The sequence below is a fragment of the Pseudomonas sp. NPDC007930 genome, from assembly GCF_042958985.1.
Lineage (GTDB): Bacteria > Pseudomonadota > Gammaproteobacteria > Pseudomonadales > Pseudomonadaceae > Aquipseudomonas.
The window spans coordinates 278,239-333,634 of record NZ_JBIBKC010000004.1; the positions used below are offsets into that span (position 1 = coordinate 278,239).

A 55,396-nucleotide genomic window follows, 5' to 3' on the forward strand; every position below is an offset into this window, starting at 1 on the left:
GTGGTCCGGCACTCTGGCTGCGTTAAATCGAGGGTGAAAAGCCCTGATTTTCCTGGGTGGTTTTACTGAGCGCATGACCTAGCTGGCCCTTCGCCCGGCACAGCCAGAGTGCCGGACCACGGCCTCCCACGGGTTCTGTATTGCCTCGTCAATCAAGGAGTTACACAAATCTGGTGGGAGGCCGGCGAAGGGCCCGAAAGCCGTGCACAAAAAAGGCAGGCCATCAGGCCTGCCTTTTTTTCGGTCCCGCACCCGGCTTACTTCTCGACGAACGCACGCTCGATCAGGTAATCCCCCGGTTCACGCATGCGCGGCGAAATCTTCAGGCCGAAGCTGTCGAGCACTTCGCTGGTTTCGTCGAGCATGCTCGGGCTGCCGCAGATCATCGCGCGGTCGTCGCGTGGGTTGATCGGTGGCAGGCCCAGGTCGTCGAACAGCTTGCCATTGCGCATCAGGTCGGTCAGGCGGCCCTGGTTGCGGAACGGCTCGCGGGTCACGGTGGGGTAGTAGATGAGCTTTTCACGCACCGCCTCGCCGAAGAACTCGTTGTTCGGCAGCACGTCGGTGATGAACTGCTCGTAGGCCACTTCGTTCACGTAGCGCACGCCGTGGATCAGGATGACTTTTTCGAAGCGCTCGTAGCTTTCTGGGTCCTGGATGACGCTCATGAACGGCGCCAGGCCGGTACCGGTGCTGAGCAGGTACAGGTGCTTGCCGGGGTTGAGGTCGTCGAGCACCAGGGTGCCGGTGGGCTTCTTGCTGATCAGCACTTCGTCACCTTCTTTCAGGTGCTGCAGCTGCGAGGTCAACGGGCCATCAGGCACCTTGATGCTGAAGAACTCCAGGTGCTCTTCCCAGTTCGGGCTGGCGATGGAGTAAGCGCGCATCAACGGGCGGCCGTTGGGCTGCTGCAGGCCGATCATCACGAACTGGCCGTTCTCGAAGCGCAGGCCCGGGTCGCGGGTGCACTTGAAGCTGAACAGGGTGTCGTTCCAGTGGTGAACACTGAGAACGCGTTCGTGGTTGAAGTTGCTCATTAGCCAAAAACTCCGGAGAAAAGGCGTACGCCGCGGGCGGGCGCGATTGCGCGGTATTCTAGTGGCGTGGATAATATCTGTTAAATGGATTATCAAGATATAGGTAATCGGTTATATCGATATGCGATTTACTCTCAGGCAATTACAAGTGTTCGTCGCCGTCGCCCAGCACGAGAGCGTTTCCCGCGCCGCGTCGCAACTGGCGCTGTCGCAGTCGGCGGCCAGCACCTCCATCGCTGAACTCGAGCGCCAATCCAGCTGCCAACTGTTCGACCGCGCCGGCAAACGCCTGAGCCTCAACGCCCTGGGCGAGCAGCTGTTGCCGCAGGCCGTGGCGTTGCTCGACCAAGCCAAGGAAATCGAAGACCTGCTTGGCGGTAAGTCTGCCTTCGGCTCGCTGGTGGTGGGCGCCACCCTGACCATCGGCAACTACCTGGCCACGCTGCTGATCGGCAGCTACATGCAGGTGCACCCGGAAAGCCAGGTCAAGCTGCACGTGCAGAACACCGCCAACATAGTCGCCCAGGTAGCCCATTACGAGATCGACCTGGGGCTGATCGAAGGCGACTGCAACCACCCTGACCTCGAAGTGCAGCCCTGGGTGGAGGATGAACTGGTGGTGTTCTGCTCGCCGCACCACCCGCTGGCCGCCCGCGGCGAAGCCAGCCTGGAGGCGCTGACCCGCGAAGCGTGGATTCTTCGAGAACAAGGTTCCGGCACCCGCCTGACCTTCGACCAAGCCATGCGCCACCACCGCAACAGCCTGAACATCCGCCTGGAGCTGGAACACACCGAGGCGATCAAGCGGGCCGTGGAGTCGGGGCTGGGGATTGGCTGTATTTCACGGCTGGCGCTGCGCGATGCGTTCCGCCGCGGCAGCCTGGTGCCGGTGGCCACGCCCGGGCTGGACCTGGCGCGGCAGTTTTTCTTTATATGGCACAAGCGCAAGTACCAGACTTCGGCCATGCGCGAGTTTCTCGAGCTGTGCCGCACCTTCACCGCCGGCGTGCAGCGCAGCGACGAAATCGTGTTGCCGGCGATTGCCTGAGGTTAGAGCAGCACCACCGCCCAGACGATGGCGATCATGCCCAGCGCGACCAACTGGGCGGCGCTGCCCATGTCTTTGGCACTTTTCGACAACGGGTGGCGCTCCAGCGAGATGCGATCGATGGCCGCCTCGATGGCCGAATTGACCAGCTCGACGATCAGCGCCAGCAGGCAGGCCATAATCAGGATGGCGCGCTCGACGCGGCTCACGTGCAGCAGGAAGGTGAGCGGCACCAGCACCACGTTGAGCAGCACCAATTGGCGGAACGCTGCCTCGCCGGTGAACGCCGCGCGCAGGCCATCAAGTGAGTAACCCGCGGCGTTGAAGATTCGTTTGAGGCCGGTTTGGCCTTTGTATGGAGACATGCCCATGCCCTGGAGCCTACAGAGGCATGCACCTTAGCGGTTCAGCGGTCAAAAAACAGTGAAAAAACGCTAAGCGGAGGGTACAGACTCCAACTGTTGTAACAAAAGCGCGGCCTGGGTGCGGGTGCGCACGTTCAGCTTGCGAAAAATCGCCGTAACATGGGCCTTGATGGTCGCCTCCGAGACGTTCAGTTCGAAAGCGATCTGCTTGTTCAACAAGCCCTCGCAGACCATCGTCAGCACCCGGAACTGCTGCGGGGTCAGCGCTGCCAGGCCTTCGCTGGCGGCACGGGCCTCCGGCGACAGCGCAACGGCGTCGAACGCCTGCGGTGGCCACCACTCTTCGCCCTCGAGCACATGGCGCACGGCGCCCTGGATCACCTCCAGGGTGCTCGCCTTAGGGATGAACCCGCTGGCGCCGAACTCCCGGGCGCGCACCACCACGCTGGCTTCATCCTGGGCCGAGACCATCACCACCGGGATGTGGGGGTACTGCCCGCGCAGCAGTACCAACCCGGAAAACCCATAGGCGCCGGGCATGTTGAGGTCGAGCAGGACCAGGTCCCAGTCGGTTTTTTCCGCCAGTTGGGCTTCGAGCTCGGCAATGCTCGCCACCTCGACCCAGCGCGCGGCATCGCCCAGGCCCAAGCTCAGGGCCTGGCGCAAAGCGCTGCGAAACAACGGGTGATCATCGGCGATGAGGATGTTGTAAGTGGCCATCGGCGTAGGCTTCCAAGCTCGGGCGCGCCAAGCATGCCGAGGCGGGCCGGGGTGGTCAAGGCCAAACGCCTCAGGCACAGTGCAGGGCTTTGCCCTAAGGAAAGGCCAAACGCCATGCAACGCTCTACCCTGCGCGCTGACGCGCTGATGCTGCTCACTGCCTTTATCTGGGGCACGGCCTTCGTGGCGCAAAGCGCGGCGATGGAACACATCGGGCCGTTTCTTTTCTCCGGCCTGCGCTTTCTATTGGGCGCGCTGTGCCTGTGGCCGTTGATCGCCCGGCAAAGCCCGGAAGGCCGCGAGCCGTTTACCGACCGGGGCTTGTTGTTGGCTGGCGCGGCGATGGGCCTGGCACTGGCGCTGGGCATCAACCTGCAACAGGTGGGCCTGTTGTTCACCAGCGTCACCAACGCCGGCTTCATCACCGGCCTGTACGTGATCATCGTGCCGCTGATTGGCCTGCTGCTGGGCCACGCCACCGGCCTGGGCACCTGGCTGGGGGCGGCGCTGGCAGTGCTCGGCATGTACCTGCTGAGCGTGACCAACGGCCTGCAGGTGGCCAGCGGCGACTGGCTGCAACTGCTGGGCGCGTTCGCCTGGGGCGGCCATGTGCTGCTGGTGGGGGTGTTTTCCAACCGCCACGACGTGCTGCGCCTGGCGTTCCTGCAGTTTGCCTTCTGCGCCGTGGCCAGCCTGCTGCTGGCGCTGTGCTTCGAACCGCTGAACGCCGCGGCGATAGTGGCCGCCGGGCCGGCGTTGCTGTACGGCGGGGTGGTGTCGGTGGGCCTGGGCTACACCTTGCAGGTGGTCAGCCAGAAGGGCGCGATCGCCTCCCATGCGGCGGTGATCTTCTCGCTGGAGGCGGTGTTCGCCGCCCTGGCCGGCGCGCTGTTTCTCGGTGAGCAGCTCAGCGGCCGCGGCTACCTGGGCTGCGCGTTGATGCTCGCCGGCATGCTGCTGGCGCAACTCTGGCCGCACCGCCCAGGGCGCTCAGCGCAGAGCTAGCAGGCGCTGGTGCAGGGCGTCGTCCTCGTTGATCGGGCGCTGGAACTTGGCGGCCAGGTAATGCCCGCTGAAGGCATCGAGCCAGTCGTCTAGCGCCAACGACGCGGCTTCATCGCCGGCCAGGCTCAGGCACATGGCGCCGACTTCCGCGGTGCAGAAGTGGTCGCTGCGCCGCGAGCGGCGCAGGGTGTAGCGCGACAACTGCTCAGGGCTCAGGCTCAGCACCGGGAAGCGTTCCAGGTACGGGCTTTTGCGAAACATCTTGCGGGCTTCGGTCCAGGTGGCATCGAGCAGCACGAACAACGGGCGCTTGCCCGGGGCCGCGCTGACCTGCTGGACCACCTCACGGCCCTGGCCGAATTCCTCGGGGAACACGATATAGGGCTGCCAGGTGGGATCATCGAGCAGCGCCAGCAACTGTGGGTCGACCTCAATGCGCGACCAGCCGAAGGCGTAGGTGTCGGCCACCACGTCGGCGATCAACCAGCCGGTGTTGGTGGGCTTGAGCGCCTCGACGTCGTGCATGATCAGGCACATGCCAGCCTGGCTGGGGACTTGCGGGCGCCAGGCGCACAGGCAATAGCCAGGCACCACCCGGCACTGGGGGCAACGTTCGGCGCGCGAGCCCCGGGCAATGAAGGGTTTGGTACTGCGGGCCAGGCGCGCTTGGCGCAGGCGGGAAACAGCGTGGTGCATGGCGAACCTGATGATCGGGCAAGGCGCGCAGTCTACCTTGCCCAGCGCCCTTAAAGAATGCAGCCCGCTGGCTGGTTGAAGCGCGGGCAAGGGTATACGCTGGGCGCATTTGAACACTGGCGCGCTGGGCCGGTCCAACGGCCTGCTCACCGCCCTGCCACAGGAGGCATTAATGCTGCGCTTTACCGTTCCACTCGTTGGCCTGCTCCTTGCGCCGATGGCCGCCCACGCGGCTTCCGCGCAGGACTACAACCTGACCCAGTTGCTGCAGAAGGTAGCCAAGGAGAGCAGCGTTGGCACCCCCCGCGCCATCAATGAAGACATCCTTGACCAAGGCTTCACCGTGCAAGGCAAAGAGCTGATCGACCACCTCGCCGTACAACCCAGCCATGCCGCGCAAATGCGCGCCAACCCGCAAACGGTTTACCTGCAGCTGGGCGCCAGCGTGTGCCGTGACCCAGGCTTTCGCAAGCTGATGGCCCAAGGCGCGATCATGCGGTATGACTTCACTGAGTACAAAACCAAGAAGCCGGTGGCCACGCACCGCTATACCGCTCAAGACTGCGGGATGAAGTGAGGCTGGCCCGCCAGCCGCCATTACCCAAATGACCGCTGGCTGCGCGCCTGCTCCTGGGCCTGGGCCTGGTCAGCTCGCAACTCCTCGACCAGCGCCTGTACGTAGCGCGAGCGCCGCGTACCGCCGTCCAGCCGCCGCAGGCATTCTTCTTCCAGGCTCAAGCGGTTGGCCTGGGCGGCCTGCCGCAGCACTTCGTAAAGCTGGTCGTCCAGCATCAACTGCACACGTCCCATACCGCGCCTCCCTGCCTCACCGAGTCCGGTGTTTGCCGGAACTGCCTTGGCTCACTGCCTTCCCCATTGGCAATGAACGGCGGTCAGGCGGTGGCGCGATGCCATCAGCCTGCCTTCACTTGAGTTAATCAGAAGCTGCGGGGATTGGATCCCCCAGTAGACGAACGGTGGGCGCTTAGTCGTTTAAGCGGCCACTGAGCAGACGGGCGACCTGCTCGGGCGCATAGCCCCGGTACACCAGAAAGCGCATGTGCTTGGCGCGGGCCTTGGCGTCGAGCGGGCGCTCGCCACCGAATTTGCGCTGCCACACCTCCTGGAGTTGGCTGGCCCAGTCAAATGGGCTGTCGCGCAGCGCTTGCTCCACATCACCTCGTGGCAAGCCACGCTGGGTGAGTTCTTCGCGGATACGCGCAGGCCCATGACCAGAGCGGGCACGGGCATTGATGAACGCTTCGAGGTAACGAGCTTCGCTGAGCAGGCCATCTTCGGTAAGGCGGTCTAGCTCAGCGTGGATCAACTCGTCACTGGCACCGCGCTTGCGCAGCTTGCGCTCCAGCTCTACCCGGCCGTGCTCGCGGCGGGCGAGCAAGTCCATGGCAGCCCGCCGCACAGCGGCGGGCGTGTCTAGCGCGGTGATGGGCTTGAGGTTCAGAAGTCGTTCTCAGCGTCAGCCAGGTCGTCTTCTTTCTCGGCGGCAGCCAGGGCCTTTTTGTCGACCGGGGTGCTGTTGTTCAGCAGCTTGTCACGGATTTGCTTCTCGATGACCGCTTTAACCTCGGGGTTATCTTCCAGGTACTTGGCGGCGTTAGCCTTACCCTGGCCGATTTTGTTGCCTTGGTAGGCATACCAGGCGCCGGACTTGTCGATCAAGCCGTTAGCAACGCCGAGGTCGATGATCTCGCCGTTGAGGTAAATGCCCTTGCCGTAGAGAATCTGGAACTCAGCCTGGCGGAAAGGCGGCGAGACCTTGTTCTTGACGATTTTCACGCGGGTTTCGCTGCCGACCACGTCGTCGCCTTCTTTCACCGAACCCGTGCGGCGGATGTCGAGGCGGACCGAGGCGTAGAACTTCAGGGCGTTACCACCGGTGGTGGTTTCCGGGCTGCCGAACATCACGCCGATCTTCATACGGATCTGGTTGATGAAGATCACCAGGCAGTTGGCGTTCTTGATGTTACCGGTGATTTTACGCAGCGCCTGGGACATCAAGCGGGCTTGCAGGCCCACGTGCATGTCGCCCATTTCGCCTTCGATTTCCGCCTTCGGCACCAGGGCCGCCACGGAGTCGACGATGATCACGTCAACGGCGTTGGAACGCACCAGCATGTCGGTGATTTCCAGAGCCTGCTCGCCGGTATCCGGCTGGGACACCAGCAGGTCATCGACGTTGACGCCCAGCTTGCCGGCGTATTCCGGGTCCAGCGCGTGCTCGGCGTCGACGAAGGCGCAGGTGGCGCCGAGTTTTTGCGCTTGAGCGATGACCGAGAGGGTCAGCGTGGTTTTACCCGAAGACTCCGGGCCGTAGATCTCGACGATACGGCCACGCGGCAGGCCGCCGATGCCCAGGGCGATGTCCAGGCCCAGGGAGCCGGTGGAAATGGCGGGAATGGCTTGGCGCTCGTGGTCGCCCATGCGCATGACCGCGCCCTTGCCGAATTGACGCTCGATTTGACCCAACGCCGCCGCCAAGGCACGCTTTTTGTTGTCGTCCATCAGACCCCTCACAAATTCGATGCGGGGCGCGGCCCCGGGATTAACTGTATAAGTAGCCAGTATTATACACAGTCCGTTTGCTTCGCCTACCCCTGCTCGGGATTTTCTCCCACCGCCAGTCGCGCCAGCCCCTCGAGGGCGGCCTGCACGGTTTGCCCGCGCACCGCCTCGCGGTCACCGGCGAATTGCCGGCGCTGGGCGTGGCAGCCTTGGGCGCTGGCCCAGGCCAGCCACACGGTGCCGACGGGTTTATCCACAGAGCCACCACCCGGGCCCGCGACACCGCTGACCGCCACCGCATAGGTGGCATCCGACGACGCCAGCGCGCCTTGGGCCATGGCCACCACCACCTCGCGGCTGACCGCGCCGACGCTGCCGAACAGCGCCGGGTGCACGCCGAGCTGGGCGGTTTTTTGCCGGTTGGAGTAGGTCACGTAGCCCGCCTCGAACCAGGCCGAGCTACCCGCCACGCGGGTGATCGCCTCGGCGATGCCGCCGCCGGTGCAGGATTCGGCGGTGGTCACGCTGGCCTGATGGGCCTGCAGGCGCTCACCCAGCAGGGTGGCGAGTTCGGTGAGTGTGGGCATCGTGGTGGCTCCCGGGTAGGCAAGGAAACGAACGCCCAGACTTTCGGCGCTGGCGGCGGTTTTGTCCATGGGCCAAGCGCAACAGGGGATGACAAGCCAATGCGTAGCGCGCAGCCATTTCGCCTAGCTCTGGGTGCCCAGGCACGGAGCGGCGCGAGACACAACGCCCTAAAACACAAACCCCCGCTCATCGGCAGGGGTTCGATAACAGCTGAAACCTACGCAGCGCTTGAACTCAGGAGGTTTTGGCCAAGATAGAAAGCTGGCGCTCGGTTGAACGGCGCAATACCGCCTCATAAACACGCTGCTTTTGATGGGAGGACGCATTCCGAAAAAAATCGGAAAATGGCGTGGAGCGTGCAAGCTCGGCTTTTTTCATGAACGTTCCCCAGCTTTGATTTGCTTCAACAGGCCTTGATGATCGTACCCGTCATGGAGGCAGCCATCAATACGGTCAATGTCGCTTACGTACAACTGCGAAGAGCCGTCGATATTCTTGACGAGCAGGTTCAATAGCACCGCCTTACCGAATCGATCCTTGACTGCATTGGCCACCTCCCTCGCTGCAAAAAACTGATCAACAAATACCTCAGCCGGGATTCTGCGGCCCTCCCTCATCTCACGTGCCTGCACGAAGCGCCAGGCCAGATCCGGCCTTTGATATACATACAGCACCACGCACGGGCGCTTACGGCGCAAGGACCTGGAAATGTTCTGGATGGCCTTTTCGCGGTTTGTGAAGGTGCCATCCAAAACGAACGACTGGCTTTGGTCCAAAGCCATATCGTGAATTTTCTCAACAAGGATGCTCGCAGGCTTCTGAAACATCCAGGCATTGGTACCGAGATACCCTTCGAAATGCCCGCGCAGATCATCCGGATCAATACGCATGATCCGGACATCGGAACCCCGTGTCAGCTCATCGATCAGCTCAATGGCAGCCTCTGTTTTGCCAGCACCTGCCGACCCTGCCATGAACACAGATACTGGGTGCTGTTCAGGAACGTAAGTGCCCGTTTGGGTGAACTCCCGAGCAATGCGCCGCTTGTTTTTGCGCGCAAAGCAGATGGCGGCCTCAATCGTGAGCGCATCGTAGTCATTCATACTTCATCCAGAGCGAACCCATAAACGCCCTGAAAAAGGTATCGGCCAGGCGCCTGAGCGTACACCGGCAAACCGTTTCCGGATGTGGCTCTCCCGGCCTGCGACGCGGGAAAAATCCCTGTAGTATTAGGCGATTGGCCTTTGTGCAAAAGACAGCAACGAGTTCTAGCCCCGGATGACCGATCTTTCAAGCCACACCCCGATGATGCAGCAGTACTGGAAGCTCAAGCAGCAGCATCCAGACCAGTTGATGTTCTATCGCATGGGCGACTTCTACGAGATCTTCTACGAAGACGCGAAGAAAGCCGCCAAGCTGCTGGACATCACCCTCACCGCCCGCGGCCAGTCGGCCGGGCAGTCGATCCCGATGTGCGGCATTCCGTACCATTCGGTCGAAACCTACCTGGCCAAGCTGGTGAAGCTTGGCGAGTCGGTGGTGATCTGCGAGCAGATCGGCGACCCGGCCACCAGCAAGGGCCCGGTGGAGCGGCAGGTGGTGCGCATCATCACCCCGGGCACCATCAGCGACGAGGCCCTGCTCGATGAGCGCCGCGACAACCTGATCGCCGCGCTGCTGGGCGATGAGCGCCTGTTCGGGCTGGCGGTGCTCGACATCACCAGCGGGCACTTCGCCGTGCAGGAAATAAAAGGCTGGGAAAACCTCCTGGCGGAGCTGGAGCGGATCAACCCGGTCGAACTGCTGATCCCCGATGACTGGCCGCAAGGCCTGCCAGCAGAAAAACGCCGCGGCGCGCGGCGCCGGGCGCCCTGGGACTTCGACCGTGACACCGCGCGCAAAAGCCTCTGCCAGCAGTTCGGCACCCAAGACCTCAAAGGCTTCGGCTGTGAACAGTTGACCCTCGCCATTGGCGCCGCTGGCTGTTTGCTGGCCTATGCCAAAGAAACCCAGCGCACCGCCCTGCCCCACTTGCGCAGCCTGCGTTACGAGCGGCTCGACGACACCGTGGTGCTCGACGGCGCCACCCGGCGCAACCTGGAGCTGGACGTGAACCTCTCCGGCGGGCGTGAAAACACCCTGCAGTCGGTGCTCGACCGTTGCCAGACCGCCATGGGCAGCCGCCTGCTCAGCCGCTGGCTGAACCGCCCGCTGCGCGATCTGAAAATCCTCCAGGCGCGCCAGGGTTCGATCGGCTGCCTGCTCGATGGCTATCGCTTCGAGCGGTTGCAACCGCAGTTGAAGGAAATCGGCGACATCGAGCGCATCCTGGCGCGGATCGGCCTGCGCAATGCCCGCCCGCGAGACCTCGCCCGGCTGCGTGACGCGCTGGCCGCGCTGCCCGAGCTGCAAAGCCAGATGGCCGACTTCGAGGCGCCGCACCTGGCGCAGTTGGCGACCATCGCCGGCACCTACCCGGAACTGGCGCAGCTGCTGCAAACGGCGATCATCGACAACCCGCCGGCGGTGATCCGCGACGGCGGCGTGCTGAAGGTCGGCTACGACGCCGAGCTCGACGACCTGCTGGCCCTGAGCGAAAACGCCGGGCAGTTCCTGATTGACCTCGAAGTACGCGAAAAAGCCCGCACCGGCCTGGCCAACCTCAAGGTGGGCTACAACCGGGTGCACGGCTATTACATCGAACTGCCCAGCAAGCAGGCCGAAAGCGCGCCGGCGGACTACATCCGCCGGCAAACCCTGAAGGGCGCCGAGCGGTTCATCACCCCGGAACTGAAGGCGTTCGAAGACAAGGCCCTGTCGGCCAAGACCCGTGCCCTGGCCCGGGAAAAAATGCTTTACGAAGCCTTGCTCGAAACCCTGATCGGCCACTTGGCGCCGCTGCAAGACACCGCCGCCGCCCTGGCCGAGCTCGACGTGCTGAGCAACCTGGCCGAGCGCTCGCTGAACCTTGACCTGAACTGCCCAACCTTCGTCGACACGCCGTGCATGCACATCGACCAAGGCCGCCACCCGGTGGTGGAGCAGGTGCTCAGCACGCCCTTCGTGGCCAACGACCTGGGGCTCGACAACAATACCCGGATGCTGGTGATCACCGGCCCGAACATGGGCGGTAAATCGACTTACATGCGGCAAACCGCGTTGATCGTTCTGCTCGCGCACATCGGCAGCTACGTGCCGGCGGCCGCCTGCGAGCTGTCGCGGGTCGACCGTATCTTCACCCGCATCGGCTCCAGCGACGACCTCGCCGGTGGCCGCTCGACCTTCATGGTGGAGATGAGCGAAACCGCGAACATCCTGCACAACGCCACCGACCACAGCCTGGTGCTGATGGACGAAGTCGGCCGCGGCACCAGCACCTTCGACGGCCTGTCGCTAGCCTGGGCCGCCGCCGAGCGGCTGGCGCAGTTGCGCGCCTTCACCTTGTTCGCCACCCACTACTTCGAGCTGACCATCCTCCCGGACAACGAACCGGTAGTGGCCAACGTGCACCTCAATGCCACCGAGCACAACGACCGCATCGTGTTCCTGCACCATGTGCTGCCTGGGCCGGCCAGCCAGAGCTACGGCTTGGCGGTGGCGCAACTGGCCGGGGTGCCGGGTGGGGTCATCGAGCGCGCCCGCGAGCACCTGGCGCGGCTAGAAACCTCCAGCCTGCCCCGCGAGGCGCCAGTGCCCAAGCCTGGCAAACCGGCCACGCCGCACCAGAGCGACCTGTTCGCCAGCCTGCCGCATCCGGTCATCGACGAGCTGCAACATCTGGACATCGACGGCCTGTCGCCACGGCAGGCTATCGAAATGCTCTATCAATGGAAGGCAAAGGTCTAACGCCTTTTGCGTTCAAGCTGCTAGAATCCGCCGCGGTCTGGCATGCCCCAGGTTTTTAGCCTGGCCTGGGGCCGACCAACCAGACCCCCGCGCGCCCGAGCAGTGGCCGCGTTTGCCGCCCGAGGAGAGAAATTAGAAATGACCTTCGTCGTCACCGACAACTGCATCAAGTGCAAGTACACCGACTGCGTAGAAGTGTGTCCGGTGGATTGCTTTTACGAAGGCCCGAACTTCCTGGTGATTCACCCGGACGAGTGTATCGACTGCGCGCTGTGTGAGCCTGAGTGCCCGGCCCAGGCGATTTTCTCCGAGGACGAAGTGCCAGCGGGGATGGAAGACTTCATCGCGCTGAACGCCGAACTGGCGGACGTATGGCCGAACATCACCGAGCGCAAGGACCCGCTGCCCGACGCTGCCGAACATGACGGCACGCCCGGCAAGATTGCCGACCTGGCACGCTGATCGCTTTCGCTGCACACAAGCCCCCGCCCTGCGGGGGTTTTTTATGGGCTGGCGAAACGTAGCCGCGGCGGAGTAAAAAAAAGAGGGCGGGAAACCCCGCCCTCTTCCGTGGCACCCAAGGTGGCTCACCGTCCTGGTGAGGTGCGAACCGCGGGCCATCACGGACCGCCTGGGTGCCGTGCTCATCCTTGAGCACAGGGGCGATCATACGGGTTACCCAGCGGATAACAACGTTATAAGTCTTGCAAAAAACTACATGAAAGTTAAATGACAAGACACATAAAAATACAACTAACTTAGCCATTAAAAGAAACAAAAACGCCGCCGTGTTAAATCTCAACAGGGCGGCGTTAGTGCGCTTGTGTTAGCTATTGAAACAACGAATCACTAGACAAACCGTTCTTCTCGAGAATCTCCCGCAGGCGCTTCAGGCCTTCTACCTGGATCTGCCGTACCCGCTCGCGGGTCAGGCCAATCTCCAGGCCGACGTCTTCCAGGGTGCTGCTCTCATGGCCGCGCAGGCCGAAGCGCCGCACCACCACTTCACGCTGTTTGTCGGTCAATTCCGACAACCACTGGTCGATGCTCTGCGACAAATCGTCATCCTGCAGCAACTCGCACGGGTCCGTCGGGCGGTCATCGGTGAGGGTGTCGAGCAGGGTTTTGTCGGAGTCCGGGCCGAGCGACACGTCTACCGACGATACCCGCTCGTTGAGCCCGAGCATGCGCTTGACCTCGCCCACGGGTTTTTCCAGGAGGTTGGCAATCTCTTCCGGGGAAGGCTCATGGTCGAGCTTCTGGGTGAGCTCACGGGCAGCCCGCAGGTACACATTCAGCTCTTTGACCACATGGATCGGCAAGCGAATGGTGCGGGTCTGGTTCATGATCGCCCGCTCGATCGTCTGGCGGATCCACCAGGTGGCATAGGTAGAGAAGCGGAAGCCCCGCTCAGGGTCGAATTTCTCGACCGCGCGGATCAGCCCCAGGTTGCCCTCTTCGATCAAGTCGAGCAACGACAGGCCGCGGTTGACGTAGCGCCGGGCGATTTTCACCACCAGCCGCAGGTTGCTCTCGATCATCCGCTTGCGGCCGTTGGGGTCGCCTTTTTGCGACAGCCGCGCGTAATGCACTTCCTCTTCGGGAGAAAGCAGGGGAGAGAAACCGATTTCGTTGAGGTACAGCTGCGTGGCGTCGAGCGCCCGGCTGTAATCGATGTACTTGTGCTGCTTCAGAGCGGTGGACTGCCTGGCCTTGGCCCGGGCAGGCGCTGCGGGTTCTTCCTCCGACATCGAATCCAGATCGATGTCAGTCTCCATCAGGAGTACTTCATCGTCGATGTCAAACTCCGGCGCTTCTTTGTTGAGAGCCATTGTTGTAGTCCCTTGCTGAGTTCGACCTCAAGCTTCGCGCCGCCAGCGTCCGTTGGCCACGCAAATGCCTGTCCCAGCTACGTGCAAGCCGGCAGGGAAAAGATCAACGTCTAGGCAAGAACTGCAGCGGATCGACAGGTTTCCCCTGGCTGCGGATCTCGAAGTGAAGCTTCACGCGATCCGTGCCTGTAGAGCCCATCTCGGCAATTGTTTGCCCGGCCTTGACCTGCTGCCCCTCCTGAACTAACAGCCTGCGGTTATGACCGTAGGCACTCACGTAGGTGTCGCTGTGCTTGATGATGACCAGCTCGCCATAACCCCTCAAACCGCTACCGGCATAGACGACGGCCCCATCAGACGCAGCAAAAACAGGCTGTCCCAAATTTCCGGCAATATCAATGCCTTTATTCAAACTGCCGTTTGAGGCGAATTTGCCGATCAGCGTGCCATTGGCGGGCCATGTCCAGCCGGCCGCATTGCGTTGCCCCGCGGGAACCGGGGCCGGAACCGGCGGGCTGACCACCGCCGTGCCAGCCGCCGCGGGCGCCGTTGGCGTGGTGCCGTTCGTCGCCGCGCCCTGGCGGATGATGGTGGTCTTGAAAGTCGACGAGGGCGTTGAACTTGTTTGGTTCACCACGGTCGCCGGGGCCGTGGTGGCGACCACCGGCGGCGGCGCGCTGGAGGCGCTGTCGAAGCGGATCACCTGGCCGGGGTGGATGGTGTAGGCCGAGTCGATGTTGTTGCGCGCCGCCAGGGCTTTGTAGTCCCAGCCGTACTTGAAGGCGATCGAATAGAGGGTGTCGCCGCGCTTGACCCGGTATTGCCCGGAGGTGACCTGTGGGTTGGGGTTGCTCGGCGCCGCGCCGCGATCTACCACCCGCACGCCGCTGCTGGGCGAGCTGGAGCAGCCTGCCAGAACGGTGCTGAGCGCCACCGCAGTGGCCAGCAGCTTCAATGCATATAGAGGTGCTGGCCGCCGAATGACTGTCAAGCTCACCCACCGCTCCCTTTCAGGTGTCGAAAAATGTGTCGGCATTATAACCGAGCCAGGCCCCGCCACGGCCAGCGTGAGGAAATACTTTCACAAACAAACGCCTGCGGGCCGAACATGAGGTTGTTCCTCTGACCCGCCCCGCGGAGGTTAATTCCGAAGGTCAGGCCAGGGGGCCGTTGAGCAGCGGCACGAAGCGCACCGAGCCGAGGGTATGGCGGGTGTAGCTGCCGTCGTCTTCGCGCACGATCAACAGCAACTGCTGCACCTCACCGGCGCCCACCGGGATGACCATGCGCCCACCGGGCGCCAACTGGTCGAGCAGGGCCTGGGGCACGTCGGCGGCCACCGCGGTGACGATGATCGCGTTGTACGGCGCCAGCGCCTGCCAGCCTTCCCAGCCGTCGCCCCAGCGAAACACCACGTTGCGCAGGTTCAGCCCTTGCAGGCGCTCCTTGGCGCGGTCCTGCAGCAGCTTGATGCGCTCGACCGAGAACACCCGTTCCACCAGTTGCGCCAGCACGGCGGTCTGGTAGCCCGAGCCGGTGCCGATCTCCAGCACCTTGTCGAGCGGCCCGGCCGCCAGCAGCAGCTCGCTCATGCGCGCCACCATGTAGGGCTGGGAGATGGTCTGGTTGTTGCCGATCGGCAGCGCGGTGTTCTCGTAGGCGCGGTGGGCCAGGGCTTCGTCGACGAACAGGTGGCGTGGCGTGCGGCGGATCACGTCGAGCACGCGGCTGTCGGTGATGCCTTCTTCATATAACCGCTGGATAAGGCGCTCGCGGGTGCGCTGGGAGGTCATGCCAATCCCGTGGTGCATCAGGTCGTCCTGCCCACGCATCAGTGCAAGGCCTCCAGCCAGCCGGCCAGCGCGCCGAACGCCGGGTTGAAGGTGCGGTCGAGCTGCATCGGGGTCACCGACACATAGCCTTGGACCACCGCGTGGAAATCCGTGCCGGCGCCGCCGTCTTCGGCGTCGCCCGCGGCGGCGATCCAGTAACCGGGCTTGCCGCGCGGGTCGATGACGCGGCTGGGCGCCGCCGCCCGGGCGCGATGGCCGAGGCGGGTGAGCTGTACGCCCTTGACCTGCGCCAGCGGCAGGTTCGGCACGTTGACGTTGAGCACCGTGCGCGGCGGCAGGTCGAGCTGGCCGTGGGCCTTGAGCATGGCCTGGGCGAACCAGGCAGCCGTGGCCAGGTGCTCGGGGCTGCGCGACACCAGCGAGAAAGCATACGACACCCCGCCCAGGAAGCGCCCTTCGAGCGCCGCGGCGACGGTGCCGGAGTAGATCACGTCGTCGCCCAGGTTGGCGCCGAGGTTGATCCCTGAAACCACCACCTCGGGCACCTCGGGCAGCAACCCGTTGATGCCCAGGTGCACGCAGTCGGTGGGGGTGCCGTTGAGGCGGATGAAGCCGTTTTCCAGCGCTTGGGGGTGCAGCGGCCGGTCGATGGTCAGGGCGCTGCCACAGCCGCTCCTGTCCTGGTCGGGCGCGATCACCGTGCACTGGGCAAACTCCGCCAGCGCGCCATGCAGCGCGGCGATGCCTGGGGCGGTGACCCCGTCGTCGTTGGAAATCAGAATACGCATGAGCTGTCCGTCTGCCCCGCGCCCAGATCGAACAGTTCACGCACCACGGCGGTGGCGAAGCATCCGGACGGCAGGACGAATTCCAGTTGCAGAATGTCAGGCGACGGATAATGCCACGTCAGGCGCCCGATGGGCAGCCGCAGAATGCGACGTTCCTGTGCCAGTTGCGCCAGCCCGAGCCAGTCTCGCAGTTCCGGGAAGCTGGCCGCCACCTGCTGCTCAAGCGCGCCGGTGGCGCCTTGGGCGGGGCTGGCGCCCTCCCCCCACAGCGGCCCGGTGGGGTGCAGGTCGAGCGCGGCCAGGCGCGGGTCTTCGCACTCGGCGGGGCCGGCGGGGAAGAAACTCTTGCTGTCGGTGAAGGCCAGCAGGTCGCCGGGCAATGCCTGGGCCCAGGTGCCCTGGGCAACCCGCTCGGCCAGCACGCGGTTGAACAACTGGCTGCGCGCCGCCGAGAGCACCCGCGAGCGCAGGTTGCGCTGCTCGGGCAAGGCGCCGCCACGGGCGTAGTACAGCGCCTGCTCCACGTTGCCACCCTCGTGGCCAAAGCGCTGCAGGCCGAAGTAGTTCGGCACGCCTTGGGCGCGCACCTGTTGCAGGCGCGCCTCCAGCGCCTCGCGATCAGCGTTGAGCTCAGTCAGGCGCAGGGTGAAGCCGTTGGCCGAGTGGGCGCCGCGTTGCAGTTTGCGCCGGTGGCGGCCGCGCTGCAGGATAGCCAGGGTTTCATCCTCGGCGCGGGCCAGGTCGGGGTCGCTCTTGCCTGGCAGGTGCAGGCTGAACCACTGGCGGGTCAGCGCCTGGCGGTCTTTTAGGCCGGCGTAGCTGACCTGGCGCAGCGGCACGCCGGCGGCGCGGGCCAGCCGGCGGGCGGCCTCTTCGGTGTTGAGGTTGCGTTTTTCAACCCACAGCCAGAGGTGCTCGCCGTCGCCCTCGAGGGGGATGTCGAGCACTTCGTCGACCTGAAAGTCTTCAGCGCTGGCCTTCAGCCGCGCCGTGCCCACGGCAGGCCCATGGGCGCGTGGCCCGAGCAGTTCGGCTTCGCTGATCATGCGCGGATCAACAACGCTACGGCGTGCACCGCGATGCCTTCTTCACGGCCGGTAAAGCCGAGTTTTTCTTCGGTGGTGGCTTTCACGTTGACCTGGTCCAGCGCTACTTGCAGGTCATCGGCGATCGCCTGGCGCATGGCCGGGATGTGTGGCGCCATTTTCGGCGCCTGGGCGACGATGGTGGCATCGACGTTACCGACCTTGAAGCCTTTGTCGGCCACCAGGCCCAGCACATGGCGCAGCAGCACGCGGCTGTCGGCGCCCTTGAAGGTCGGGTCGGTGTCGGGGAAGTGGCGGCCGATGTCGCCCAGCGCCACGGCGCCAAGCAAGGCATCGCTCAACGCGTGCAGCAGCACGTCGCCGTCGGAATGGGCCAGCAGGCCCTTGGAGTGGTCGATCCGCACGCCGCCGAGGGTGATGAACTCACCTTCGCAAAAACGATGCACATCGTAGCCGTGGCCAATACGCATAAAAAAACGCCCCGATTGAGTCAGGGCGTGGATTCTACCGCAGAAGCACGACTATTTGAGCGCTTGCGCATGGTGGCGCAGATGATCGTCGATGAAGCTGGCGATGAAGTAGTAGCTGTGGTCGTAGCCTGGCTGCAGGCGCAGGGTCAGCGGGTAGCCGGCCGCCTTCGCCGCCTGGGCCAGGGCCTCGGGCTTGAGCTGCTTCTCGAGGAAGTCGTCGCGGTCACCCTGGTCGACCAGCAGCGGCAATTGCTCGCTGGCGGTTTCGATCAGCACCGAGGCATCCCACTCGCGCCACTTGCTGCGCTCTTCGCCCAGGTAGCGGGAGAAGGCCTTCTCGCCCCAGGGGCAGTCCATCGGGTGGGTGATCGGCGAGAACGCCGACACCGAGCGGTAGCGCCCCGGGTTGCGCAGCGCGCACACCAGCGCGCCGTGGCCGCCCATGGAATGGCCGCTGATGCTGCGCGCCTGCGAGGCCGGGAAGTGCGCCTCGATCAGCGCGGGCAGTTCCTGCACCACGTAATCATGCATGCGGTAGTGCTGGGCCCAGGGCGCCTGGGTGGCGTTCAGGTAAAACCCCGCACCCAGGCCGAAATCCCAGGCGCCGTCCGGGTCGGCCGGCACCTGTGGGCCACGCGGGCTGGTGTCGGGGGCCACGATGATCAGCCCCAGCTCGGCGGCCAGGCGCTGGGCGCCGGCCTTCTGCATGAAGTTCTCGTCGGTGCAGGTCAGCCCCGACAACCAGTACAGCACCGGCAGCTTGCCACCCTGCTCCGCTTGCGGCGGCAAGTACACGGCAAACACCATGTCGCAGTCGAGCACCGCCGAGCGGTGCTTGTAGCGCTTGTGCCAGCCGCCGAAGCTTTTCTGGCACGAGAGGTTTTCCAGGCTCATCGCAGCCTCCTTGGCTTAGAAGTGGATGACGCTGCGGATGCTCTTGCCTTCATGCATCAGGTCGAAGGCCTTGTTGATGTCTTCCAGGCCCATGGTGTGGGTGATGAAGGTGTCCAGCGGGATCTCGCCCTTGTCGGCCATGTCTACGTAGCTGGGCAGCTCGGTGCGCCCACGCACGCCGCCGAAGGCGGTGCCGCGCCACACTCGGCCGGTGACCAGTTGGAACGGCCGGGTGGAAATTTCCTGGCCGGCACCGGCCACGCCGATGATCACCGACTCGCCCCAACCCTTGTGGCAGCACTCCAGCGCAGCGCGCATCAGCTGGGTGTTACCCACGCATTCGAACGAGTAGTCGACGCCGCCGTCGGTCAATTCGACGATCACTTCCTGGATCGGGCGGTCGTGGTCTTTCGGGTTCACGCAGTCGGTGGCGCCCAGTTGGCGGGCGATTTCGAACTTGCTCGGGTTGATGTCCACTACGATGATTCGCGCGGCCTTGGCCTTGACCGCGCCGATGATCGCCGACAGCCCGATGCCGCCCAGGCCGAAGATCGCCACGGTGTCACCGGGCTTGACCTTGGCGGTGTTGAGCACCGCGCCGATGCCGGTGGTCACGCCGCAGCCGAGCAGGCAGACCTTCTCCAGCGGCGCTTCCTTGGCGATCTTGGCCACGGAAATTTCCGGCAGCACGGTGTACTCGGAGAAGGTCGAGGTGCCCATGTAGTGGAACAGCGTCTGGCCCTTGTAGGAAAACCGGCTGGTGCCGTCGGGCATCAGCCCTTTGCCCTGAGTAGCGCGGATCGCCTGGCACAGGTTGGTCTTGCCCGACAGGCAGAATTTGCACTGGCGGCATTCCGGGGTGTACAGCGGGATCACGTGGTCACCCACGGCCACCGAGGTCACGCCCTCGCCCACCGCCTCAACGATTGCACCGCCTTCGTGGCCGAGGATCGACGGGAAGATGCCTTCCGGGTCCGCGCCCGACAGGGTGTAGGCGTCGGTGTGGCACACGCCGCTGGCGACCACGCGCAGCAGCACTTCGCCGGCCTTGGGCATGGCCACATCGACTTCGACGATTTCCAGCGGCTTCTTCGCTTCGAAGGCCACGGCGGCACGGGACTTGATCATCTATGCAGCTCCAGTTTCTACAAGGGCTAAAACCCGAAGTGTAATTCATACGGGCTTGATGAATAATCAGCGGCTTGTAAAAACATTATTGCCATACAGGGATAATCATGCCAACGCAGCGCTGGGACGGAATCGATGAGTTCGTGGCAGTGGCCGAGTGCGGGCAGTTCACCGCCGCCGCGGCGCGGCTGGGGGTGTCGTCGTCACATTTGAGCCGCCAGGTGGCGCTGCTTGAAGAGCGGCTGCAGGCACGCCTGCTTTACCGCAGCACCCGCCGGGTGACGCTGAGTGAGGCCGGGCAGGCTTTCCTGCAGCATTGCCAGCGCCTGCAGGATGGCCGCGACGAAGCGCTGCGCGCCATCCAGGACCTCAACAGCGAGCCCAAGGGCCTGCTGCGGCTAACCTGCGCGGTGGCCTATGGCGAGCGCTTCATCGTGCCGCTGCTCAACGACTACATGGCGCGCTACCCGCAACTGCGCCTCGACGTGGAACTGAGCAACCGCACCCTGGACATCGTCCAGGAAGGCTTCGACCTGGCGATCCGCCTCGGCCGCCTGGCCGACTCGCGGCTGATGGCGGCGCGGCTGGCACCGCGGCGCATGTACCTGTGCGCTTCGCCGGCGTACCTGAGCCGCTACGGGCGCCCGCACAGTTTGTCTGAGTTGGCCCGGCACAATTGCCTGGTGGGCAGCTCGGACCAATGGCCGCTGTGCGTCAACGGCCGCGAGTTCAACCAGCGGGTGCAGGGCAACTGGCGCTGCAACAGCGGCCAGGCGGTGCTCGACGCCGCGCTCAAGGGCATGGGCCTGTGCCAGTTGCCTGACTACTACGTGCTCGAGCATTTGCGCAGCGGCGCCCTGGTGCCGCTACTCGAGGCACACCAGCCGCCGAACACCGCGGTGTGGGCGCTGTACCCGCAGCAGCGGCACCTGTCGCCCAAGGTGCGCGGGCTGGTCGACCACCTGCGCGAGGGCTTGGCCAACCGGCCGGAGTACCAGCTCACACCTGCCAGCGCAGGCGCAGCCATTCCAGGTCTTCCGGGCGAGTAACCTTCAGGTTGTCGGCGCGGCCTTCGACCAGCCGCGGCGCCAGGCCGGCCCATTCCATCGCCGAGGCTTCGTCGGTCACCGCCACCCGCGCCACTTGCGCATCGGCAATCGCCCGCAGCAACGGCCCGAGGCGGAACATCTGCGGGGTGAAGGCTTGCCACACGGTGCTGCGGTCGATGGTGCGGTTGACCCGCCCGTCGGCGCCAGCGCTTTTCAGGGTGTCGCGCACCGGCACGGCGAGCAGCCCGCCCACTGGATCATCGGCGAGGGTGGCGAGCAGGTGGTCGAGGTCGCCACGGGCCAGGTTCGGCCGGGCGGCATCGTGCACCAGCACCCAGTCGTCATCGCCGGCGCCCTCGGCGGCCAGCAGCATCAAGGCATTGAGCACCGATTCGGCGCGCTCGGCGCCACCGGCGGCGCGGCGAATGCGGGCATCTTGCGCGCACGCCAGCGTGGGCCAGTAGGGGTCGGTTTCAGCGAGGCTGACCACCACGCCCTTGAGCGCCGGGTGGCCGAGAAAACACCCCAGGGTGTGTTCGATCAGGGTTTTACCGGCCAGCGGCAGGTATTGCTTGGGGCGGTCGGCGGCCATGCGCGCGCCAACCCCGGCAGCGGGAAGCACTGCCCAGAATGAGGGGGGAAGCATCATTGGTTGATCTGGTAGAGGGTTTCGCCGTCTTTGACCATGCCCAGCTCGTGGCGGGCGCGCTCTTCGACGGTTTCCATGCCTTTTTTGAGTTCGACGACTTCGGCGTCCAGCACGCGGTTGCGTTCGAGCAGGCGCTCGTTTTCGTCATGCTGCTCGGCGATCTGTTGCTTGAGCTCGGCGGCCTGTTTCAGGCTGCCGTTGCCCACCCACAGGCGGTGCTGCAAACCTGCCAGTACGGCGATCAAGATCAGAAACAACCAGTAGTGACTGCGCATCGCAATATCCAGTGTGAAGGCGACCGTTCGCTCGATAGCAAGAAGCCTGGCCGGCGGCCAGGCTTCGGGTGCCACAGGCGCCAGGCAGGTTAACCGCTACCCAGGCGCCTTTTTACCATCTTCGGGTCAGCCGCGAAACTCGGCCCGACCACGGTACGGTGCCTTGCCGGCCAATTGCTCTTCGATACGCAGCAGTTGGTTGTACTTCGACACGCGGTCGGAGCGGCACAGCGAGCCGGTCTTGATCTGGCCGGCGGCGGTGCCCACGGCGAGGTCGGCGATGGTGGAGTCTTCGGTTTCGCCCGAACGGTGGGAGATCACCGCGGTGTAACCGGCCGCCTTGGCCATCTGGATAGCTTCGAGGGTTTCGGTCAGGGTGCCGATCTGGTTGAACTTGATCAGGATCGAGTTGGCGATCTTCTTGTCGATGCCTTCCTTGAGGATCTTGGTGTTGGTCACGAACAGGTCGTCACCCACCAGTTGCACCTTCTCGCCGATCTTGTCGGTCAGGGCCTTCCAGCCGGCCCAGTCGGACTCGTCCATGCCGTCTTCGATCGAGATGATCGGGAACTGCTCGGTCAGGCCGGCCAGGTAATCGGCGAAGCCTTCGGCGCTGAAGGTCTTGCCTTCACCGGAGAGGTCGTACTGGCCGTTCTTGTAGAACTCGCTCGAGGCGCAGTCCAAGGCCAGGGTCACGTCGCTGCCCAGGGTGTAGCCAGCGTTGGCCACGGCTTCGGCGATGGCCGACAGCGCTTCGGCGTTCGAACCCAGGTTCGGCGCGAAGCCGCCCTCGTCGCCCACCGCGGTGTTCAGGCCCTTGGCCTTCAGCACGGCCTTGAGGTGGTGGAAGATTTCCGCGCCCATGCGCAGGGCATCGGCAAAGCTCTTGGCGCCGACCGGCTGAACCATGAATTCCTGGATGTCGACGTTGTTGTCGGCGTGCTCGCCACCGTTGATGATGTTCATCATCGGCACCGGCATGGAGTACTGGCCCGGGGTGCCGTTGAGGTTGGCGATGTGCGCGTACAGCGGCAGGTCCTGGTCCTGGGCGGCGGCCTTGGCGGCGGCCAGGGACACCGCGAGGATGGCGTTGGCGCCCAGGCTGCCTTTGTTCTCGGTACCGTCGAGGTCGATCATGGCGCGGTCGAGGGCTTTCTGGTCGGCCGGGTCTTTGCCCAGCAGCAGGTCGCGGATCGGGCCGTTGATGTTGCCCACTGCCTTCAGTACACCCTTGCCCAGGTAACGGCTCTTGTCGCCGTCACGCAGTTCCAGCGCTTCACGCGAGCCGGTGGACGCACCCGACGGCGCGCAGGCGCTGCCGATGATGCCATTGTCCAGAAGCACGTCGGCTTCCACGGTCGGGTTGCCACGGGAGTCAAGAACCTCACGACCTTTGATGTCGACGATTTTTGCCATTGTTGTAAACACTCCAGTATTTGGACGAAAACGACGCAACGAACGAGGGTGACGCAACAGCCCGGGGGCGACAGCGGGCAGCCCCCCAGGGCCATGAATGCAACATTGCCCGGCAAGCCGGGCAATGGGATCAGGCGGTTTCTATGATCGGGAAAGCCTTGACCAGTTCATCCAGCGCTTTCAATTGCGCCAGGAATGGCTCGAGCTTGTCCAGGCGCAAGGCGCAGGGGCCGTCGCACTTGGCGTTGTCCGGGTCCGGGTGGGCCTCCAGGAACAACCCGGCCAGGCCTTGGCTGATACCCGCCTTGGCCAGGTCGGTGACCTGCGCGCGCCGGCCACCGGCCGAGTCGGCACGCCCACCGGGGGTTTGCAGCGAGTGGGTAACGTCGAAGAACACCGGGTACTCGAACTGCTTCATCAGGCCGAAGCCGAGCATGTCGACCACCAGGTTGTTGTAGCCGAACGCCGAGCCACGCTCGCAGAGGATGAGCTGGTCGTTGCCAGCCTCCTCGCACTTGGTGAGGATGTGCTTCATCTCGTGGGGCGCGAGGAACTGCGCCTTCTTGATGTTGATCACCGCGTTGGTCTTGGCCATGGCCACCACCAGGTCGGTCTGCCGCGAGAGGAAGGCCGGCAGTTGGATGATGTCGCACACCTCGGCCACCGGCGCGGCCTGGTAGGGCTCGTGCACGTCGGTGATCAGCGGCACGTTGAAGGTCTTCTTGATTTCTTCGAAGATCTTCAGGCCTTCGTCCAGGCCCGGGCCGCGGTAGCTGTTCACCGACGAACGGTTGGCCTTGTCGAAGCTGGCCTTGAACACGTAGGGGATGCCGAGTTTTTCGGTCACCTTCACGTAGGCCTCGCACACCTGCATGGCCAGGTCACGAGACTCGAGCACGTTCATGCCGCCGAACAGGGCCATCGGTTTGTCGTTGGCCAGTTCGATGTTGCCGACACGAATGGTTTTCTGGGTCATCTTCAAGCCTTAGCGCGCTGAGCCAGCGCCGCCTTGACGAAGCCACTGAACAGCGGGTGGCCATCGCGTGGGGTGGAGGTGAATTCCGGGTGGAACTGGCAGGCCACGAACCATGGGTGGTCCTTACCCTCGACCACTTCGACCAGCGCGCCATCACCGGAACGGCCGGAGATGATCAGGCCAGCGTCGGTCAGCTGCTTGAGCAGGTTGTTGTTCACTTCATAGCGGTGGCGGTGGCGCTCGACGATCACGTCCTTGCCGTAGCAGGCGTACACCTTCGAACCCGCGGCCAGTTGGCACTCTTGCGCGCCCAGGCGCATGGTGCCGCCCAGGTCGGAGGTTTCGGTGCGGGTTTCGACGGCGCCGGTGGCGTCTTCCCATTCGGTGATCAGGCCAACCACCGGGTGCGCGCTGTTGCGCTCGAACTCGGTGGAGTTGGCATCGGCCCAGCCCACCACGTTACGGGCGAACTCGATGACCGCCACCTGCATGCCCAGGCAGATACCCAAGTACGGGACCTTGTTCTCGCGGGCGAACTGTACCGCCTTGATCTTGCCTTCGACGCCGCGCAGGCCGAAGCCGCCCGGCACGAGGATCGCGTCGACGCCTTCGAGCAGGCCGGTGCCCTGGTTCTCGATGTCTTCGGAATCGATGTAGCGCAGGTTGACCTTGGTGCGGTTCTGGATGCCGGCGTGGCTCATCGCTTCGATCAGCGACTTGTACGCATCGAGCAGTTCCATGTACTTGCCGACCATGGCGATGGTGACTTCATGCTCGGGGTTGAGCTTGGCGTCGATGACCTTGTCCCACTCGGACAGGTCGGCGCTCTTGCACTGCAGGCCGAAACGCTCGACGACGATGTCGTCCAGCTCTTGCTCATGCAGGCGGCGCGGAATCTTGTAGATGGTGTCGACGTCTTCCAGCGAAATCACCGCGCGTTGCTCAACGTTGGTGAACAGCGCGATCTTGTTGCGCGAAGAGCTGTCGATGGCGTGGTCGGAGCGGCAGATCAGCACGTCGGGCTGCAGGCCGATCGAGCGCAGTTCCTTGACCGAGTGCTGGGTCGGCTTGGTCTTGGTTTCGCCGGCGGTGGCGATGTACGGGACCAGCGTCAGGTGCATCAGCATCGCGCGCTTGGCGCCGACTTCGACGCGCAGTTGGCGGATCGCCTCGAGGAACGGTTGCGACTCGATGTCGCCGACGGTACCACCGATTTCGACCAGGGCCACGTCGGCATCGCCGGCGCCCTTGATGATCCGGCGCTTGATCTCGTCGGTGATGTGCGGGATGACCTGGATGGTCGCGCCCAGGTAGTCACCACGGCGCTCTTTGCGCAGCACGTGCTCGTACACGCGGCCGGTGGTGAAGTTGTTGTTCTGGGTCATGGTGGTGCGGATGAACCGCTCGTAGTGGCCCAGGTCGAGGTCGGTTTCAGCGCCGTCGTGGGTGACGAAGACTTCACCATGCTGGAAGGGGCTCATCGTGCCGGGGTCGACGTTGATGTACGGATCCAGCTTGAGCATGGTGACCTTCAGCCCCCGCGCCTCCAGGATGGCCGCCAATGAAGCCGAAGCGATGCCTTTCCCCAAAGAAGAAACAACACCACCCGTGACGAAGATGTAGCGCGTCATGAAAAACCCTAGAAGTCTGCGTTAAAGCGGTCAGAGCCCGCCGGGGAAGAGCGAAGGTAAATCGCGAGCTACCGCACCCGGAACGGGTAAACGGAAGCTGCATCAAGAAGGGAGGGTAGTCTACCGGAAAGCCCCTTTCATCTCAAACCCTGCTCATTCGTCGGCGCCGCCCAGTGCAGCCGGGGGCCACCTTCGGCAAAGGCCGGGCACTGCGCCACCGCCAGCACCTCGTGGCCCCGGCACAGCAACGGCAGGCGCCCACGCAAAAAGGCTGGCAGGCCCTGCTCCTGCAACCAGCGCTTCAGGTCACGCCGGCCACGGCCCTCGAGGTAAAGGGTTTCACCGCCCTGGCGGTAACGCACCTGCAGCGGCCCCGGCGGCGCCGCGGCCAGCCACACCTCGCCGTTGCCGGGCAGCGCCAGCGGCTGCGCGCTGTCGGCCCAGGGCTGCGGCGCCGCCGGCAGCGGCGCCAGCCACGGGCCACTGAGCCACCACAGCCGCTCGCCGGCGCGGCGCAGTTCGCCGCCGGCCAGGCGCCAGCACGGCTCACCGGCCAGGCGCGCGTCGCGCAGGGCCTCCCAGCCGCGCCAGTGGTCGCTGTCGGGCAGCGCCGTGAGGGGCGCGAGAAAATGCCGCAGGGCGTTGCGTTGGCGCGCCGGGCTCAAGGCCCGCAGCGGCGCCAGGGCCAGGCTGGGCAGGGCCAACCAGGGCAGCGGCGCGGGCGGCTGGGCCAGGTCGGTTTCGGCGAGCTCGGCCAACAGCCCTTGGGCTTCGGCCTGGTGCTGCGCGGCGCGGGCGATACTGCTGGCGGCGGCTGGCCAGCGCTGCGCCAGGGCCGGCATCACCGCCTGGCGCAGGTAGTTGCGGTCGGCATCGGGCAGGGCGTTGGTCGGGTCTTCGACCCACTGCAACTGGTGCTGCTGGGCGTACGCCAGCAACTGCGCGCGGCCGACACCCAGCAGGGGCCGGAGCAACACCCCGGCGCCCGCCGGGCGTTGCGCCGGCATCGCCGCCAGGCCGCGCACGCCGGCGCCGCGGGCCAGGCGATAGAGCACGGTTTCGGCCTGGTCGTCACGGTGGTGGGCCAGCAGCAGTACCTCCCCCGGCAGCAACTGGCTGGCCAAGGCCTGATGGCGCGCGCGGCGGGCGCCCTCCTCCAGGCTGGCCTGGGCCGGCACCTGCACGCGCAGCACCTCCAGCGGTACACCGAGGCGCTCACACAGCCGTTGGCAATCGGCCGGCCAGGCGTCAGCGGCGGCTTGCAGGCCGTGGTGCACGTGCAGGGCACGCAGGGGCGGTAAGGGGTGCTGTTGGGCGAGGGTGTTGAGCAGGTGCAGCAGCGCGGTGGAATCGAGGCCGCCGGAGAGGGCGATGGACCAACGCGGGGCGTGGCGCCAGGGGGAGAGTTGGCCGAGCAACTGGTCGAGGAGGTGCATGGCAGTGTGGCCGTTTGGCGGCTGGGTAGCCTTCCATGGCCCATGCGCCCAGCGGTGCTGGGCGAGGGGCCGTGGAGGGCGCCCGGAAGGGTTAGACCCCGTAGCTCATCAGGCGCTGGTAGCGGCGCTCGAGCAGGCTGTTGATGTCCATGCCCTTGAGCATGGCGAGTTGTTCGCTCAACGACTCGCCGATGCTGCCCGCGGCCGTGGCCACGTCGCGGTGGGCGCCGCCCAACGGCTCGGCGATCACTTTGTCGACGATGCCCAGGCCCTTCAGGCGCTCGGCGGTGATGCCCATGGCTTCAGCAGCGTCGGCGGCTTTTTCGGCGGTTTTCCACAGGATCGACGCGCAGCCTTCCGGCGAGATCACCGAGTAGGTGGAGTATTGCAGCATGTTCAGTTGGTCGCACACGCCGATGGCCAGCGCGCCGCCGGAACCACCCTCACCGATCACGGTGGCGATGATCGGGGTTTTCAAACGGGCCATGACCCGCAGGTTCCAGGCGATCGCTTCGCTCTGGTTGCGCTCTTCGGCGTCGATGCCCGGGTAGGCGCCCGGGGTGTCGATGAAGGTCAGGATCGGCATCTTGAAGCGCTCGGCCATTTCCATCAGGCGGCAGGCCTTGCGGTAGCCTTCCGGGCGCGGCATGCCGAAGTTGCGGCGAACCTTCTCGCGCACTTCGCGGCCCTTCTGGTGGCCGATGATCATCACCGGCTGGCCGTCGAGGCGGGCGGTGCCGCCGACGATCGCGGCATCATCGGAGAAGTGCCGGTCACCGTGCAGCTCTTCGAACTCGGTGAACAGGTGGTCGATGTAGTCCAGCGTGTAGGGGCGCTTGGGGTGGCGAGCCAGGCGGGCGATCTGCCAGCTGGTGAGGTTGCCGAAAATGCTTTCGGTCAGCGTGCTGCTTTTTTCCTGCAGCCGCGAGATTTCGTCGCTGATGTTCAGCGAATTGTCGTTGCCGACGAGGCGCAGCTCTTCAATTTTGGCTTGCAGGTCAGCGATCGGCTGTTCGAAATCGAGAAAATTCGGGTTCATAGCTTTCCGTCTTGGGTCGACGGCCAGGCGGCCGGCCGGTTGATCCGTTTGGCGCCATACCATACGGAAATGGCGCCTTGAGGTCGAGATTAAATTCCGTGCTGGGTTCAGCGATATTGCAGGAAGACGTTCTCCCGGCCGAACTGGTCACGCAGTGCCTGAATCAGCGCGTCGGCCGGGTCGATCCGCCAGCCCTCTCCCAGTTGTAGCAGGGCGCGGGCGTCGTTGCCGGTGTAATCGAGGGTGACCGGGCAACCGCCGCGGTGGCCCTTAAGCGTCTCGCCCAACCACTTCATGCGCGCCTGCAAGACATCGCCGTGCACCTTCAGGCGCAGGCTTTCGGCCAACTGGGTCCGTGCCTCTTCGATGGTCATCACGCGCTTGACCCGCAGGCGCAGGCCGCCGGAGAAGTCGTCGTTGCTCACCTCCCCTTCGATCACCACCACCGCATCGTTTTGCAACAAATGCTGGGCGCCGACAAAGGCATCGGCGAACAGCGACGCTTCGATGCGCCCAGAGCGGTCGTCGAGGGTGACAAAACCCATCTTGTCGCCCTTTTTGTTCTTCATCACCCGCATCGCCACGATCATCCCGGCGATGGTTTGGGTGTCGCGCGCCGGCTTCAGGTCAACGATGCGCTGGCGGGCGAAGCGCCGCACCTCGGCTTCGTATTCGTCGATCGGGTGGCCGGTGAGGTACAGCCCGAGGGTGTCTTTTTCACCCTTGAGGCGGTCTTTCAGGGTGATGGCGCGGGCCTTGCGGTAGCTTTGGTAAACGTCTACGTCGGCGGCGTCGAACAGCCCGCCAAACAGGTCGACGTGGCCACTGTCGTGGCTGCGCGCGGCCTGCTCGGCCGATTTGATCGCCTCTTCCATCGCCGCCAGCAACACCGCGCGGTTCTGGTCGACGGTGGCCTGGTAGGCTTTGAGCTCATCGTGAAAGAACGGCCCGAGGCGGTCGAGCGCGCCGCTTTTCACCAGCGCATCGAGGGTGCGCTTGTTGATGCGCTTGAGGTCGACCCGGCTGCAGAAGTCGAACAGATCCTTGAACGGGCCCGCGGCGCGGGCTTCGACGATCGCCTCGACCGGCCCCTCGCCCACCCCCTTGATCGCGCCCAGGCCATACACGATGCGCCCATCGAGGTTGACCGTGAACTTGAAGTCCGAGGTGTTCACGTCGGGCGAATCCAGGCGCAGCTTCATGCTGCGCACTTCTTCGATCAGGGTGACCACCTTGTCGGTGTTGTGCATGTCTGCCGACAGCACCGCGGCCATGAACGCCGCCGGGTGGTGCGCCTTCAGCCAGGCAGTCTGGTAAGACACCAGGCCATAGGCGGCGGAGTGGGATTTGTTGAAGCCGTAACCGGCGAACTTCTCCACCAGGTCGAAAATGTTCCCCGAGAGGTCCGGGTCGATATTGTTCGCCGTGCAACCTTCGATGAACGCGCCGCGCTGCTTGGCCATCTCTTCGGGTTTTTTCTTACCCATGGCGCGGCGCAGCATGTCGGCGCCGCCGAGGGTATAGCCGGCCATCACCTGGGCAATCTGCATCACCTGCTCTTGGTAGAGGATGATCCCGTAGGTGGGCGCCAGCACCGGCTGCAGGCCTTCGTACTGGTAGTCCGGGTGCGGCCAGGCCATTTCGGCGCGGCCGTGCTTGCGGTTGATGAAGTCATCGACCATGCCCGATTGCAGCGGGCCGGGGCGGAACAGCGCGACCAGGGCGATGAGGTCTTCGAGGCAGTCGGGCTTGAGCTTCTTGATCAGCTCTTTCATGCCGCGCGATTCAAGCTGGAACACCGCGGTGGTTTCAGCTTTTTGCAGCAGGCTGTAGGTGGGTTTGTCGTCCAGCGGAATATGCGCGATGTCGACCGGCGCCTCGCCGGTCTTGTGGCAGTCGCGGTTGATGGTTTCCAGCGCCCAGTCGATGATGGTCAGGGTACGCAGGCCGAGGAAGTCGAACTTCACCAGGCCCGCGGCTTCGACGTCGTCCTTGTCGAACTGGGTCACCAGGCCGCCGCCGAACTCATCGCAGTAGATCGGCGAAAAGTCGGTCAGTTTGGTCGGCGCGATCACCACGCCACCGGCGTGCTTGCCGACGTTCCGGGTCACGCCCTCGAGCTTGAGCGCCATCGCCCAGATTTCCGCCGCTTCTTCGTCGCTGGCGAGGAAATCCCGGAGCATTTCTTCCTGCTCGAAGGCTTTTTCCAGGGTCATGCCCACTTCGAACGGAATCATCTTCGACAGCCGGTCGGCCAGGCCGAAGGATTTACCCTGGGCCCGGGCCACGTCGCGCACCACCGCCTTGGCCGCCATCGAACCGAAGGTGATGATCTGGCTCACCGCGTTGCGGCCGTATTTGTCGGCCACGTATTCGATCACCCGGTCGCGGCCGTCCATGCAGAAGTCGACGTCGAAGTCGGGCATCGACACCCGCTCGGGGTTGAGGAAGCGCTCGAACAGCAGGTCGTATTCCAGCGGGTCGAGGTCGGTGATCTTCATCACGTAGGCGACCAGCGAGCCGGCGCCCGAGCCCCGGCCCGGGCCCACCGGCACGCCGTTGTTCTTGGCCCACTTGATGAAGTCCATCACGATCAGGAAGTAACCGGGAAACCCCATCTGGATGATGATGTCGAGCTCGAAGTTGAGCCGGTCGATGTACACCTGGCGGCGCGCTTCGTAGTTTTCCGACTCCGGCGGCAGGGAAATCGCCAGGCGCTCTTCCAGCCCCTCGAACGACACCTGGCGGGTGAACTCGTCGATGGTCATCCCTTCCGGGATCGGGTAGTCGGGCAGGAACGCCTTGCCGAGCTTGACCTCGATGTTGCAGCGCTTGGCGATCTCGACGGTGTTCTGCAACGCGTCGGGCAGGTCGCTGAACAGCTCGGCCATTTCCTCGGGGGTTTTCAGGTATTGCTGGTCGCTGTAAGTACGGTTGCGCCGCGGGTCGTCCAGCGCCCGGCCTTCGCCGATGCACACGCGGGTTTCGTGGGCTTCGAAGTCTTCGGGCTTGATGAAGCGCACATCGTTGGTGGCCACCAGCGGCGCGCCCAGGCGGTCGGCCAGGGCCACGGCGGCGTGCAGGTATTCTTCATCGTTGGCGCGGTTGGTGCGCTGCACTTCTACATAGAAGCGCTCGGGGAACACCTGCAGCCAGCCGGCCAGCAGCGCCTCGGCATCGGCCGGGTTGCTGCCCAGCAGGGCCTGGCCGATGTCGCCCTCTTTGGCGCCGGACAGCGCGATCACCCCGGCGCTGGCCTCGGCCACCCACTCGCGCTGCAGCACCACCTGGCCGTCGCGCTGGCCTTCGATGTAGCCGCGCGACAGCAACTCGGTGATGTTGCGGTAACCCTCGGGGTTCATCGCCAGCAGGGTGATTCGCGACAGCGGCGCGTCGGCGTCCTTGCCGGCGAGAAACAGGTCAGCCCCGCAGATCGGCTTGATGCCAGCGCCCATGGCGGTTTTGTAGAACTTCACCAGCGAGCACATGTTGCTCTGGTCGGTCACCGCCACCGCGGGCATGTTCATCCCGGCCAGGGCCTTGGCCAGGGGTTTGATCCGCACCAGCCCGTCGACCAGGGAATACTCGGTGTGAAGGCGCAGGTGAACGAATGAGACCGACATGGGCGTTGTCCAGGTGTTTGCAGCGGGGAATGGATTGTACCGGGGTTAAGCGCCCCGGGCGATCAGGCCGGAGGCACGTCGCCGGGTTCGGCGAAGCGTGGCGCGTCGAGGATCATCCCCGCCGCCGCGGCTTCCAGCGCCGCCCGCACCGGGGCGAACGAGGTGCGGTGGATCGGCGTGGCGCCGAGCCGGGCCAGGGCCTCGAGGTGCACCGGGGTCGGGTAGCCCTTGTGGCCACCGATGCCGTAGCCGGGGTAAATCAGCTCGAAGGCGGCCATTTCACGGTCGCGGCTGACCTTCGCCAGGATCGACGCCGCGGCGATCGCCGGCACCTTGGCATCGCCCTGGATCACCGGCGCGCAGGGCACCGCCAGTTTCGGGCAGCGGTTGCCGTCGATCAGCGCCAGGCGCGGGGTGATGCTTAGGCCCTCGACCGCGCGCTGCATGGCCAGCATGGTCGCGTGAAGGATGTTCAACTGGTCGATCTCGGCCACTTCGGCGCGGGCGATACACCAGCTCAGGGCCTTTTCGCAGATTTCATCGTACAGCGCCTCGCGGCGCGCTTCGGTGAGTTTTTTCGAGTCGTTCAGGCCGAGGATCGGCCGCGCCGGGTCGAGGATCACCGCCGCCGTGACCACCGGCCCGCACAACGGGCCACGGCCCACTTCATCGACGCCGGCGACGAGCGCCTCGACCAGGTCGAAATCCAGGCCCATTTGCAGTTGTTTCGGTGGCATGGCGGCGTTCCTGTGTTAGCGGGCCAACAGTTGCAGCACCGCGTCGGCCGCCTGGTTGGAGGCGTCACGGCGCAAGGTGCGGTGGATCGCATCGAAATGCGCGGTTTGTTGCTCCTGGCCGTCGAGCAGCGGCACCAGTTGCGCCGCCAGCCGTTCGGCGGTAGCGGCGTCCTGCAGCACTTCGGGCACTACGGCCTGCTGGGCCAGCAGGTTGGGCAACGACACGTAAGGGCTTTTGACCATACGTTTGAGCAACCAGAAGGTCAACGGCGCCAGGCGGTAAGCCACCACCATCGGCCGTTTGTACAGCAACGCTTCGAGGGTGGCGGTACCAGAAGCGATCAGTACCGCGTTGCATGCCTCCAGCGCCAGGTGCGACTGGCCGTCGAGCAGGGTGATCGGCAGTTGCCGGCCCTCGAGCATCGCCTCCAACTGCTGGCGGCGCTGGGCGTTGGCGCAGGGCAGGACCAGCTTGAGGCCAGGGCGCGCGGCGAGCAGGCGCTCGGCGGTGTCGAAAAACAACCCGCCCAGGCGCTTGACCTCCCCGCCGCGGCTGCCCGGCATCAACGCCAGCACTTCGGCCTCGGCGGCGAAGCCGAGCTGTTGCCGTGCGGCAGCGCGGTCAGCCTGCAGCGGGATGGCATCGGCCAGGGAATGGCCGACGAAGCGCACCGGCACGCCTTGCTCCTCGTAGAACCGCGCCTCGAACGGCAGCAGGGTGAGCATCAGGTCGCAGCCTTCGCGGATTTTCAGCACGCGCTTCTGCCGCCACGCCCAGACCGACGGGCTGACGTAGTGCACGGTCTTGATCCCGGCCTGGCGCAGGCGCAGTTCGATGTTCAGGGTGAAGTCCGGCGCATCGATGCCGATGAACACGTCTGGGCGGGCCGCGAGCAGGTCGTTGATCAGCGCCTTGCGCCGCGCCAGCAGTTCGCGCAGGCGGCCGAGCACCTCGACCAGGCCCATCACCGCCAGGCGCTCCATCGGGAAGTACGACTGCAAGCCTTCGGCTTCCATTAGCGGGCCACCCACGCCGATAAAGCGCACATCGGGGTGGCGCGCCTTGAGGGCGCGCATCAGGCCACTGCCGAGGATGTCGCCGCTGGCCTCACCCGCGACAAGGGCGACGCACAGCGGTGCGGGCGAACTCATCAGCGGGTGATACCGCGGCCGGAATTGGCGATCGAATCGCGGAACAGCGCCACTTCAGGGTGCTGGTTGGCCAGCTCCTCGATGGCGGCAAGCGCCTGGTCGCTGGTCAGGCCCTGGCGGTAGACCAGCTTGTAGGCGCGGCGCAGCGCCTGCATGCAGGCATCGCTGAACCCACGGCGGCGCATGCCTTCGAAGTTCATGCTGCGCGCTTCGGCCGGGTTGCCGAACACCGTGACGAACGCGGGCACGTCTTTGCCGATGGCGGTGCCCATGCCGGAAAACGCATGGGGGCCAATGTGCACGTACTGGTGCACCAGGGTGAAGCCCGAGAGGATCGCCCAGTCGCCCACATGCACGTGCCCGGCCAACGCCGTGTTGTTGACCAGGATGCAATGGTTGCCGATCACGCTGTCATGGCCGATGTGCGCATAGGCCATGATCAGGTTGTGGTCGCCGAGGGTGGTTTCGCCGCGGTCTTGCACGGTGCCGCGGTGAATCGTCACGCCTTCGCGGATCACGTTGTGATCGCCGATCACCAGGGTGGTGGGCTCGCCCTTGTACTTGAGGTCAGGGGTGTCTTCGCCCACCGAGGAGAACTGGTAGATGCGGTTGTGCTTGCCGATCCGGGTCGGGCCGCGCAGCACCACATGGGGGCCGATGACCGTGCCCTCGTCGATTTCTACATCAGGACCGACGATCGACCACGGGCCTACCTCGACGCTGGCGGCAAGCTTTGCCGACGGGTCGATGATTGCACGAGGGTCGATCAAGGTCATAGTTTCTGTTCCGCACAGACGATCTCGGCGGAGCACACGGTTTTGCCCCCGACCGAGGCGGTGCAGTTGAACTTCCAGATTTGCCGCTTGCTGCTGAGGAACTGCGCTTCGAGGGTGAGTTTGTCCCCTGGCAGCACCGGCTGGCGGAAACGCAGGCGGTCAGAGCCGACGAAGTAGTACAGGGTGCCGTCGGACGGCTTGGCGTTCATCATCTTGAACCCCAGGATACCGGCGGCCTGGGCCATGGCTTCGACGATCAGCACACCCGGCATGATCGGGTGGGCCGGGAAGTGGCCATTGAAGAAAGGCTCGTTGATGCTGACATTTTTGTACGCGCGAATGCGCTGGCCTTCAATATCCAGCTCCTCTACGCGATCCACCAGCAGGAACGGGTAGCGGTGAGGCAGGTATTCGCGAATCTCGTTGATGTCCATCATGTCTTGGAAAAGCCTTAATGAGAGAAGGGAGCCCCAGGCGGGTTCGGGGCTCCTATAGATCAAGACGACAGTTTAAATGCAGCGCGTGCTTGATAGTGAACGTTTGTCAGCCTTCTGATGGCGAGTCCGCGTCGCGGGTCACCGCCTGAAGGCGCTTTTCTACCTGTACCAAGCGCCGCGACATGTCGTCGAGCTGGCGGATCCGCGCGGCGCTTTTGCGCCATTCGGCCGCGGGTTGCATCGCCGTACCCGACGAATAGCTGCCCGGCTCGGTGATCGAACGGGTGACCATGGTCATGCCGGTGATGAAAACGTTGTCGCAGATCTCGATGTGGCCCACCAGCCCGACGCCGCCGGCGAGCATGCAGTGCCGGCCGATCTTGGTGCTGCCGGAGATGCCCACGCAGGCCGCCATGGCGGTGTGGTCACCGACCTGCACGTTGTGCGCGATCTGGATCTGGTTGTCGAGCTTGACGCCGTTGCCCAGCACCGTGTCGGCCAGCGCGCCGCGGTCTACCGCGGTGTTCACGCCAATCTCCACGTCGTCGCCGATGGTCACGCCGCCGATCTGGGCGATCTTTTGCCACACGCCCTTCTGGTTGGCAAAGCCGAAGCCTTCACCCCCGAGCACCGCGCCGGCCTGGATCACCACCCGCTTGCCGATGCGCACGTCGTGGTACAGGGTCACCCGCGGGGCCAGCCAACCGCCGTCGCCGATCACACAGCGAGCACCGATAAAGCCATGGGCGCCGATGGTCACGCCAGCACCGACCTGGGCGCCGCTCTCGATCACCACGAACGGGCCGATGCTGGCGCTTGGGGCAACCTGGGCATCCGCCGCCACCACCGCGGTGGGGTGAATACCCTCCGGGGCCCGCGGCTTGGGGTCGAAGGCGTGGGAAATCCGCGCGTAAGCCAGGTAAGGGTCGGGCACCACCAGGGCGTTGCCGGCATAACCTTCGGCGTCAGCGGCCTTCAGCAGCACGGCACCGGCCTGGCAGTGGTCGAGGAATTTGCGATAGTGCGGGTTGGCGAGGAAGCTCAAGTGCGCCGGGCCGGCCTCCTGCAAGGTGGCCAGCCCGGTGATTTTCAGCTCCCGGGCGCCACGCAATTCAGCGCCCAGGGTGTCGGCCAGTTGGCCGAGGGTCATGCTCAAGGTGCTAACTCACTTCGCCTGGTTCATGCGGTCGATGACCTGGCGGGTGATGTCGTACTGCGCCTTGACGTCTACCACGGCGCCACGCTCGAGCACCAGGTCATAGTTACCCTGCTTGATCACTGCCTCAACCGCGCCGTCGAGCTTGGGCTTGAGTTGCTGCAGCATGTCGCGGTCAGCCGCGGCCTTGGCTTCGTTCAGCTCTTTGGACTGGAACTGGAAGTCCCGGGCCTTTTGCTTGAAGTCCAGCTCCAGGCGCTCACGCTCGCCTTGCTGCATCTTGTCGCCGCCGCTGACCAGGCGGTCCTGGATACCCTTGGCGCTGGCTTCCAGGGCCTTGAGCTTGTTCAGTTGCGGGCCGAATTTCTTCTCGGCATCCACGGCGTATTTTTTCGCGGCGTCGGATTCAAGCAGCGCCATCTGATAATTCAGAACGGCGACTTTCATTTCGGCGAATGCCGGGGTCGCGATCATGGCCGCGGCCAGGATGACCAGTTGGGTGAACTTACGCACGATGAACTCCTGCAGAATCCGTGTTGTGTTGTAGGCCAGCGCTTAGAACGTCTGGCCGAGCGAGAATTGGAAGACCTGGGTTTCGGCGTTGTCCGGCTTCTTCACCGGCATTGCCAGGCTGAAGCTCAGCGGGCCGAGTGCGGTGATCCAGGTCACGCCCAGGCCGACGGCGGCCGCCATGTTCGAGAAGTCGATGGTGCCGCAGTCTTTGTTCGCCACCGGGTGGTCGCCAGCGGAGTTGGTGCGGTACTGGCACTTCGAGTCGAAGGTGTTACCCACGTCCCAGAACAGCGAGGTGCGCAGCGACTTCTGGTCTTTGACGAACGGCATCGGGAACAGGATTTCCGCACCGCCGGTGATCAGCACGTTGCCACCGAAGGCGACGTCGTCCTGGTCGGGGTCGTTGCGCGCCGGGGTTCCACGAGGGCCCAGGGTGCTGTCCTTGAAGCCGCGCACGGAGTTGAAGCCACCGGCGTAGTAGTTCTCGTAGAACGGCAAACCATCGGTGCCGCCGTAACCATCGCCATAGCCCAACTCGGTATGGAAGCGCAGGGTGTAGGTATCGGTCAGCGGGGCGAAGATCTGGCCGCGGTAATCGAGCTTGTAGAACGACAGATCGCTGCCTGGCGTGGTGGTTTCCAGGGTCAGGCTCTGCGAGTGGCCGCGGGTCGGCAAGGTACCGCGGTTGAGGGTCGAATCCGACCAGCCCACCGAGGCCTTGAAGTTCAGGAAGCTGTCGCCCTCACGATCGACGAAATCATAGATCTCGCCCACGGTGTAGTCGCCGGTGCTGATTTCGTCGCGCTGCACGGTCAAGCCGAAGTTCAGGCGCGAGGTTTCGCTGATCGGGTAGCCAAAGTTGACCCCGGCACCCAGGCTGTCTACCGAGTAGCTGGCCACGTCGACGTCGAGGTCATCGTAGTCGGTTTTGCGGTAGAAGGCGTTGTAACCCAGGCTCACGCCGTCGGGGGTGAAGTACGGGTTGACGAAGCTGAAGTTGTAGCGGGTCTGGTATTCGGAGCGGGTCAGGCCGATGCCGACCTTGTTACCCGAACCCAGGAAGTTGTTCTGGCTGATCGAACCGCCGAGGATCAGGCCGGCGCTCTGGGCGAAACCCACGCTGGCGGTGATCGAGCCGGACGGTTGCTCTTCGACGGCGTAGTTCACGTCGACCTGGTCGTCGGTGCCTGGCACCGGCGGGGTTTCGACGTTCACTTCCTTGAAGTAGCCCAGGCGCTCGAGGCGGGTCTTGGACTGGTCGATCAGGTAAGTCGAGGCCCAACCGCCTTCCATCTGGCGCATTTCACGGCGCAGTACCTGGTCGTCGGTCTTGGTGTTGCCGCGGAAGTTGATGCGGTCTACGTAAGCGCGCTTGCCGGGGTCTACCACGAAGGTAATGTCGACCGTGTGGTCGTCATCGTGGGGCTGCGGCATGCCGTTGACGCTGGCGAAGGTGTAGCCCTCGTTACCCAGGCGGCGGGTGATCAGCTCGGAGGTGTCGGTCATCACTTTACGCGAGAACACCTGGCCCTTTTGCACCAGCAACAAGGCCTTGACTTGGTCTTCCGGGACTTTCAGGTCACCGGTGAGCTTCACGTCGCGCACCGAGTACTTGGCGCCTTCGTTGATGTTCACGGTGATGTAGACGTGTTTTTTATCCGGCGTGATGGACACCTGGGTAGAGGCGATGTCCATGTTGATGTAGCCGCGGTCCAGGTAGTAGGAACGCAGGCGCTCAAGGTCACCGGAGAGTTTTTCACGGGCGTACTTGTCGTCGTTCTTGAAGAACGACAACCAGTTGGTGGTTTTCAGCTCGAACAGGTCGCGCAGGTCTTGCTCGGGGAAGACCGTGTTGCCAACGATGTTGATGTGCTGGATGGCGGCCACGGTGCCTTCGTTGATTTTGATCTTCAGGCCAACGCGGTTGCGCGGCTCGGTGACCACTTCGGTGTCGACCGTGGCCGAGTAGCGGCCTTGGGCCACGTACTGGCGTTGCAGCTCGTTACGCACCCCTTCGAGGGTGGCGCGCTGGAAGATCTCACCTTCGCTCAGGCCCGATTGGCGCAGGCCCTTGAGCAGATCGTCGGTGGAGATGGCCTTGTTGCCCTCGATCTCGATACTGGCAATCGAGGGGCGTTCGACCACGTTGATCACCAGCACGTTGCCGTCCCGGCCCAACTGGATGTCCTGGAAAAAACCGGTTTTGAACAGCGCCCGGGTCGAATCCACCAGGCGCGAGTCATCGACGGTATCCCCCACGTTCATCGGCAGCGCACCGAATACGCTGCCGGCGGAGACCCGCTGGAGACCGTTGACACGGATATCGGAGATAGTGAAGGACTCGGCGTGAACTTCGGCGATCATCAGTGCGGACAGCACCGCGGTAAGCAGCAGACGTTTCATGAAGTCCTTTCTTGTTCCATACGGCAATAAACAAACTGCCGCACAGGCGGCAGGTTCGCAATTGAGCGATGCATTATTACAACCGACCCAGATCGTTGATCAGGGCGAGCAACATCACCCCGACTACCAGACTGATACCGATCTGGACCCCCCAGCCTTGCACCCGGTCAGAGACGGGCCGGCCACGCACCCATTCGATCAGGTAGAACAACAAATGGCCCCCATCCAGTACTGGAATGGGCAGCAAATTGAGAACCCCCAGGCTAATACTCAGATAAGCCAGGAAATTCAGGAAATCCCCCAAGCCCGACTGGGCTGAAGCGCCCGCCACTTTAGCAATCGTTATCGGTCCGCTCAAGTTTTTTACAGAGAGCTCGCCAAACAGCATTTTCTTCAGCGAATCAAGGGTCAACACGCTCATCGCCCAGGTCCGCCGGGCCCCTTCCGCGACCGCCTCCAGCGGGCCGTAACGGACCTCGCGGAGCATATCGGCCGGCCATTGCACCGGTTTGACACCGGCGCCCAGGTAGCCCGCGGCGTCCTTGCCCTCGCCACGGCTGGCCAGGGTCACCGGCAGTTCGAGGCGCTCGGCGCCGCGCTGAACGCTCAGCGTAACGGCGGCATCGGGGCGTTTGCGCACGGTGTCGACCAGTTGTTGCCAGTCCCCCAGGGCGGCGCCGTCGAGCGCTAGCAGGCGGTCGCCGGCCAGCAAGCCAGCGGCCTTGGCCGGACCATCCGGGTCGATTTCGGCCAGCACCGGCTCCAGCGCCGGGCGCCAGGGTTGCAGGCCGAGGGAATGAATCGGGTCAGGCTCATCGCTGCCCTTGAGCCAACGGTCGAGTTTGACCGTGTGCACCACCGGGGCCTGGCTGCCGGCATCGAGCACGCCGATGCGCAGGTTGCCCGACTCACCCAGGCGCCCGACCAGCGCCATGTTCACCCCAGCCCAGCCACGGGTTTGCTCGCCGTCGACCGAAACGATTTCCTGGCCGGCCACCAGGCCCGCGGCCGCCGCCAGGCTGCCATCCTGCACCTGGCCGATGACCGGGCGCACCTGTTGGCTGCCGAGCATGGCCACCGCCCAGAAAAACACCAGCGCCAGCAGGAAGTTGGCGATCGGCCCGGCGGCGACGATGGCGATACGCTGCAACACCGGCTTACGATTGAACGACAGGTGTGCCAGCGCGGCAGGCACATCGCCCTCGCGCTCGTCGAGCATCTTCACGTAGCCGCCCAGCGGGATCGCGGCCACCACGAACTCGGTGCCCTGGCGGTCATGCCAGCGCAGCAGCGGCATGCCGAAGCCCACGGAGAAACGCAGAACCTTCACGCCACAGCGGCGCGCCACCCAGAAATGACCGAATTCGTGGAAGGTGACCAGAACACCCAGGGCGACCAGGGTGCCGATAATCATGTAGAGGGCACTCATCTCATTCTCCGCAAGCTGCAGCAGGCACGATCATCATGAGGTGCTCATCGGACCTCATCGCCCCTGGTGAGTCAACCATTGATTGGCCCCTTCACGGGCCCGCGCATCGGCGGCCATCACCGCCTCCAGGCTGTCGAGGGCAGTGGCTGGCTGCTGGGCCAGCACCTGCTCGATGATACTCGGGATCTCGGTAAAGCGGATGCGCCGCTCGAGAAACGCCGCCACCGCCACTTCATTGGCCGCGTTGAGCACCGCCGGGGCGCTGCCGCCCACGCGGGCCGCCTCTACTGCCAGGCGCAGGCACGGGAAGCGCTCCGGCGCCGGTGCCTGGAAGTCCAGCCGGGCCAGGGCGAACAGGTCGAGCGGGGCCACCCCGGAGTCGATCCGCTGCGGCCAGGCCAGGGCGTTGGCGATCGGCGTGCGCATGTCGGGGTTACCCAATTGCGCCAACACCGAACCGTCGATGTAGTCGACCAGCGAGTGGATCACGCTTTGCGGGTGCACCACCACCTCGACCTGGTCCGGGCGCGCGTCGAACAGCCAGCACGCTTCGATCAGCTCCAGGCCTTTGTTCATCATGCTCGCCGAGTCGACGGAGATCTTGCGCCCCATCGACCAGTTCGGGTGGGCACAGGCCTGTTCGGGGGTTACATCGGCCAGGCGCTCGGCCGGCCATTCGCGAAACGGCCCGCCGCTGGCGGTCAGCAGGATGCGCCGCACGCCTATCGGCGCCAGGCCGCGGGCGTAATCGGCCGGCAGGCACTGGAAGATCGCATTGTGTTCGCTGTCTATCGGCAGCAACACCGCGCCGCTGGCGCGCACCGCGGCCATGAACAGCGCGCCCGACATCACCAGCGCTTCTTTGTTGGCCAGCAGCACCTTTTTACCGGCGTGCACCGCCGCCAGCGTGGGTGCCAAGCCCGCAGCACCGACGATGGCGGCCATCACCGCGTCCACCTCGGGCGCCGCGGCGACCGCGCACAGCCCGGCTTCGCCGAGCAGTACCTCGGTGGCCAGGCCGGCGGCGGCCAGGCCCTGGCGCAGGGTCACGGCGGCAGGCTCATCCGGCACCACTGCCACCTGCGGGCGATGCACTTGGCACAACTCGAGCAGCTCGGCGACGCGGCTGAAGCCGGTCAGGGCAAACACTTCGTAGCGGTCAGGGTGGCGGCCGATCACATCCAGCGTGCTGAGGCCGATCGAACCGGTGGCGCCAAGCACCGTGACCCGTTGCGGCCGGCTCACATCACGCCCCAGCCAGCGGCCCAGAGCAGCACTGCGAACAGCGGCACGGCGGCGGTCAGGCTGTCGATGCGGTCCATCACGCCGCCATGGCCGGGCAGCAGCTGGCTGCTGTCCTTGATCCCGGCGCGGCGTTTGAACATGCTTTCAGTGAGGTCGCCGACCACCGAGGCCGCCACCACCAGCACCGCGCCCAGCAGCGCGCCGATCACCTGGCCGGCGCTCAGGTCGCGTGACAACGCCACGCCGAGGGTCACCGCCAGGCTCAAGGCCAGGCCGCCATACACCCCTTCCCAGCTTTTGCCCGGGCTCACGTGCGGCGCCAGCTTGCGCTTGCCGAAGGCACGCCCGGAGAAGTACGCGCCGACATCGGCCGACCACACCAGCAGCATGACCATGACGATCAGCCAGTTACCCAGCGGCCATTGCTTGAGCAGCACCAGCCCTTGCCAGGCCGGCAGCAGGATCACCAGGCCGATCACCGCCTTGCTGGCGACGTTGTCCCAGTGCGGCGCGCTGTTCGGGTAGGTGAGCACCAGCCAGCAGGCCAACGCCCACCACAACACCGCCAGGCCCAGCAGCCACGGGGCGATGCCCGGTGCCAGGTAGAACACGAACAACAGCAGGGCCACCACCAGCGCGTAGGCCACCCGCTGCCACTGCGCCTGCAGGCCCGCCAGGCGTGCCCACTCCCAACCGCCGAGCGCCACCACGGCACCGATGAACAGGGCGAAGGCACCGCCGTCTAGCAGGAAAAAACCGCACAATGCGACCGGGATCAGGACCAGCGCGGTGAGGATGCGTTGTTTAAGCATTAAGCTCGGGCTCCAGCCTCGACTTGCTCGCTGGTCTTGCCGAAGCGACGCTGCCGTGAGGCGAAATCAGCCAGCGCCATGCGCATGGCTTCGTGTTTGAAGTCCGGCCAGTACAGGTCGGAGAAATACAGCTCGGCATAGGCCAACTGCCACAGCAGGAAGTTGCTGATGCGGTGCTCGCCGCCAGTGCGGATGCACAGGTCGGGCAACGGCAGGTCACCGGTGGCCAGGCAGGTTTGCAGCAACCCTGGGGTGATGTCTTCAGGCTTGAGGTGCCCGGCCTGTACTTCGCGGGCCAGGCGCTGCGCGGCCTGGGCAATATCCCACTGGCCGCCGTAGTTGGCGGCGATCTGCAGGATGAAGCGATCGTTGCCGGCGGTCAGCGCCTCGGCTTCGCGCATCGCCGCTTGCAGCTCGGGGTGAAAACGCGTGCGATCACCGATGATCCGCAAGCTGATGCGGTTCTCGTTGAGGCGCTTGGCCTCGCGCCGCAACATGGTGAAGAACAGCTCCATGAGGGCACCGACCTCCTCGGCCGGGCGCTGCCAGTTTTCGCTGGAGAACGCGAACAAGGTCAGTACCTCGACCTTGGCCTCGGCGCACACCTCGATCACCGCCCGCACCGCATCGACCCCAGCCTTATGCCCGGCGACACCGGGCAGCAGGCGCTTTTTCGCCCAACGGTTGTTGCCGTCCATGATGATCGCCACGTGCCGGGGCACTTGCAGCGATGTTGTGGGCTTGGTCTTTTCCATGGGGTACGCGCAGTCCTTAAACCGCCATCAGGTCCTTTTCCTTCGCTTCCAGCGCTTTGTCGACCTCAGCAATGTGCTTGTCGGTCAGCTTCTGGATGTCGTCGCTGGCGCGGCGCTCTTCATCTTCGCTGATTTCCTTGTCCTTGGTCAGCGTCTTGAGCTTGGCCAGGGCGTCGCGGCGCACGTTGCGCACGGCAACGCGGGCGTCTTCGGCCACGCCACGGGCCTGCTTGGTGTAGCCCTTGCGGGTTTCTTCGGTCAGGGCAGGCATCGGTACGCGGATGGCGGTGCCGGCGCTGCTCGGGTTCAGGCCCAGGTCGGAGGTCAGGATGGCCTTTTCGACCGCGGCGCTGAGGGTTTTGTCGTGCACCATGATCTTCAGGGTGCGGGCGTCTTCGACCGAAATCGATGCCACCTGGTTGAGCGGCATGTCGCTGCCGTAGGCGGGTACTTTCACGCTTTCGAGAATGCTCGGGTGCGCGCGGCCGGTACGGATGGTGCCCAGGTTATGGCTCAGCGAGTCCAGGGTCTTGCCCATGCGCTCCTGAGTGTCTTTCTTGATGTCTTCGATCATTCCTGGCCTTCCTCGATCAGTGTTCCTTCGGCGCCACCGACCACAATGTTCAGCAGGGCGCCGGGCTTGTTCATGTTGAATACCCGCAGCGGCATCTTGTGGTCACGGCACAGGCAGATGGCCGTAAGGTCCATGACGCCCAGCTTGCGGTCGAGCACCTCATCATAGGTGAGGCGGTCGAACTTCTCGGCATGCGGGTCTTTGAAGGGGTCCGCGGTGTACACGCCGTCGACCTTGGTCGCTTTCAGCACCACGTCGGCATCGATTTCGATGGCCCGCAGGCAGGCGGCCGAGTCGGTGGTGAAGAACGGGTTACCGGTACCCGCGGAGAAAATTACCACATCGCCGGTCTTGAGGTGACGAATGGCTTTGCGGCGATCGTAGTGATCGGTCACGCCAACCATGGAAATCGCCGACATGACGATGGCCGAGATGTTCGAGCGCTCCAGCGCATCGCGCATGGCCAGGGCGTTCATCACCGTGGCCAGCATGCCCATGTGGTCGCCGGTGACCCGGTCCATGCCGGCCGCGCTGAGCGCCGCGCCGCGGAACAGGTTGCCGCCGCCAATCACCAGGCCGACCTGTACGCCGATGCCAACCAGTTGGCCCACTTCCAGCGCCATGCGATCGAGCACTTTCGGGTCGATGCCGAAATCTTCAGACCCCATCAGGGCCTCGCCGCTTAGTTTGAGCAGAATCCGTTTATAGCGAGGTTGCCGACCACTCACCTGCTGGGCCATTACGTGTCTCTCCTGCGGCGTTGATGTGTAAAAACTGTACGGGCTGGGTCAGCCCGTGGGTAACTCTAGCGCTATCGCGCCCTCGCCGGGGTGCCGGATAGGCCTGCCTGGCGGTAAATCGGTTGAAAAAGAGGCTGCGCGCGTGAGCGGGCAGCCTCTTTGGGGACAGTGAAGAACCTGTCTTATTGCTTGCTGGCAGCAGCGACCTGAGCAGCCACTTCGTCGGCGAAGTTGTCGACGGGCTTCTCGATGCCCTCGCCCACGGCGAAGCGGGTGAAGGAAACGATTTCAGCGCCGCCTTGCTTGGCCAGGGTGCCCACGGTCACTTCAGGGTTCTTGACGAACGCTTGCTCGACCAGGCTGGCTTCGGCCAGGAACTTCTTGATACGACCGGCCACCATGTTTTCCACGATGTTTTCCGGCTTGCCCTTGATCTTCTCTTCGTTCAGGGACATGAAGACGCCTTTTTCGCGCTCGATGGCCTCAGCGGAGACTTCCGACGGCAGCAGGAATTCCGGGTTGCTGGCGGCCACGTGCATGGCGATGTCTTTGGCCAGCTCGGCGTTACCGCCCTTCAGTACCACGGCCACGCCAATCTTGTTGCCGTGCAGGTAGGTACCGACCACGTCGCCTTCAACGCGCGCCAGGCGGCGGATGTTGACGTTTTCGCCGGTTTTGCCGACCAGCACCAGGCGGTCAGCTTCACGGGCTTCGATCAGCGGCTCAACGGTGGTGAGCTTGTCGGCGAAGGCCTTGTCGACGCTGGCGGCTACGAAAGCCTTGAAGTCGTCTTGCAGGGCGAGGAAGTCGGTCTGCGAGTTGACTTCGACCAGAACGGCGGCTTTACCGTCGTCCTTGATGGCGATAGCGCCTTCGGCTGCGATGTTGCCGGCTTTTTTAGCGGCCTTGATCGCGCCGGATGCACGCATATCGTCGATGGCTTTCTCGATGTCGCCGCCGGCCTTGGTCAGCGCCTTTTTGCAGTCCATCATGCCTTCGCCGGTACGCTCGCGCAGTTCCTTGACCAACGCTGCGGTAATTTCTGCCATTGCAAAATCCTCTTGGATAGGTTTCGACCAGTCCACCCGTGCCGCGGCACGAGCGCTCGAATTTTCGATCATTGCCGTTGTACATGACGAACATGACGAACGGCCTGGACCCGCGCCAGCCTGAATTGGCAAAAAGGGGGCCTAGCCCCCTTTTTGCGTGCCAAGCCAGCGCTGTGCGCTAACGGCTCAGCCTTCTACGGCAGCGCTGGAAGCGTCTTCCTGGACGTACTCTTCAGTACCGCCAGCGACGTGATTGCGACCACGGATCACGGCATCAGCCATGGAGGTCATGTACAGCTCGATGGCGCGGATGGCGTCGTCGTTGCCTGGGATGACGTAGTCAACGCCCTCAGGGCTGCTGTTGGTATCGACGATGCCGATAACCGGGATGCCCAGCTTGTTGGCTTCGCTGATGGCAATGCGCTCGTGGTCAACGTCGATGACGAAGATCGCGTCAGGCAGGCCGCCCATGTCCTTGATACCACCGAGCGAGCGATCCAGTTTTTCCAGATCACGGGTGCGCATCAAGGCTTCTTTCTTGGTCAGCTTGGCGAAGGTGCCGTCTTCAGCCTGGGTTTCAAGCTCACGCAGGCGTTTGATCGACTGGCGGATGGTCTTGAAGTTGGTCAGCATGCCGCCCAACCAGCGGTGGTCGACGTACGGCGAGCCGCAACGAGCAGCCTGCTCGGCAACCAGTTTGCCAGCGGAACGCTTGGTGCCGACGAACAGGATTTTGTTCTTGCCCTGGGCCAGGCGCTCTACGAACGACAGGGCGTCGTTGAACAGCGGCAGGGTTTTTTCCAGGTTGATGATGTGGATCTTGTTGCGCGCGCCGAAAATGTACTTGCCCATTTTCGGGTTCCAGTAACGGGTCTGGTGGCCGAAGTGCACACCGGCCTTCAGCATATCGCGCATGTTGACTTGGGACATGATAGTTCCTTGAATAAGTCGGGTTAGGCCTCCACATACCCCAATGAACCAACCAGTGGCGTTAAGCCAAAGGCACCCAGGTCATCGTGCCGGTATGTGTGTGGGTTTAGGCTCTCGTGGGGGCACCCCCGCGGAGCGGCGCACTTTATACCACAAGCTGGCGGCGGAGGAAACCGCCAGCTGTGCCGCGCCCTGCCATTTTGCGCCTTTGGCAAAATCGCGCAACAATGCCGCCATCGCACCTCTATATAAGGCCGCGGCCGCCCCACGGCGCGCGCCGGGGCATTCGCCTCTGGTAGAATCGCCGCATCGAACACCTGCGCACCCGCGTGAAGAGAGCCAGTTAATGACCGTTACCATCAAAACCCCCGAGGACATCGAGAAAATGCGCATCGCCGGCCGCCTGGCCGCCGAGGTGCTCGAGATGATCGAACCGTACATCAAGCCGGGTGTGACGACCGACGAACTCAACACCCTCTGCCACGACTACATCGTCAACGAGCAGAAGGCGATCCCGGCGCCCCTGAACTACAAGGGCTTCCCCAAGTCGATCTGCACCTCGCTGAACCATGTGGTGTGCCACGGCATCCCCAACGACAAGCCGCTCAAGGAAGGCGACGTGATGAACGTCGACATCACCGTGATCAAGGACGGCTACCACGGCGACACCAGCCGCATGTTCCACGTGGGCAAGGTCGCCGAATGGGCCGAGCGGCTGTCGAAGGTCACCCAGGAATGCATGTACCTGGGCATCGAAGCGGTCAAGCCGGGCGCGCGCCTGGGCGACATCGGCGAGGTGATCCAGAAGCACGCTGAAAAGAACGGCTTCTCGGTGGTGCGCGAATACTGCGGCCACGGCATCGGCAAGGTGTTCCACGAAGAGCCCCAGGTGCTGCACTACGGCCGCGCCGGCACCGGCATCGAGCTCAAGGAAGGGATGATTTTCACCATCGAGCCGATGATCAACCAGGGCCGCGCCGAAACTCGGCTGCTCGGCGATGGCTGGACGGCCATCACCAAGGACCGCAAGCTGTCCGCGCAGTGGGAGCACACCATCCTGGTGACCGCCCACGGCTATGAAATCCTCACGTTGCGTGGCGACGACACCCTGCCCCGCAGCAACTGACGTTCTGAGCGAGAGAAACCCATTCGATGCCGCAGGTGGATCCGGAGTTGTTCGATCGTGGCCAGTTCCAGGCGGAACTGGCACTTAAATCGAGTCCTATCGCCGCTTTCAAGAAGGCCATTCGCCAGGCCCGCGAGGTGCTCGACGCCCGCTTCGAAAGCGGGCGCGACATCCGCCGGCTGGTCGAAGACCGCGCCTGGTTCGTCGATAACCTGCTGCAGCAGGCCTGGGGCCAGTTCGAATGGAGCGAAGACGCCGACATCGCCCTGGTCGCGGTCGGTGGCTACGGCCGCGGCGAGCTGCACCCGTTCTCCGACATCGACCTGCTGATCCTCCTCGAAAGCGCCGACCACGAAGTGTTCCGCGATTCGATCGAGCGGTTTCTCACGCTGCTGTGGGACATCGGCCTGGAGGTGGGGCAAAGCGTGCGCTCGGTGCAGGAATGCGCCGACGAGGCCCGCGCCGACCTCACGGTGATCACCAACCTGATGGAATGCCGCACCATTGCCGGCCCCGACCGCCTGCGCAAGGACATGATCGAGGCCACCGGCACCGCGCACATGTGGTCCAGCCCTGAGTTCTTCCTGGCCAAGCGCGCCGAGCAGAAGGCCCGCCACCACAAGTACAACGACACCGAGTACAACCTCGAGCCCAACGTGAAGGGCGGCCCCGGAGGGCTGCGCGACATCCAGACCATCCTCTGGGTCGCGCGCCGGCAGTTCGGCACCCTCAGCCTGCATGCGCTGGCCACCCAGGGGTTTCTGGTCGAGAGCGAGATCAACCTGTTGGCCTCTTCCCAGGAGTTTCTCTGGAAGGTGCGCTACGCCCTGCACATGCTCGCCGGCCGCGCCGAAGACCGCCTGCTGTTCGACCATCAGCGCACCATCGCGCAGTGGCTGGGCTACAAGGACAACGACGCCAAGCTCGCCATCGAGCGCTTCATGCAGAAGTACTACCGGGTGGTGATGAGCATCGCCGAGCTCAGCGACCTGATCATCCAGCACTTCGAAGAAGTGATCCTCGCCGACGCCGAGGGCCAGCAGGCCACGCCGATCAACTCGCGCTTCCAGTTGCTCGACGGCTACATCGAAGCGACCCACCCCAACGTGTTCAAGCGCACCCCGTTCGCCATGCTCGAGGTGTTCGTGCTGATGGCGCAGAACCCCGAGATCAAGGGCGTGCGCGCCGACACCATCCGGCTGATCCGCGAACACCGGCACCTGATCGACGACGCCTTCCGCAACGACATCCGCAACACCAGCCTGTTCGTCGAGCTGTTCAAGTGCGAAACCGGCATCCACCGCAACCTGCGGCGGATGAACCGCTACGGCATCCTCGGCCGCTACCTGCCGGAGTTCGGCCATATCGTCGGGCAGATGCAGCACGACCTGTTTCACATCTATACGGTCGATGCCCACACGCTGAACCTGATCAAGCACCTGCGCAAGCTGCAGTACACGCCGGTGTCGGAGAAATTCCCGCTGGCCAGCAAGCTGATGGGCAAGCTGCCCAAGCCCGAGCTGATCTACATGGCCGGCCTTTACCACGACATCGGCAAGGGCCGTGGCGGCGACCACTCCGAGCTCGGCGCCATCGACGCCGAGGCCTTCGGCACGCGCCACCAGTTACCGCTGTGGGACACCCGGCTGATCGTCTGGCTGGTGCAGCACCACCTGGTGATGTCGACCACCGCCCAGCGCAAAGACCTCTCCGACCCGCAGGTGATCCACGATTTCGCCCAGTTCGTCGGCGACCAGACCCACCTCGACTACCTCTACGTGCTCACCGTGGCCGACATCAACGCCACCAACCCGAGCCTGTGGAACTCCTGGCGGGCCAGCCTGTTGCGCCAGCTGTACACCGAAACCAAGCTCGCGCTGCGCCGCGGCCTGGAAAACCCGGTCGACCGCGAAGGGCAGATCCGCCACACCCAGCATGCCGCCCTCGACACCCTCGTACGCGGCGGGGTAGACCCAGACGAAGTCGAGCACCTGTGGTCGCAACTGGGCGATGACTACTTCCTGCGCCACACCGCCGGCGACGTGGCCTGGCACACCGACGCGATCCTGCAGCAGCCACCGGGCGGCTCGCCGCTGGTGCTGATCAAGGAAACCACCCAGCGCGAGTTCGAGGGCGGCACGCAGATCTTCATCTACGCGCCCGACCAGCACGACTTCTTCGCCGTGACCGTGGCGGCGATGGACCAACTGAACCTGAACATCCACGACGCGCGGATCATCACCTCCAGCAGCCAGTTCACGCTGGACACCTACATCGTGCTCGACAACGACGGCGGCTCGATTGGTGACCAGCCCGAGCGCGTGGAGCAGATTCGCCTAGGGCTGACCGAAGCCCTGCGCAACCCCGACGACTACCCGACCATCATCCAGCGCCGGGTACCGCGCCAGCTCAAGCACTTCGCCTTCGCCCCGCGGGTAAGCATCCACAACGATGCCCAGCGCCCGGTGACCGTGCTCGAACTGGCCGCCCCCGACCGCCCTGGCTTGCTGGCGCGGGTGGGCAAGATTTTCCTGGACTTCGACCTCTCGCTGCAGAACGCCAAGATCGCCACCCTCGGCGAGCGGGTCGAAGACGTGTTCTTCATCACCGATGCGGCCAACCAGCCGCTCTCCGACCCGTTGCTGTGCGCGCGCCTGCAAGAAGCGATCGTCGAGCAACTGTCGGTCGAGCGCCCCGACCTCACCCGTATCAGTATCTGACCTGCGACCCTGCCATGAATGACGCCCTGAACCAGCTGCAACCCTACCCGTTCGAGAAACTGCGCAAGCTGCTGGCCGGCGCCGAGCACAGTGGCGGGCTGCGCCACATCGCCCTGTCGATCGGCGAGCCCAAGCATGCCTCGCCGGAATTCGTCGCCCAGGCGCTGCGCGACAACCTCGCGCAAATGGCCGTGTACCCCACCACTGCCGGCCTGCCGGCGCTGCGCGAGGCGATTGCCGGCTGGTGCGAGCGGCGCTTTGGTGTCGCCCCGGGCCTGCTTGACCCAGCCCGCCACGTGCTGCCGGTCAATGGCACCCGCGAGGCGCTGTTCTCGTTCGTGCAAACCGTGGTGCAGCGCGGCCGCGACGGCCTGGTGGTCAGCCCCAACCCGTTCTACCAAATCTACGAAGGCGCGGCCTTGCTGGCCGGCGCCGAGCCGTACTACCTGCCGTGCCTGGCCAGCCATGGCTTCAACCCGGATTTCGACGCCGTGCCGGCCGAGATCTGGCAGCGCTGCCAGGTGCTGTTCCTGTGCTCGCCGGGCAACCCCACCGGTGCACTGGTGCCGCTGGCCACCCTGAAAAAACTCATCGCGCTGGCCGACGAACACGGCTTCATCATTGCCTCCGACGAATGCTACAGCGAGCTGTACTTCGACGAAGCCAGCCCGCCGCCTGGCCTGCTGACCGCCTGCGCCGAACTGGGCCGCGATGACTTCAAGCGCTGCGTGGTATTCCACAGCCTGTCGAAGCGCTCGAACCTGCCGGGCCTGCGCTCGGGCTTCGTCGCCGGCGACGCGGACATTCTCAAGGGCTACCTGCTGTACCGCACCTACCACGGCTGCGCGATGCCGGTACAAACCCAACTGGCGAGCATCGCCGCCTGGAACGACGAACAGCACGTGCGTGAGAACCGCGACCTGTACCGCGCCAAGTTCGACGCGGTGCTCGACATCTTCAGCCCAGTGCTCGACGTGCAGCGGCCAGACGGCAGCTTTTACCTCTGGCCCAACGTGGGTGGTGACGACGCGCAATTTTGCCGCGAGCTGTTCCAGCAACAACACGTGACCGTGGTGCCGGGCTCTTACCTGTCACGCGACGTCCAGGGCGTGAACCCGGGCGCCGGCCGCGTGCGCATGGCGCTGGTGGCCTCGCTGGCCGAATGCGTCGAGGGCGCGCAGCGCATCCGGGCGTTCGTCAGCTAGCGTTGGCTTCGCGCAGGTCAAGCTCACCGAGCACCTCGCGCAGCACGTCGTCGCCAACCTCCCGGTCGCGGTGCATGGCGTACAGTTCAAGGCGCTGCGCCCGCAGCGCCATCACCCGCAAGCGGCGCTCCAGGGCGTCGGCCTGCTGCGCCAGGGCCTGGGCCTCGGCGGAATCCTCGAACACATCCAACTGGTGGCGGTAGTCGTTCATCACCCGCGCCTTGGCCTCGGCCGCCAACGCCGCCTGGGCGGCGTCCGCCTCGCTGGCCTGGCCTTCGGGCTGAGCGGCCTCCAGCGCCTTGATCGCCGCCTGGGCGGTGCGTTTCCAGGTGTTGCGCAGCTCCTGCCGGCGGCGCTCATCCTGCGGTAGCACTTGGCCGCGTAGCAACCACGGCAGGGCGATGCAGGCGGCGACTAGCGACATCAAGATCACCCCAGCAGCGATGAACAGCAGCACATCCCGCTCGGGAAACGCCTGCCCCGGCGCCAGCAGCAACGGCACCGACATCACCCCCGCCAGGGTCACCGCCCCGCGCACGCCACCGAGCGACAACAACCAGGCCGAACGCGCCGTGGGCACCTGGGCGATCGCATGCTGCCCGCGCCAGTGGCGGATGCGCGCCAGTACCCGCCAAGAGCCCTGCACCCAGGCAAAGCGCAGCACCACCAGCACCAGGAAGATCGCCAACACCTGGCCCAGGCGCACCGGCAACACCTCCCAGCCGCCCTCCCCGGCCCCGGCGGCGCGGATGATCGCGGGCAGTTGCAGGCCCAGCAGCAGGAAGATCAAGCCGTTGAAGGCGAACTCCAGCAACGACCACACGCTGCGGTTGAGTAGCCGCGTGCTGGTTTGCCGCGGCAACAGGTCGACCCAGCTTTGCATCATCCCCGCCGCCACCGCACCAAGAATGCCCGACACGCCGATGCGCTCGGCCAGCACATAGGTGGCGAACGGCAACAACAGCATGAACACCACGTGGGTGGCCGGGTCATCCCAGCCGCGGGCAATCATCCAACTGCGCCCGCGCCCCACCAGCCAACTGGCCGCCACCCCCAGCGCCAGGCCGCCGAGCGCCACCAGCAGGAACGACACGCTCGCCTCAGCCAGGGAAAAATAACCGGTCACCGCCGCGGCCAGGGCGAACTTGAAGGTCACCAAGCCCGAGGCGTCGTTCATCAGCGCCTCGCCCTGCAATACGTGCATCAACGGCGCCGGCAAGCGCTCGCCGGCAATCGCCGACACCGCGACGGCGTCGGTCGGCGACAACACCGCGGCCAGGGCGAACGCCACCGGCAGCGGGATGCTCGGGATCAACCAGTGGATGAAATACCCCGCCCCCACCACGGTGAACAGCACCAACCCCACCGCCAGGGTGAGGATCGGCGTGCGTAGCCGCCAGAACTCGCGCTTGGGCATCCGCCAGCCATCGGAGAACAACAGCGGTGGCAGGAACAGAAACAGGAACAGCTCTGGGTCAAGCGCCACATGCAGGCCCAGGCTCGGCCAGGCCAACCCGGCGCCGGCGGCGATCTGCACCAGCGGCAGGGGTAACGGCAGCAGCCGCGAGGCCAATTTGGAGGCGCTGACCAGCAGCAGCAGGATCAAAACGGTGTAGGCGGTTTGCATGGGTGGCGAGGGGCGCGCGTGAGGGTGTGGGGGAAGGATAACCCGAGGGTTGGGGGTGGGTGGGTGGGTGAAGGATGGTCGGCGGCGCATCGCCAGGCCGCGAAACAGGCGGTAACTCATCGGCAGTTGAGCATTCGAAATGCATACGGCAGGCTTGCCTTAACGAATAACGTTAAGCATTATGACCCATGATTCGCAGCTTTAGATGCGCTGAAACCCAGGCCTTGTTTACCCGCGGCAACGTTCGGCGCTGGACCGCCATTAAATCGGTAGCAGAGCGAAAGCTCGCGATGCTTGAAGCCGCGGCGCTGCTGCAGGATCTGCGCTCGCCACCCGGCAATCGCCTTGAGCGGCTCTATGGTGAGAGAGAGGGCCAACACAGCATACGGATCAACAACCAGTGGAGAATCTGCTTCCTGTGGACGGAGTTAGGTCCTGAACAGGTTGAAATTATCGACTATCACTGAGGTATATCATGTTCGATAACGGCATGCGGCCGGTTCACCCCGGCGAGGTACTGCGGGAGGAATACCAGCAGCCAATGGCGGTCAGTGCGGCAGCACTGGCTCGCGCGCTGGGCGTTTCAACGCCAACGGTGAATGACATTCTATTGGAGCGGCGTGGCGTTTCTGCCGATATGGCCCTGCGCCTGGCAGCGTGCTTGAACACCACACCTGAGTTCTGGCTCAACCTGCAACAAGCTTTTGACCTGCGCACCGCGGAAATCCGCAATGGCCGGGCGATCCGGGAAGGGGTTCAGCGGCTCGTTGCCTGCGCCTGAGCCCAGCCAAGGCCCGCGCAGGATCAGCACCAGGCACTCATCGCAGCGTATTGAGATTCAGCGCCATGCCAGTGCCCTTGAATGAGAGGCGTTGCAGCCGTGGCGCCGCCCGCCCCAATGCCGCATAATTCCCGGATCATTTTCCGGGAGAGATCGGGAGCGCGCTGGCCAGGCCAAGGCGCCCTCTGTACACCAATGGCTTACACCCTCTACGGCATCAAAGCCTGTGACACCATGAAAAAGGCCCGCACCTGGCTCGACGAGCACCAGGTTGCCTATGCCTTCCATGATTACAAAACCCAGGGCATCGACCGCGAGCACCTGGCACGGTGGTGTGCCGAGCACGGCTGGGAAACCGTCCTCAACCGCGCCGGCACCACCTTCCGCAAGCTGGCCGACGAGCAAAAGGCCGATCTCGACCAGGCCAAGGCCATCGAACTGATGCTGGCCCAACCGTCGATGATCAAGCGCCCGGTGCTCGACCTGGGCCAGCGCACCCTGATTGGCTTCAAGCCCGACAGCTACGCCGCGGCCGTCTAGCGCCCGGTGCCCCTACTGCAGAAATCGAGGTAAACCATGTCCAATTCCCTGTTCAGCCTGGCCTTCGGCGTCGGTACCCAAAACCGCCAGGGTACCTGGCTGGAAGTGTTCTACGCCCTGCCCCTGATCCAGCCGGCCCCCGCGCTGGTAGACGCCATCGCCCCGCTACTGGGCTATGAAGGCGGCAACCAGGCCATCACCTTCAGCACCACCCAGGCCACCCAACTGGCCGAAGCCCTGAAGGCGGTCGCCCCGGCCCAGGCCGCGCTGCTCACCCGCCTGGCCGAAAGCCACAAGCCGCTGGTCGCCACCCTGCTGGCCGAAGACGCCGCGCTGGCGTCCACGCCCGAGGCCTACCTCAAGCTGCACCTGCTGTCGCATCGCCTGGCCAAGCCGCACGGGCTGAACCTGGCGGGCATCTTCCCGCTGCTGCCGAACGTGGCCTGGACCAGCCAGGGCGCGGTCGACCTCGGCGAACTGGGTGAGCGCCAGCTCGAAGCACGCCTGAAGGGCGAACTGCTCGAAGTATTCAGCGTCGACAAGTTCCCGAAAATGACCGACTACGTGGTCCCGGCCGGTGTGCGCATCGCCGACAGCGCGCGGGTCCGCCTGGGCGCCTACATCGGCGAAGGCACCACCGTGATGCACGAAGGCTTCGTCAACTTCAACGGTGGCACCGAAGGCCCGGGCATGATCGAAGGCCGCGTGTCGGCTGGCGTGTTCGTCGGCAAAGGCTCTGACCTGGGTGGCGGTTGCTCGACCATGGGCACCCTGTCGGGTGGCGGCAACATCGTGATCAAGGTCGGCGAAGGCTGC

At 64.5% G+C, this 55,396-nt stretch carries 55 protein-coding genes (1 of these 55 cut by a window edge); 13 read left to right on the forward strand and 42 right to left on the reverse strand.

The annotated features are described in order from the left end of the window. Positions 1–257: 257 nt before the first annotated feature. Positions 258–1,037 (reverse strand): ferredoxin-NADP reductase, encoded by a 780-nt coding sequence (gene fpr / locus ACFZCE_RS11730; protein ID WP_390939079.1) that lies wholly within the window; start codon positions 1,035–1,037, stop codon positions 258–260. Positions 1,038–1,158: 121 nt separating this feature from the next. On the opposite strand from fpr, the gene ACFZCE_RS11735 reads away from it, so the two are divergent. Further along, positions 1,159–2,085, forward strand: coding sequence for a LysR family transcriptional regulator (locus ACFZCE_RS11735; RefSeq protein ID WP_390939081.1), 927 nt, complete (start codon positions 1,159–1,161; stop codon positions 2,083–2,085). A gap of 2 nt (positions 2,086–2,087) precedes the next feature. On the opposite strand, the gene ACFZCE_RS11740 is transcribed toward ACFZCE_RS11735, so the two are convergent. Continuing rightward, entirely contained in the window at positions 2,088–2,450 is a 363-nt protein-coding gene (locus ACFZCE_RS11740) for a diacylglycerol kinase (RefSeq protein WP_390939083.1), read from the reverse strand. A 69-nt stretch (positions 2,451–2,519) separates the two neighbouring features. Beyond that, complete coding sequence (gene erdR / locus ACFZCE_RS11745) at positions 2,520–3,170, reverse strand: response regulator transcription factor ErdR (RefSeq protein ID WP_390939085.1); 651 nt, start codon at positions 3,168–3,170, stop codon at positions 2,520–2,522. A gap of 114 nt (positions 3,171–3,284) precedes the next feature. Here erdR and ACFZCE_RS11750 point away from each other — a divergent pair, with 114 nt between their 5' ends. Then, positions 3,285–4,175, forward strand: coding sequence for an EamA family transporter (locus ACFZCE_RS11750; protein ID WP_390939086.1), 891 nt, complete (start codon positions 3,285–3,287; stop codon positions 4,173–4,175). Here ACFZCE_RS11750 and ACFZCE_RS11755 read toward each other — a convergent pair. Next, positions 4,161–4,871 carry a DTW domain-containing protein gene (locus ACFZCE_RS11755; protein WP_390939088.1) on the reverse strand — a complete coding sequence of 237 codons (711 nt, stop codon included), beginning with the start codon at positions 4,869–4,871 and terminating at the stop codon, positions 4,161–4,163. The genes ACFZCE_RS11750 and ACFZCE_RS11755 overlap by 15 nt on opposite strands. A 172-nt stretch (positions 4,872–5,043) precedes the next feature. On the opposite strand from ACFZCE_RS11755, the gene ACFZCE_RS11760 reads away from it, so the two are divergent. Continuing rightward, entirely contained in the window at positions 5,044–5,448 is a 405-nt protein-coding gene (locus ACFZCE_RS11760) for a PA3611 family quorum-sensing-regulated virulence factor (RefSeq protein ID WP_390939090.1), read from the forward strand. A gap of 20 nt (positions 5,449–5,468) precedes the next feature. Here ACFZCE_RS11760 and ACFZCE_RS11765 read toward each other — a convergent pair whose 3' ends face one another. The 6 genes from ACFZCE_RS11765 to ACFZCE_RS11790 form a co-directional block, all read right to left on the reverse strand. After that, entirely contained in the window at positions 5,469–5,681 is a 213-nt protein-coding gene (locus ACFZCE_RS11765; RefSeq protein ID WP_390939092.1) for a hypothetical protein, read from the reverse strand. 175 nt (positions 5,682–5,856) lie between these two features. Further along, positions 5,857–6,318, reverse strand: a complete 462-nt coding sequence (recX, locus tag ACFZCE_RS11770) for a recombination regulator RecX (protein WP_390939329.1) — start codon at positions 6,316–6,318, stop codon at positions 5,857–5,859. A gap of 11 nt (positions 6,319–6,329) precedes the next feature. Further along, positions 6,330–7,394, reverse strand: coding sequence for a recombinase RecA (recA, locus tag ACFZCE_RS11775; protein WP_390939094.1), 1,065 nt, complete (start codon positions 7,392–7,394; stop codon positions 6,330–6,332). 86 nt (positions 7,395–7,480) lie between these two features. Further along, positions 7,481–7,981: a nicotinamide-nucleotide amidohydrolase family protein gene (locus ACFZCE_RS11780; RefSeq protein WP_390939096.1), complete on the reverse strand. Its 501-nt coding sequence runs from the start codon at positions 7,979–7,981 to the stop codon at positions 7,481–7,483. A gap of 235 nt (positions 7,982–8,216) precedes the next feature. Continuing rightward, on the reverse strand, positions 8,217–8,360 hold the full coding sequence (locus ACFZCE_RS11785) for a hypothetical protein (RefSeq protein ID WP_390939098.1): 144 nt from the start codon (positions 8,358–8,360) through the stop codon (positions 8,217–8,219). Further along, complete coding sequence (locus ACFZCE_RS11790) at positions 8,357–9,085, reverse strand: zeta toxin family protein (RefSeq protein WP_390939100.1); 729 nt, start codon at positions 9,083–9,085, stop codon at positions 8,357–8,359. Before ACFZCE_RS11790 ends, ACFZCE_RS11785 begins: the two co-directional genes overlap by 4 nt. Positions 9,086–9,260: 175 nt before the next feature. Here ACFZCE_RS11790 and mutS point away from each other — a divergent pair, with 175 nt between their 5' ends. Together mutS and fdxA are read left to right on the forward strand one after the other, a co-directional pair. Beyond that, complete coding sequence (gene mutS / locus ACFZCE_RS11795) at positions 9,261–11,828, forward strand: DNA mismatch repair protein MutS (protein ID WP_390939102.1); 2,568 nt, start codon at positions 9,261–9,263, stop codon at positions 11,826–11,828. A gap of 138 nt (positions 11,829–11,966) precedes the next feature. Beyond that, positions 11,967–12,290, forward strand: a complete 324-nt coding sequence (gene fdxA, locus ACFZCE_RS11800; protein WP_390939104.1) for a ferredoxin FdxA — start codon at positions 11,967–11,969, stop codon at positions 12,288–12,290. A 368-nt stretch (positions 12,291–12,658) separates the two neighbouring features. Here the strand turns inward: fdxA and rpoS are convergent, their stop codons facing one another. The 8 genes from rpoS to ACFZCE_RS11840 form a co-directional block, all read right to left on the reverse strand. Continuing rightward, a complete protein-coding gene (rpoS, locus tag ACFZCE_RS11805; protein ID WP_390939106.1) occupies positions 12,659–13,660 on the reverse strand; it encodes an RNA polymerase sigma factor RpoS in 1,002 nt (333 codons plus the stop codon). Between the two features lie 103 nt (positions 13,661–13,763). Beyond that, on the reverse strand, positions 13,764–14,657 hold the full coding sequence (locus tag ACFZCE_RS11810) for a peptidoglycan DD-metalloendopeptidase family protein (protein ID WP_390939108.1): 894 nt from the start codon (positions 14,655–14,657) through the stop codon (positions 13,764–13,766). 157 nt (positions 14,658–14,814) lie between these two features. Then, on the reverse strand, positions 14,815–15,453 hold the full coding sequence (locus tag ACFZCE_RS11815; RefSeq protein ID WP_390939331.1) for a protein-L-isoaspartate(D-aspartate) O-methyltransferase: 639 nt from the start codon (positions 15,451–15,453) through the stop codon (positions 14,815–14,817). Positions 15,454–15,491: 38 nt separating this feature from the next. Further along, positions 15,492–16,241, reverse strand: coding sequence for a 5'/3'-nucleotidase SurE (gene surE, locus ACFZCE_RS11820; protein WP_390939110.1), 750 nt, complete (start codon positions 16,239–16,241; stop codon positions 15,492–15,494). Next, complete coding sequence (gene truD / locus ACFZCE_RS11825) at positions 16,229–17,284, reverse strand: tRNA pseudouridine(13) synthase TruD (RefSeq protein ID WP_390939333.1); 1,056 nt, start codon at positions 17,282–17,284, stop codon at positions 16,229–16,231. The genes surE and truD overlap by 13 nt, the downstream gene beginning before the upstream one ends. Then, the gene (gene ispF / locus ACFZCE_RS11830) at positions 17,284–17,757 is read right to left on the reverse strand and encodes a 2-C-methyl-D-erythritol 2,4-cyclodiphosphate synthase (RefSeq protein WP_390939112.1); all 474 of its coding nucleotides are present in this window, start codon (positions 17,755–17,757) and stop codon (positions 17,284–17,286) included. The genes truD and ispF overlap by 1 nt, the downstream gene beginning before the upstream one ends. A 51-nt stretch (positions 17,758–17,808) precedes the next feature. After that, a complete protein-coding gene (gene fghA, locus ACFZCE_RS11835) occupies positions 17,809–18,651 on the reverse strand; it encodes an S-formylglutathione hydrolase (RefSeq protein WP_390939114.1) in 843 nt (280 codons plus the stop codon). A gap of 15 nt (positions 18,652–18,666) precedes the next feature. Then, positions 18,667–19,779, reverse strand: a complete 1,113-nt coding sequence (locus ACFZCE_RS11840; protein WP_390939116.1) for an S-(hydroxymethyl)glutathione dehydrogenase/class III alcohol dehydrogenase — start codon at positions 19,777–19,779, stop codon at positions 18,667–18,669. A gap of 107 nt (positions 19,780–19,886) precedes the next feature. On the opposite strand from ACFZCE_RS11840, the gene ACFZCE_RS11845 reads away from it, so the two are divergent. Beyond that, positions 19,887–20,828 (forward strand): LysR substrate-binding domain-containing protein, encoded by a 942-nt coding sequence (locus ACFZCE_RS11845; protein WP_390939118.1) that lies wholly within the window; start codon positions 19,887–19,889, stop codon positions 20,826–20,828. Here ACFZCE_RS11845 and ispD read toward each other — a convergent pair. From ispD to rpsB, 23 genes are all read right to left on the reverse strand, one after another. After that, positions 20,779–21,477 carry a 2-C-methyl-D-erythritol 4-phosphate cytidylyltransferase gene (gene ispD / locus ACFZCE_RS11850; protein ID WP_390939120.1) on the reverse strand — a complete coding sequence of 233 codons (699 nt, stop codon included), beginning with the start codon at positions 21,475–21,477 and terminating at the stop codon, positions 20,779–20,781. The genes ACFZCE_RS11845 and ispD overlap by 50 nt on opposite strands. Continuing rightward, positions 21,474–21,752: a septum formation initiator family protein gene (locus tag ACFZCE_RS11855; protein WP_390939121.1), complete on the reverse strand. Its 279-nt coding sequence runs from the start codon at positions 21,750–21,752 to the stop codon at positions 21,474–21,476. Before ACFZCE_RS11855 ends, ispD begins: the two co-directional genes overlap by 4 nt. Positions 21,753–21,878: 126 nt before the next feature. Continuing rightward, a complete protein-coding gene (eno, locus tag ACFZCE_RS11860; RefSeq protein WP_390939122.1) occupies positions 21,879–23,168 on the reverse strand; it encodes a phosphopyruvate hydratase in 1,290 nt (429 codons plus the stop codon). Positions 23,169–23,298: 130 nt separating this feature from the next. Next, positions 23,299–24,144, reverse strand: coding sequence for a 3-deoxy-8-phosphooctulonate synthase (gene kdsA, locus ACFZCE_RS11865; protein WP_390939123.1), 846 nt, complete (start codon positions 24,142–24,144; stop codon positions 23,299–23,301). Between the two features lie 2 nt (positions 24,145–24,146). Next, positions 24,147–25,775 (reverse strand): CTP synthase, encoded by a 1,629-nt coding sequence (locus tag ACFZCE_RS11870; protein ID WP_390939124.1) that lies wholly within the window; start codon positions 25,773–25,775, stop codon positions 24,147–24,149. 137 nt (positions 25,776–25,912) lie between these two features. Beyond that, complete coding sequence (tilS, locus tag ACFZCE_RS11875) at positions 25,913–27,211, reverse strand: tRNA lysidine(34) synthetase TilS (RefSeq protein WP_390939126.1); 1,299 nt, start codon at positions 27,209–27,211, stop codon at positions 25,913–25,915. Between the two features lie 91 nt (positions 27,212–27,302). Continuing rightward, positions 27,303–28,250: an acetyl-CoA carboxylase carboxyltransferase subunit alpha gene (locus ACFZCE_RS11880; protein WP_390939128.1), complete on the reverse strand. Its 948-nt coding sequence runs from the start codon at positions 28,248–28,250 to the stop codon at positions 27,303–27,305. A gap of 107 nt (positions 28,251–28,357) precedes the next feature. After that, positions 28,358–31,873, reverse strand: coding sequence for a DNA polymerase III subunit alpha (gene dnaE / locus ACFZCE_RS11885; RefSeq protein WP_390939129.1), 3,516 nt, complete (start codon positions 31,871–31,873; stop codon positions 28,358–28,360). Positions 31,874–31,935: 62 nt separating this feature from the next. Next, positions 31,936–32,595, reverse strand: a complete 660-nt coding sequence (gene rnhB / locus ACFZCE_RS11890; protein WP_390939334.1) for a ribonuclease HII — start codon at positions 32,593–32,595, stop codon at positions 31,936–31,938. 30 nt (positions 32,596–32,625) lie between these two features. Continuing rightward, the gene (lpxB, locus tag ACFZCE_RS11895) at positions 32,626–33,762 is read right to left on the reverse strand and encodes a lipid-A-disaccharide synthase (RefSeq protein WP_390939130.1); all 1,137 of its coding nucleotides are present in this window, start codon (positions 33,760–33,762) and stop codon (positions 32,626–32,628) included. Further along, the gene (gene lpxA / locus ACFZCE_RS11900) at positions 33,762–34,538 is read right to left on the reverse strand and encodes an acyl-ACP--UDP-N-acetylglucosamine O-acyltransferase (RefSeq protein ID WP_390939132.1); all 777 of its coding nucleotides are present in this window, start codon (positions 34,536–34,538) and stop codon (positions 33,762–33,764) included. Before lpxA ends, lpxB begins: the two co-directional genes overlap by 1 nt. Next, positions 34,535–34,975 carry a 3-hydroxyacyl-ACP dehydratase FabZ gene (fabZ, locus tag ACFZCE_RS11905; protein WP_390939133.1) on the reverse strand — a complete coding sequence of 147 codons (441 nt, stop codon included), beginning with the start codon at positions 34,973–34,975 and terminating at the stop codon, positions 34,535–34,537. Before fabZ ends, lpxA begins: the two co-directional genes overlap by 4 nt. A gap of 106 nt (positions 34,976–35,081) precedes the next feature. Next, a complete protein-coding gene (gene lpxD / locus ACFZCE_RS11910; protein ID WP_390939336.1) occupies positions 35,082–36,125 on the reverse strand; it encodes a UDP-3-O-(3-hydroxymyristoyl)glucosamine N-acyltransferase in 1,044 nt (347 codons plus the stop codon). Positions 36,126–36,140: 15 nt separating this feature from the next. After that, positions 36,141–36,644: an OmpH family outer membrane protein gene (locus tag ACFZCE_RS11915; protein ID WP_390939134.1), complete on the reverse strand. Its 504-nt coding sequence runs from the start codon at positions 36,642–36,644 to the stop codon at positions 36,141–36,143. A 42-nt stretch (positions 36,645–36,686) separates the two neighbouring features. After that, positions 36,687–39,047 carry an outer membrane protein assembly factor BamA gene (gene bamA / locus ACFZCE_RS11920; protein ID WP_390939136.1) on the reverse strand — a complete coding sequence of 787 codons (2,361 nt, stop codon included), beginning with the start codon at positions 39,045–39,047 and terminating at the stop codon, positions 36,687–36,689. A 76-nt stretch (positions 39,048–39,123) separates the two neighbouring features. After that, on the reverse strand, positions 39,124–40,476 hold the full coding sequence (gene rseP / locus ACFZCE_RS11925; protein WP_390939138.1) for a sigma E protease regulator RseP: 1,353 nt from the start codon (positions 40,474–40,476) through the stop codon (positions 39,124–39,126). Positions 40,477–40,530: 54 nt separating this feature from the next. Further along, on the reverse strand, positions 40,531–41,721 hold the full coding sequence (gene ispC / locus ACFZCE_RS11930) for a 1-deoxy-D-xylulose-5-phosphate reductoisomerase (protein WP_390939140.1): 1,191 nt from the start codon (positions 41,719–41,721) through the stop codon (positions 40,531–40,533). Further along, entirely contained in the window at positions 41,718–42,533 is an 816-nt protein-coding gene (locus ACFZCE_RS11935) for a phosphatidate cytidylyltransferase (RefSeq protein ID WP_390939142.1), read from the reverse strand. Before ACFZCE_RS11935 ends, ispC begins: the two co-directional genes overlap by 4 nt. Then, on the reverse strand, positions 42,533–43,288 hold the full coding sequence (gene uppS, locus ACFZCE_RS11940; protein ID WP_390939143.1) for a polyprenyl diphosphate synthase: 756 nt from the start codon (positions 43,286–43,288) through the stop codon (positions 42,533–42,535). Before uppS ends, ACFZCE_RS11935 begins: the two co-directional genes overlap by 1 nt. A 16-nt stretch (positions 43,289–43,304) precedes the next feature. Beyond that, entirely contained in the window at positions 43,305–43,862 is a 558-nt protein-coding gene (gene frr / locus ACFZCE_RS11945; protein ID WP_390939144.1) for a ribosome recycling factor, read from the reverse strand. Next, entirely contained in the window at positions 43,859–44,602 is a 744-nt protein-coding gene (gene pyrH, locus ACFZCE_RS11950) for a UMP kinase (protein WP_390939146.1), read from the reverse strand. The genes frr and pyrH overlap by 4 nt, the downstream gene beginning before the upstream one ends. Positions 44,603–44,784: 182 nt before the next feature. Continuing rightward, on the reverse strand, positions 44,785–45,651 hold the full coding sequence (tsf, locus tag ACFZCE_RS11955) for a translation elongation factor Ts (RefSeq protein ID WP_390939148.1): 867 nt from the start codon (positions 45,649–45,651) through the stop codon (positions 44,785–44,787). A 186-nt stretch (positions 45,652–45,837) separates the two neighbouring features. Next, a complete protein-coding gene (rpsB, locus tag ACFZCE_RS11960) occupies positions 45,838–46,581 on the reverse strand; it encodes a 30S ribosomal protein S2 (protein WP_390939149.1) in 744 nt (247 codons plus the stop codon). A 346-nt stretch (positions 46,582–46,927) separates the two neighbouring features. On the opposite strand from rpsB, the gene map reads away from it, so the two are divergent. Genes map through dapC form a run of 3 tightly spaced genes read left to right on the forward strand, consistent with a single transcriptional unit; the run spans position 46,928 to position 51,632 of the window. Continuing rightward, positions 46,928–47,707 carry a type I methionyl aminopeptidase gene (gene map / locus ACFZCE_RS11965; protein WP_390939151.1) on the forward strand — a complete coding sequence of 260 codons (780 nt, stop codon included), beginning with the start codon at positions 46,928–46,930 and terminating at the stop codon, positions 47,705–47,707. A 26-nt stretch (positions 47,708–47,733) separates the two neighbouring features. Then, positions 47,734–50,427, forward strand: coding sequence for a [protein-PII] uridylyltransferase (locus ACFZCE_RS11970; protein ID WP_390939153.1), 2,694 nt, complete (start codon positions 47,734–47,736; stop codon positions 50,425–50,427). Between the two features lie 14 nt (positions 50,428–50,441). Next, positions 50,442–51,632, forward strand: coding sequence for a succinyldiaminopimelate transaminase (gene dapC / locus ACFZCE_RS11975; RefSeq protein WP_390939154.1), 1,191 nt, complete (start codon positions 50,442–50,444; stop codon positions 51,630–51,632). On the opposite strand, the gene ACFZCE_RS11980 is transcribed toward dapC, so the two are convergent. Beyond that, positions 51,625–53,259: a Na+/H+ antiporter gene (locus ACFZCE_RS11980; RefSeq protein WP_390939156.1), complete on the reverse strand. Its 1,635-nt coding sequence runs from the start codon at positions 53,257–53,259 to the stop codon at positions 51,625–51,627. The two genes, dapC and ACFZCE_RS11980, sit on opposite strands and share 8 nt — an antisense overlap. Positions 53,260–53,447: 188 nt before the next feature. Between ACFZCE_RS11980 and ACFZCE_RS11985 the strand changes: the two genes are divergently transcribed. The 4 genes from ACFZCE_RS11985 to dapD all read left to right on the forward strand — a co-directional run. Then, complete coding sequence (locus ACFZCE_RS11985) at positions 53,448–53,726, forward strand: type II toxin-antitoxin system RelE/ParE family toxin (RefSeq protein WP_390939158.1); 279 nt, start codon at positions 53,448–53,450, stop codon at positions 53,724–53,726. Positions 53,727–53,734: 8 nt separating this feature from the next. Beyond that, positions 53,735–54,040, forward strand: a complete 306-nt coding sequence (locus ACFZCE_RS11990; RefSeq protein WP_390939160.1) for a HigA family addiction module antitoxin — start codon at positions 53,735–53,737, stop codon at positions 54,038–54,040. Between the two features lie 195 nt (positions 54,041–54,235). After that, entirely contained in the window at positions 54,236–54,580 is a 345-nt protein-coding gene (locus ACFZCE_RS11995; protein WP_390939162.1) for an ArsC family reductase, read from the forward strand. Between the two features lie 36 nt (positions 54,581–54,616). After that, on the forward strand, positions 54,617–55,396 hold the 5' portion of the coding sequence (gene dapD, locus ACFZCE_RS12000; protein ID WP_390939164.1) for a 2,3,4,5-tetrahydropyridine-2,6-dicarboxylate N-succinyltransferase. The gene runs 255 nt beyond the window's last position; only the first 780 of its 1,035 coding nucleotides appear in the window; its start codon is at positions 54,617–54,619; its stop codon lies off the right edge, out of view.

Bases quoted from the DNA above. Each gene is read 5' to 3' on its own strand.
- surE (WP_390939110.1), bottom strand. From the start codon at position 16,241: ATGCGTATTCTGATTTCCAACGACGACGGGGTCACCGCCCCAGGCATC.
- ACFZCE_RS11935 (WP_390939142.1), bottom strand. From the start codon at position 42,533: ATGCTTAAACAACGCATCCTCACCGCGCTGGTCCTGATCCCGGTCGCA.
- fpr (WP_390939079.1), bottom strand. From the start codon at position 1,037: ATGAGCAACTTCAACCACGAACGCGTTCTCAGTGTTCACCACTGGAAC.
- pyrH (WP_390939146.1), bottom strand. From the start codon at position 44,602: ATGGCCCAGCAGGTGAGTGGTCGGCAACCTCGCTATAAACGGATTCTG.
- rpoS (WP_390939106.1), bottom strand. From the start codon at position 13,660: ATGGCTCTCAACAAAGAAGCGCCGGAGTTTGACATCGACGATGAAGTA.
- ACFZCE_RS11845 (WP_390939118.1), top strand. From the start codon at position 19,887: ATGCCAACGCAGCGCTGGGACGGAATCGATGAGTTCGTGGCAGTGGCC.
- ACFZCE_RS11880 (WP_390939128.1), bottom strand. From the start codon at position 28,250: ATGAACCCGAATTTTCTCGATTTCGAACAGCCGATCGCTGACCTGCAA.
- map (WP_390939151.1), top strand. From the start codon at position 46,928: ATGACCGTTACCATCAAAACCCCCGAGGACATCGAGAAAATGCGCATC.
- ACFZCE_RS11840 (WP_390939116.1), bottom strand. From the start codon at position 19,779: ATGATCAAGTCCCGTGCCGCCGTGGCCTTCGAAGCGAAGAAGCCGCTG.
- mutS (WP_390939102.1), top strand. From the start codon at position 9,261: ATGACCGATCTTTCAAGCCACACCCCGATGATGCAGCAGTACTGGAAG.
- fdxA (WP_390939104.1), top strand. From the start codon at position 11,967: ATGACCTTCGTCGTCACCGACAACTGCATCAAGTGCAAGTACACCGAC.
- ACFZCE_RS11855 (WP_390939121.1), bottom strand. From the start codon at position 21,752: ATGCGCAGTCACTACTGGTTGTTTCTGATCTTGATCGCCGTACTGGCA.
- ACFZCE_RS11790 (WP_390939100.1), bottom strand. From the start codon at position 9,085: ATGAATGACTACGATGCGCTCACGATTGAGGCCGCCATCTGCTTTGCG.
- ACFZCE_RS11815 (WP_390939331.1), bottom strand. From the start codon at position 15,453: ATGACCTCCCAGCGCACCCGCGAGCGCCTTATCCAGCGGTTATATGAA.
- rseP (WP_390939138.1), bottom strand. From the start codon at position 40,476: ATGAGTGCCCTCTACATGATTATCGGCACCCTGGTCGCCCTGGGTGTT.
- ACFZCE_RS11995 (WP_390939162.1), top strand. From the start codon at position 54,236: ATGGCTTACACCCTCTACGGCATCAAAGCCTGTGACACCATGAAAAAG.
- ACFZCE_RS11765 (WP_390939092.1), bottom strand. From the start codon at position 5,681: ATGGGACGTGTGCAGTTGATGCTGGACGACCAGCTTTACGAAGTGCTG.
- ACFZCE_RS11780 (WP_390939096.1), bottom strand. From the start codon at position 7,981: ATGCCCACACTCACCGAACTCGCCACCCTGCTGGGTGAGCGCCTGCAG.
- eno (WP_390939122.1), bottom strand. From the start codon at position 23,168: ATGGCAAAAATCGTCGACATCAAAGGTCGTGAGGTTCTTGACTCCCGT.
- ACFZCE_RS11760 (WP_390939090.1), top strand. From the start codon at position 5,044: ATGCTGCGCTTTACCGTTCCACTCGTTGGCCTGCTCCTTGCGCCGATG.
- ACFZCE_RS11980 (WP_390939156.1), bottom strand. From the start codon at position 53,259: ATGCAAACCGCCTACACCGTTTTGATCCTGCTGCTGCTGGTCAGCGCC.
- ACFZCE_RS11740 (WP_390939083.1), bottom strand. From the start codon at position 2,450: ATGTCTCCATACAAAGGCCAAACCGGCCTCAAACGAATCTTCAACGCC.
- ispF (WP_390939112.1), bottom strand. From the start codon at position 17,757: ATGCGTATTGGCCACGGCTACGATGTGCATCGTTTTTGCGAAGGTGAG.
- dnaE (WP_390939129.1), bottom strand. From the start codon at position 31,873: ATGTCGGTCTCATTCGTTCACCTGCGCCTTCACACCGAGTATTCCCTG.
- frr (WP_390939144.1), bottom strand. From the start codon at position 43,862: ATGATCGAAGACATCAAGAAAGACACTCAGGAGCGCATGGGCAAGACC.
- ispD (WP_390939120.1), bottom strand. From the start codon at position 21,477: ATGATGCTTCCCCCCTCATTCTGGGCAGTGCTTCCCGCTGCCGGGGTT.
- uppS (WP_390939143.1), bottom strand. From the start codon at position 43,288: ATGGAAAAGACCAAGCCCACAACATCGCTGCAAGTGCCCCGGCACGTG.
- ACFZCE_RS11785 (WP_390939098.1), bottom strand. From the start codon at position 8,360: ATGAAAAAAGCCGAGCTTGCACGCTCCACGCCATTTTCCGATTTTTTT.
- fabZ (WP_390939133.1), bottom strand. From the start codon at position 34,975: ATGATGGACATCAACGAGATTCGCGAATACCTGCCTCACCGCTACCCG.
- lpxA (WP_390939132.1), bottom strand. From the start codon at position 34,538: ATGACCTTGATCGACCCTCGTGCAATCATCGACCCGTCGGCAAAGCTT.
- recA (WP_390939094.1), bottom strand. From the start codon at position 7,394: ATGGACGACAACAAAAAGCGTGCCTTGGCGGCGGCGTTGGGTCAAATC.
- ACFZCE_RS11970 (WP_390939153.1), top strand. From the start codon at position 47,734: ATGCCGCAGGTGGATCCGGAGTTGTTCGATCGTGGCCAGTTCCAGGCG.
- ACFZCE_RS11750 (WP_390939086.1), top strand. From the start codon at position 3,285: ATGCAACGCTCTACCCTGCGCGCTGACGCGCTGATGCTGCTCACTGCC.
- kdsA (WP_390939123.1), bottom strand. From the start codon at position 24,144: ATGACCCAGAAAACCATTCGTGTCGGCAACATCGAACTGGCCAACGAC.
- ACFZCE_RS11870 (WP_390939124.1), bottom strand. From the start codon at position 25,775: ATGACGCGCTACATCTTCGTCACGGGTGGTGTTGTTTCTTCTTTGGGG.
- rpsB (WP_390939149.1), bottom strand. From the start codon at position 46,581: ATGTCCCAAGTCAACATGCGCGATATGCTGAAGGCCGGTGTGCACTTC.
- ACFZCE_RS11985 (WP_390939158.1), top strand. From the start codon at position 53,448: ATGATTCGCAGCTTTAGATGCGCTGAAACCCAGGCCTTGTTTACCCGC.
- tilS (WP_390939126.1), bottom strand. From the start codon at position 27,211: ATGCACCTCCTCGACCAGTTGCTCGGCCAACTCTCCCCCTGGCGCCAC.
- ACFZCE_RS11735 (WP_390939081.1), top strand. From the start codon at position 1,159: ATGCGATTTACTCTCAGGCAATTACAAGTGTTCGTCGCCGTCGCCCAG.
- fghA (WP_390939114.1), bottom strand. From the start codon at position 18,651: ATGAGCCTGGAAAACCTCTCGTGCCAGAAAAGCTTCGGCGGCTGGCAC.
- dapC (WP_390939154.1), top strand. From the start codon at position 50,442: ATGAATGACGCCCTGAACCAGCTGCAACCCTACCCGTTCGAGAAACTG.
- tsf (WP_390939148.1), bottom strand. From the start codon at position 45,651: ATGGCAGAAATTACCGCAGCGTTGGTCAAGGAACTGCGCGAGCGTACC.
- ACFZCE_RS11755 (WP_390939088.1), bottom strand. From the start codon at position 4,871: ATGCACCACGCTGTTTCCCGCCTGCGCCAAGCGCGCCTGGCCCGCAGT.
- ACFZCE_RS11990 (WP_390939160.1), top strand. From the start codon at position 53,735: ATGTTCGATAACGGCATGCGGCCGGTTCACCCCGGCGAGGTACTGCGG.
- lpxB (WP_390939130.1), bottom strand. From the start codon at position 33,762: ATGAGTTCGCCCGCACCGCTGTGCGTCGCCCTTGTCGCGGGTGAGGCC.
- bamA (WP_390939136.1), bottom strand. From the start codon at position 39,047: ATGAAACGTCTGCTGCTTACCGCGGTGCTGTCCGCACTGATGATCGCC.
- lpxD (WP_390939336.1), bottom strand. From the start codon at position 36,125: ATGACCCTCGGCCAACTGGCCGACACCCTGGGCGCTGAATTGCGTGGC.
- erdR (WP_390939085.1), bottom strand. From the start codon at position 3,170: ATGGCCACTTACAACATCCTCATCGCCGATGATCACCCGTTGTTTCGC.